44 protein-coding genes and 1 pseudogene (2 of these 45 cut by a window edge) are annotated in these 57,671 nt (G+C 62.6%); 27 read left to right on the top strand and 18 right to left on the bottom strand.

Annotation, left to right across the window (positions count from 1 at the left end; genetic code table 11):
• Positions 1-2,486: the 3' portion of a pyruvate:ferredoxin (flavodoxin) oxidoreductase gene (gene nifJ, locus EIO64_RS10015; RefSeq protein WP_136891286.1), read on the top strand. The gene continues 1,141 nt to the left of window position 1, outside the view; the window shows 2,486 of its 3,627 coding nt (coding positions 1,142-3,627); the start codon falls outside the window, past its left edge; it ends in the stop codon at positions 2,484-2,486.
• A gap of 175 nt (positions 2,487-2,661) precedes the next feature.
• On the opposite strand, the gene EIO64_RS10010 is transcribed toward nifJ (EIO64_RS10015), so the two are convergent.
• Positions 2,662-4,380, bottom strand: a complete 1,719-nt coding sequence (locus EIO64_RS10010; protein ID WP_136891285.1) for a hypothetical protein — start codon at positions 4,378-4,380, stop codon at positions 2,662-2,664.
• 230 nt (positions 4,381-4,610) lie between these two features.
• On the opposite strand from EIO64_RS10010, the gene EIO64_RS10005 reads away from it, so the two are divergent.
• Positions 4,611-6,614 carry a sulfatase-like hydrolase/transferase gene (locus tag EIO64_RS10005; protein ID WP_158629763.1) on the top strand — a complete coding sequence of 668 codons (2,004 nt, stop codon included), beginning with the start codon at positions 4,611-4,613 and terminating at the stop codon, positions 6,612-6,614.
• 180 nt (positions 6,615-6,794) lie between these two features.
• On the opposite strand, the gene EIO64_RS10000 is transcribed toward EIO64_RS10005, so the two are convergent.
• The 5 genes and pseudogenes from EIO64_RS10000 to EIO64_RS09985 form a co-directional block, all read right to left on the bottom strand.
• On the bottom strand, positions 6,795-7,532 hold the full coding sequence (locus EIO64_RS10000) for a type 1 glutamine amidotransferase (protein WP_136891283.1): 738 nt from the start codon (positions 7,530-7,532) through the stop codon (positions 6,795-6,797).
• Positions 7,533-7,536: 4 nt separating this feature from the next.
• A complete protein-coding gene (locus EIO64_RS09995; RefSeq protein ID WP_021750809.1) occupies positions 7,537-8,865 on the bottom strand; it encodes a Mur ligase family protein in 1,329 nt (442 codons plus the stop codon).
• A complete protein-coding gene (locus EIO64_RS18810) occupies positions 8,862-9,218 on the bottom strand; it encodes a cyclase family protein (RefSeq protein WP_283251943.1) in 357 nt (118 codons plus the stop codon). The genes EIO64_RS09995 and EIO64_RS18810 overlap by 4 nt, the downstream gene beginning before the upstream one ends.
• A 128-nt stretch (positions 9,219-9,346) precedes the next feature.
• Positions 9,347-9,493, bottom strand: a pseudogene (locus EIO64_RS18805) (cyclase family protein); the annotation flags it as partial.
• Between the two features lie 109 nt (positions 9,494-9,602).
• Complete coding sequence (locus EIO64_RS09985) at positions 9,603-9,824, bottom strand: helix-turn-helix domain-containing protein (RefSeq protein WP_021750807.1); 222 nt, start codon at positions 9,822-9,824, stop codon at positions 9,603-9,605.
• Between the two features lie 82 nt (positions 9,825-9,906).
• On the opposite strand from EIO64_RS09985, the gene EIO64_RS09980 reads away from it, so the two are divergent.
• Positions 9,907-10,155 (top strand): hypothetical protein, encoded by a 249-nt coding sequence (locus EIO64_RS09980; RefSeq protein WP_021750806.1) that lies wholly within the window; start codon positions 9,907-9,909, stop codon positions 10,153-10,155.
• Here EIO64_RS09980 and mnmG read toward each other — a convergent pair.
• From mnmG to EIO64_RS09965, 3 genes are read right to left on the bottom strand one after another with little or no spacing between them, the layout of a single operon-like run.
• Positions 10,140-12,005 carry a tRNA uridine-5-carboxymethylaminomethyl(34) synthesis enzyme MnmG gene (gene mnmG / locus EIO64_RS09975; RefSeq protein ID WP_136891282.1) on the bottom strand — a complete coding sequence of 622 codons (1,866 nt, stop codon included), beginning with the start codon at positions 12,003-12,005 and terminating at the stop codon, positions 10,140-10,142. The two genes, EIO64_RS09980 and mnmG, sit on opposite strands and share 16 nt — an antisense overlap.
• A 15-nt stretch (positions 12,006-12,020) precedes the next feature.
• A complete protein-coding gene (locus EIO64_RS09970; RefSeq protein ID WP_025545450.1) occupies positions 12,021-12,233 on the bottom strand; it encodes a helix-turn-helix domain-containing protein in 213 nt (70 codons plus the stop codon).
• 24 nt (positions 12,234-12,257) lie between these two features.
• Positions 12,258-12,470, bottom strand: coding sequence for a helix-turn-helix domain-containing protein (locus EIO64_RS09965; RefSeq protein ID WP_021750803.1), 213 nt, complete (start codon positions 12,468-12,470; stop codon positions 12,258-12,260).
• A 104-nt stretch (positions 12,471-12,574) separates the two neighbouring features.
• On the opposite strand from EIO64_RS09965, the gene EIO64_RS09960 reads away from it, so the two are divergent.
• Entirely contained in the window at positions 12,575-12,730 is a 156-nt protein-coding gene (locus EIO64_RS09960; protein WP_155979409.1) for a hypothetical protein, read from the top strand.
• On the opposite strand, the gene EIO64_RS09955 is transcribed toward EIO64_RS09960, so the two are convergent.
• Positions 12,727-13,587 (bottom strand): metallophosphoesterase, encoded by an 861-nt coding sequence (locus tag EIO64_RS09955; RefSeq protein ID WP_136891281.1) that lies wholly within the window; start codon positions 13,585-13,587, stop codon positions 12,727-12,729. The genes EIO64_RS09960 and EIO64_RS09955 overlap by 4 nt on opposite strands.
• Positions 13,588-14,354: 767 nt before the next feature.
• Here EIO64_RS09955 and EIO64_RS09950 point away from each other — a divergent pair.
• The 4 genes from EIO64_RS09950 to eno all read left to right on the top strand — a co-directional run bounded on the left by EIO64_RS09950 (position 14,355) and on the right by eno (position 19,708).
• Positions 14,355-15,002: a hypothetical protein gene (locus EIO64_RS09950; RefSeq protein ID WP_021751727.1), complete on the top strand. Its 648-nt coding sequence runs from the start codon at positions 14,355-14,357 to the stop codon at positions 15,000-15,002.
• 298 nt (positions 15,003-15,300) lie between these two features.
• Positions 15,301-17,424 carry a sodium-translocating pyrophosphatase gene (locus tag EIO64_RS09945; RefSeq protein ID WP_021750796.1) on the top strand — a complete coding sequence of 708 codons (2,124 nt, stop codon included), beginning with the start codon at positions 15,301-15,303 and terminating at the stop codon, positions 17,422-17,424.
• A 179-nt stretch (positions 17,425-17,603) separates the two neighbouring features.
• Positions 17,604-18,248, top strand: coding sequence for a GNAT family N-acetyltransferase (locus EIO64_RS09940; protein WP_036627997.1), 645 nt, complete (start codon positions 17,604-17,606; stop codon positions 18,246-18,248).
• 158 nt (positions 18,249-18,406) lie between these two features.
• Positions 18,407-19,708, top strand: a complete 1,302-nt coding sequence (eno, locus tag EIO64_RS09935) for a phosphopyruvate hydratase (protein ID WP_021750793.1) — start codon at positions 18,407-18,409, stop codon at positions 19,706-19,708.
• A gap of 77 nt (positions 19,709-19,785) precedes the next feature.
• Here eno and EIO64_RS09930 read toward each other — a convergent pair whose 3' ends face one another.
• Both EIO64_RS09930 and pta read right to left on the bottom strand, forming a co-directional pair.
• A complete protein-coding gene (locus EIO64_RS09930; RefSeq protein ID WP_249390646.1) occupies positions 19,786-20,628 on the bottom strand; it encodes a helix-turn-helix domain-containing protein in 843 nt (280 codons plus the stop codon).
• A gap of 111 nt (positions 20,629-20,739) precedes the next feature.
• Entirely contained in the window at positions 20,740-21,720 is a 981-nt protein-coding gene (gene pta, locus EIO64_RS09925) for a phosphate acetyltransferase (protein ID WP_025544830.1), read from the bottom strand.
• Between the two features lie 302 nt (positions 21,721-22,022).
• On the opposite strand from pta, the gene EIO64_RS09920 reads away from it, so the two are divergent.
• Both EIO64_RS09920 and EIO64_RS09915 read left to right on the top strand, forming a co-directional pair.
• On the top strand, positions 22,023-22,652 hold the full coding sequence (locus EIO64_RS09920) for a hypothetical protein (RefSeq protein WP_249390645.1): 630 nt from the start codon (positions 22,023-22,025) through the stop codon (positions 22,650-22,652).
• On the top strand, positions 22,559-23,875 hold the full coding sequence (locus tag EIO64_RS09915) for a peptidoglycan DD-metalloendopeptidase family protein (protein ID WP_249390644.1): 1,317 nt from the start codon (positions 22,559-22,561) through the stop codon (positions 23,873-23,875). The genes EIO64_RS09920 and EIO64_RS09915 overlap by 94 nt, the downstream gene beginning before the upstream one ends.
• A 62-nt stretch (positions 23,876-23,937) precedes the next feature.
• Here EIO64_RS09915 and EIO64_RS09910 read toward each other — a convergent pair whose 3' ends face one another.
• Positions 23,938-24,972 (bottom strand): LacI family DNA-binding transcriptional regulator, encoded by a 1,035-nt coding sequence (locus EIO64_RS09910; RefSeq protein ID WP_136891279.1) that lies wholly within the window; start codon positions 24,970-24,972, stop codon positions 23,938-23,940.
• A 198-nt stretch (positions 24,973-25,170) separates the two neighbouring features.
• Between EIO64_RS09910 and EIO64_RS09905 the strand changes: the two genes are divergently transcribed.
• The 5 genes from EIO64_RS09905 (at position 25,171) to ppk1 (ending at position 31,814) form a co-directional block, all read left to right on the top strand.
• Complete coding sequence (locus tag EIO64_RS09905; RefSeq protein ID WP_021750785.1) at positions 25,171-26,193, top strand: LacI family DNA-binding transcriptional regulator; 1,023 nt, start codon at positions 25,171-25,173, stop codon at positions 26,191-26,193.
• Positions 26,190-27,239: an endonuclease/exonuclease/phosphatase family protein gene (locus EIO64_RS09900; protein WP_136891278.1), complete on the top strand. Its 1,050-nt coding sequence runs from the start codon at positions 26,190-26,192 to the stop codon at positions 27,237-27,239. Before EIO64_RS09905 ends, EIO64_RS09900 begins: the two co-directional genes overlap by 4 nt.
• Before the next feature lie 390 nt (positions 27,240-27,629).
• A complete protein-coding gene (locus EIO64_RS09895) occupies positions 27,630-28,721 on the top strand; it encodes a tyrosine-type recombinase/integrase (RefSeq protein ID WP_158629762.1) in 1,092 nt (363 codons plus the stop codon).
• Between the two features lie 115 nt (positions 28,722-28,836).
• Positions 28,837-29,742 carry a Ppx/GppA phosphatase family protein gene (locus EIO64_RS09890; RefSeq protein ID WP_136891276.1) on the top strand — a complete coding sequence of 302 codons (906 nt, stop codon included), beginning with the start codon at positions 28,837-28,839 and terminating at the stop codon, positions 29,740-29,742.
• Entirely contained in the window at positions 29,712-31,814 is a 2,103-nt protein-coding gene (ppk1, locus tag EIO64_RS09885; protein WP_158629761.1) for a polyphosphate kinase 1, read from the top strand. The genes EIO64_RS09890 and ppk1 overlap by 31 nt, the downstream gene beginning before the upstream one ends.
• A 61-nt stretch (positions 31,815-31,875) precedes the next feature.
• Here ppk1 and EIO64_RS09880 read toward each other — a convergent pair whose 3' ends face one another.
• Complete coding sequence (locus tag EIO64_RS09880; protein WP_025544391.1) at positions 31,876-32,640, bottom strand: IclR family transcriptional regulator; 765 nt, start codon at positions 32,638-32,640, stop codon at positions 31,876-31,878.
• Positions 32,641-33,063: 423 nt separating this feature from the next.
• On the opposite strand from EIO64_RS09880, the gene EIO64_RS09875 reads away from it, so the two are divergent.
• The 3 genes from EIO64_RS09875 to nifJ (EIO64_RS09865) all read left to right on the top strand — a co-directional run bounded on the left by EIO64_RS09875 (position 33,064) and on the right by nifJ (EIO64_RS09865) (position 39,383).
• Complete coding sequence (locus EIO64_RS09875) at positions 33,064-34,491, top strand: alanine/glycine:cation symporter family protein (RefSeq protein WP_119311811.1); 1,428 nt, start codon at positions 33,064-33,066, stop codon at positions 34,489-34,491.
• 89 nt (positions 34,492-34,580) lie between these two features.
• Complete coding sequence (locus tag EIO64_RS09870) at positions 34,581-35,762, top strand: pyridoxal phosphate-dependent aminotransferase (RefSeq protein WP_136891274.1); 1,182 nt, start codon at positions 34,581-34,583, stop codon at positions 35,760-35,762.
• 96 nt (positions 35,763-35,858) lie between these two features.
• A complete protein-coding gene (nifJ, locus tag EIO64_RS09865; RefSeq protein WP_136891273.1) occupies positions 35,859-39,383 on the top strand; it encodes a pyruvate:ferredoxin (flavodoxin) oxidoreductase in 3,525 nt (1,174 codons plus the stop codon).
• Positions 39,384-39,667: 284 nt separating this feature from the next.
• On the opposite strand, the gene megL is transcribed toward nifJ (EIO64_RS09865), so the two are convergent.
• Positions 39,668-40,861 (bottom strand): methionine gamma-lyase, encoded by a 1,194-nt coding sequence (gene megL, locus EIO64_RS09860; RefSeq protein WP_021750393.1) that lies wholly within the window; start codon positions 40,859-40,861, stop codon positions 39,668-39,670.
• Positions 40,862-41,214: 353 nt separating this feature from the next.
• Here megL and EIO64_RS09855 point away from each other — a divergent pair, with 353 nt between their 5' ends.
• Positions 41,215-42,165, top strand: a complete 951-nt coding sequence (locus EIO64_RS09855) for a LysR family transcriptional regulator (protein WP_021750391.1) — start codon at positions 41,215-41,217, stop codon at positions 42,163-42,165.
• 63 nt (positions 42,166-42,228) lie between these two features.
• Here EIO64_RS09855 and EIO64_RS09850 read toward each other — a convergent pair whose 3' ends face one another.
• Positions 42,229-43,656, bottom strand: coding sequence for a Na+/H+ antiporter NhaC family protein (locus EIO64_RS09850; RefSeq protein WP_021750390.1), 1,428 nt, complete (start codon positions 43,654-43,656; stop codon positions 42,229-42,231).
• A 346-nt stretch (positions 43,657-44,002) separates the two neighbouring features.
• Here EIO64_RS09850 and EIO64_RS09845 point away from each other — a divergent pair, with 346 nt between their 5' ends.
• The gene (locus EIO64_RS09845) at positions 44,003-45,676 is read left to right on the top strand and encodes a formate--tetrahydrofolate ligase (RefSeq protein ID WP_174233005.1); all 1,674 of its coding nucleotides are present in this window, start codon (positions 44,003-44,005) and stop codon (positions 45,674-45,676) included.
• 341 nt (positions 45,677-46,017) lie between these two features.
• Here the strand turns inward: EIO64_RS09845 and gdhA (EIO64_RS09840) are convergent, their stop codons facing one another.
• Both gdhA (EIO64_RS09840) and gdhA (EIO64_RS09835) read right to left on the bottom strand, forming a co-directional pair.
• Positions 46,018-47,364, bottom strand: a complete 1,347-nt coding sequence (gene gdhA / locus EIO64_RS09840; protein WP_021748968.1) for an NADP-specific glutamate dehydrogenase — start codon at positions 47,362-47,364, stop codon at positions 46,018-46,020.
• A gap of 13 nt (positions 47,365-47,377) precedes the next feature.
• On the bottom strand, positions 47,378-48,724 hold the full coding sequence (gene gdhA / locus EIO64_RS09835) for an NADP-specific glutamate dehydrogenase (protein WP_036630105.1): 1,347 nt from the start codon (positions 48,722-48,724) through the stop codon (positions 47,378-47,380).
• Between the two features lie 798 nt (positions 48,725-49,522).
• Between gdhA (EIO64_RS09835) and ilvC the strand changes: the two genes are divergently transcribed.
• From ilvC to EIO64_RS09800, 7 genes are all read left to right on the top strand, one after another.
• The gene (gene ilvC, locus EIO64_RS09830; protein WP_025544393.1) at positions 49,523-50,542 is read left to right on the top strand and encodes a ketol-acid reductoisomerase; all 1,020 of its coding nucleotides are present in this window, start codon (positions 49,523-49,525) and stop codon (positions 50,540-50,542) included.
• A gap of 72 nt (positions 50,543-50,614) precedes the next feature.
• Positions 50,615-52,273: a dihydroxy-acid dehydratase gene (gene ilvD / locus EIO64_RS09825; RefSeq protein WP_021748972.1), complete on the top strand. Its 1,659-nt coding sequence runs from the start codon at positions 50,615-50,617 to the stop codon at positions 52,271-52,273.
• A 26-nt stretch (positions 52,274-52,299) separates the two neighbouring features.
• A complete protein-coding gene (locus tag EIO64_RS09820) occupies positions 52,300-53,490 on the top strand; it encodes an ATP-binding protein (RefSeq protein WP_025545137.1) in 1,191 nt (396 codons plus the stop codon).
• 45 nt (positions 53,491-53,535) lie between these two features.
• A complete protein-coding gene (locus EIO64_RS09815; RefSeq protein ID WP_119311808.1) occupies positions 53,536-54,132 on the top strand; it encodes a LysE family transporter in 597 nt (198 codons plus the stop codon).
• A 414-nt stretch (positions 54,133-54,546) separates the two neighbouring features.
• Entirely contained in the window at positions 54,547-55,557 is a 1,011-nt protein-coding gene (locus tag EIO64_RS09810) for a sugar ABC transporter substrate-binding protein (RefSeq protein WP_158629760.1), read from the top strand.
• 206 nt (positions 55,558-55,763) lie between these two features.
• Positions 55,764-57,197: a sugar ABC transporter ATP-binding protein gene (locus EIO64_RS09805; RefSeq protein WP_333637484.1), complete on the top strand. Its 1,434-nt coding sequence runs from the start codon at positions 55,764-55,766 to the stop codon at positions 57,195-57,197.
• 1 nt (position 57,198) lies between these two features.
• Positions 57,199-57,671, top strand: the 5' end (the start) of a protein-coding gene (locus EIO64_RS09800; protein ID WP_021748978.1) for an ABC transporter permease. Its footprint extends 538 nt past the window's final position; 473 of the gene's 1,011 nt are visible here — the first part of the coding sequence; its start codon is at positions 57,199-57,201; its stop codon lies off the right edge, out of view.

The raw sequence follows: 57,671 nt of genomic DNA, 5'->3' as shown, positions 1-57,671 counted from the left end.
AGCTGAAGAAGGATTCCATGAAGCGCGAGTTCACCATCGGCATCGTGGACGATGTGACCCACCTGAGCCTGGAGGAGAAGCCCGCTCCCAGCGTGGCTCCCGCCGGTACGATTGAGTGCAAGTTCTGGGGCCTGGGCGGCGACGGCACCGTGGGCGCCAACAAGAACTCCATCAAGATCATCGGCGACCATACCGACAAGTATGTCCAGGCGTACTTCCAGTACGACTCCAAGAAGACCGGCGGCGTCACCATCAGCCACCTGCGCTTCGGCGACTCCCCCATCAAGTCTTCCTACTACATCAACAAGGCCGACTTCGTGGCCTGCCACGTGCCCGCCTACATCACCAAGCACTTCCCCATTGTCCGGGACGTGAAGCCCGGCGGTGTGTTCCTGATCAACTGCCAGTGGAGCGACGAGGAGCTGAGCCACCATCTGGATGCCGCCTCCAAGCGCTACATCGCCAAGAACAACATTCAGGTCTACACCATCAACGCCATCGACCTGGCCAAGGAAATCGGCATGGGCAAGCGCACCAACACCATCCTGCAGTCCGCCTTCTTCTCTCTGGCTAAGGTCATGCCTGAGAGCGAGGCTGTGGGCTACATGAAGGACGCCGCCACCCACTCCTACCTGAAGAAGGGCCAGGACATCGTGGACATGAACCACAAGGCCATCGACGCCGGCGCCACCGCCTACAAGAAGTTCGATGTGCCCGCCGACTGGGCCAACGCTGTGGACGAGGCCGAGCCCGTCAAGCACGAGGGCCCCGCCGCTCTGGTGGAGCAGGTCAGCACGATTCTGGACCCCGTGGGCCGCATGGACGGCGACAGCCTGCCCGTGTCCGCCTTCGTCAAGCATGTGGACGGCCAGTTCGAGCTGGGCGCCGCCGCCTATGAGAAGCGCGGCGTGGCCGTGTCCGTTCCCACTTGGGATTCCACCAAGTGCATCCAGTGTAACAACTGCGCCTATGTCTGCCCCCACGCCACCATCCGTCCCTTCGCTCTGACGGAGGAGGAGGCCAAGAATGCCCCCGCCGCCGCCAAGATCGTGGACGTGAAGGCCGGCAAGGGCAAGGGCGTGTACAAGTACACCATGGCCATCAGCCCGCTGGACTGCATGGGCTGCGCCGTGTGCGTGGGCCAGTGCCCGGTGGACGCCCTGACCATGGTGGACCAGGAGCAGGAGGCCGCCCAGCAGGAGGTCTTCAACTACTGCGTCTCCCAGGTGTCCGAGAAGAAGGACATGCAGGACAACACCGTCAAGGGCAGCCAGTTCCGTCAGCCCATGCTGGAGTTCTCCGGCTCCTGCGCCGGCTGCGCCGAGACCAGCTATGCCCGCCTGATTACCCAGCTGTTCGGTGACCGGATGTACATCTCCAACGCCACCGGCTGCTCCTCCATCTGGGGCGGTCCGGCTGCCACCTCTCCCTACTGCACCAACAAGGAAGGCCATGGTCCCGCTTGGGCCAACTCCCTGTTCGAGGATAACGCTGAGCACGGCCTGGGCATGTATCTGGGCCAGCAGGCCACCCGCAGCCGTCTGGCGGATCTGACCCGGGAGCTGATTGCCAAGGATTGGGCAGTGCCCGCTCTGAAGGAGGCCGGCCAGAAGTGGCTGGACACCATGGAGGACAGCGCCGCCAACGGCGAGGCCACCAAGGCATACATCGCCGCCCTGGAGAGCAGCATCTGCACTGTGGACGAGCTGCTGGCCAATCCCAAGGCGGAGATCCATGCCTTCGGCGAGGAGCTGAAGGCAAAGGGCGAGACGCTGTGCCAGTGTGACGCCTGCAAGCTGGCTGCTGAGATTCTGGCGGACAAGGAGTTCCTGTCCAAGAAGTCCATGTGGATCTTCGGCGGCGACGGCTGGGCCTACGACATCGGCTTCGGCGGTCTGGACCACGTCCTGGCCTCCGGCAACGATGTGAATGTCTTCGTCTTTGATACCGAGGTGTACTCCAATACCGGCGGCCAGGCCTCCAAGGCGTCCAACATCGGCCAGGTGGCGCAGTTCGCCGCGGCCGGCAAGGAGATCAAGAAAAAGTCCCTGGCGGAGATCGCCATGAGTTACGGCTATATCTACGTGGCTCAGGTGGCCATGGGTGCCAACCCCGCCCAGACCCTGAAGGCCATTCAGGAGGCCGAGGCTTATCCCGGCCCGTCCCTGATTATCGGCTACGCCCCCTGCGAGATGCACTCCATCAAGGGCGGCATGATGAACTGCCAGAAGGAAATGAAGAAGGCTGTGGAGTGCGGCTACTGGAACCTGTTCCGCTTCAACCCCGCCGCTGAGGGTGCCAAGTTCACGCTGGACTCCAAGGAGCCGGCTGGCGGCTATCAGGAGTTCCTGATGAACGAGGCCCGGTACAGCCGTCTGACCCGCGAGTTCCCCGACCGCGCCGGCGAGCTGTTCCAGCGCAACGAGAAAGCTGCCATGGATCGCTATCAGCACCTGCTGAAGCTGAAGGCCATGTACAGCGAGTAAGCATATACCATATCAGAGGACCGCGGGAGTTATCCCGCGGTCCTTTTCTCTGCCGGGACGTGCGCCTGGAAGACAGCCCGTCAGAGAACAGCGGCACACCGCCGTCAGAGAGGTTGAGACAGCCCCCGGACGCCGCAGCGTCCGGGGGCTGTTTCTGGTCAGACGATTCGTGGGGTTACAGCAGGGCCGCAAAGGTATCCGCCATGGCCCCGCCCTGGACCCGAGCGATTTCGGCGGCGCTGCCCGCGTCTTCCGGAAGCAGGCCCCATTCCCAGGCCAGTTCCAGAGCGGTTTGGTCCCAGGCACCCTCCGCCAGCGCATCGGGCAGAGGCGCGGTGCGGACAGCCTCCGGCTCCAGCCCCAGGGCCTCCGCAGTGCGGACGAGAAAGACGGCGGCTTCCTGCCAGGTGAGGTGCCGGGCGGCCGCAAAGGCGCCCTCCGCCGTACCGCCGGTGACGCCGGTCTCCGCGGCCCAGTTCACCGCCGGCAGGAACCACTCGATGCCCAGCAGATCCTGGAAACCGGCCTCCGCCGCTGCGGCAGGGGACCCGGCCGCAGCATACAGCTGCCCCACGAACCGCCCCCGGGTGAGCGGCGCATCCGGGTATTCCCGCTGTTCCAGCGTCTCCGGATGGGCCAGCAGCCACTCCACAGCGGTGTCTCTGCCCGCCAGGGTATCCGCCATGGTTTGGGGAACGGCGATATCCGGCTCCAGAGACTCCACGCCCCGTCCGGCGTCGGCGTCCAGCAGGGTGCCCAGGTCGATGTATTTGGAGGAGACACCAATCTGGATGCCGGAGTTGGGCAGAGAAAAGCCACTGGCGGAGCCAAAGTGGTCCACGCTGCCGCTGGCAGGCTCTCCCACCAGCGGGATGCCCATTTCCTGCAGCTCTACGGCATTGATGATGGCAGAGGAGAAGGTGGCCTCTCCGATGAGTCCCACCACCTCGGTCCCATCATCCATCTCCTGCCGCAGGACGGACAGCAGAGGCCAGATTACGCCGTCTGACCCGCCGCCGTTGTTCCGCAGGTCCACGAGAACGCGGCTGTAACTTCCGGCCTCCAGGTCCGCCTGCACCTGGGCGGCAAAGCCCTCCATGGGCAGCGCCGGGTCCTCCTGGCAGACGTTGTACTGGATATAGTAGACCTGCCCGCTCAGCGGAAGTGCGCAGTAATTGCACTTCTGGCGGGCAGTGGCGGGCTGGGGCACCTCAGCGCCTAGCTGGACAATTTCCGCCTCTCCCAGGGAGAGGTAGGGCATGGGAGCGATGGAGACGGTCTTGCCGTCAGCCAGGGTGAGGGCCAGAGGCTCACCCGCCTTTGCCAGACCCAGATAGGCGTAGTAATCCGCCACATTGCACACCTGCCGGTACTGCCGCCGCAGCTTCACCGGGTTGTCGGCACTGAGCACGCGGCCAAAGGTCTTCACCACCTCTGCCATAGAGCGGCCGCCTATGGCGGTGACCTCCGCGCCCAGCAGATCCTGTTCCTCAGCCGGAACTGTGGTCAGGTACCAGTGCCCGTCCCGCCAGGACAGCACCATGGGATAGGCATTCAGCTGGTCCACCACGCTGTCCGCCACCTGGACGCTGGTGTGGGAGTCGCCCACAAGCGCGGCCAGACTCTGCAAGCCGAAGAGAAATTCTACGTCGCTTGCGCTGTCCAGATGCTCTGTAAGCTCTGCTTTGCGGGCCAGGAAGGTCTCCTCCGGCGTGTTGGCAAAAAGATCCGGATGGCTGTCTTTCAGCGTCTCATAAAATATGGTCAGGTCCTCCCGCCGGTCATCCACTGTGGATGCGCCCGGTCCGGCCGCCTGAACACCCATGCCGAGTGCCAGGACCGCCGCCAGCGCCAGAGCGCTGGTTCTTTGAATGAACTTGGATCGCTGCTGCAAATGAAATCCGCTCCTCTCAATGTACTATTACGATAGTACAATAATACAAACGGGGCCGCCTGTCAAGAGGTTTCCGCCGCAGTTTCCAATACGATGGAGCAGGGAGACTTTCTTCAAAATCAGATGAAATTTTAGAAAAGAAAAAGAAAAAAGTTCGCAAAAAATTCATGGAATTGCAGAGGGAAAGGCGCTATAATAAAAAATCTATGAAAAGAAAGAAGGTCATTCCGATGCAACAGACATTGCCGCCGGCGGCCGCGGATGCCGAACGGCATCGACAGGAACGCAGAGCGTTCCTGTATCTTCCGCTGCTGGCTTTAGCGGTCACCGTCGTGGTGGAGCTGTTCAATCACAAGAGCTTCACAGATGGGCCCGCCAGCTTTTGGCGCTTTATGACGGAGGAACCGCTGGCATTTCTGGTGAATTTCCTGATTGTACTGCTGACGCTCTGCCCCGCCTTTTTTCTGCGGCGGCGGGCGTTCTGGTGCGCATTGGTGTCCTTCTTGTGGCTGATCTGCGGCGGCGTGAACGGGTTCATCCTCCTCAACCGTATGACGCCCTTCACCGTGGCGGATCTGACGGTGTTTGAAACGGGGCTGGACACGGTCCCCAACTATCTCTCCACCGGCTACATCATTCTGCTGATCGCGGCGCTGGTGCTGGTGGCCGCAGGGCTGGTGCTGCTGTTCTGGAAGGGGCCCCGCAGCAGCTGTCCGCTGCGGACCCGGATTCTCACCGGCATCGGAGCGATGGCGGTCTCCGGCGCCCTGATGGGCGGCGGATGCGCCCTGGCCTTTTTCACAGGCAACCTGTCAGACCAGTTTGCCAACCTGGCCTTTGCCTACGAGGACTACGGCTTTTCCTACTGCTTCCTGCAGACCTGGCTGAACCGGGGGATCCGCCGCCCGGCCAATTACAGCCAGAAGGCGGTGGCGGATATTGTCCGGTCGGTGGAGGAGAAGACGGCGGCGCTCTCCGCCGATCCGCAGACGGATGTGAATGTGATCTTCATCCAGCTGGAGTCCTATATTGATCCATCCATGATCCAGGGCCTGGAGCTGTCGGAGGATCCGGTGCCCAACTGGACGGCGCTGAAGGAAGCGTATTCCTCCGGCTATCTGACGGTGCCGGTGGTGGGCGCGGGCACAGCCAATACAGAGTTCGAGGTGCTTACCGGTATGAGCAGCCGGTTCTTCGGACCCGGGGAGTACCCCTTCCAGACCTGCCTGAAGGATCAGACCGTGGAGTCTGTGGCCTACGACCTGAAGGAAAACGGCTACGCGACCCATGCCATCCACAATCACCGGGCGGCCTTTTACAGCCGGAACGAGGTCTATCCCAATCTGGGCTTTGATGATTTTACCGCCCTGGAGTATATGCCTGCGGTGGAGAAGACGCCCACCAACTGGGCTAAGGACGGCGTGCTGAAGGACCAGATCCTCCAGGCGCTGGATGTGACGGAGGACCAGGCGGATCTGGTGTTCACGGTCTCTGTGCAGGGCCACGGCAAATACCCCATGGAGCCGGAGCTGGAGGACCCGGCCGTCACGGTGGAAGCGTGCCCCGATGAGGCGTACCGCTGGGCTTTGGAGTATTATGTGAACCAGATTCATGAGATGGACGCCTTTGTGGGGGATCTGATCCAGGAGCTGGAGGCCCGGGACGAGCGGACGGTGCTGGTGCTCTACGGCGACCACCTGCCGGCGCTGGGGCTGGAGGCCGAGAACATGGAGAGCAGCAGCCTCTACCGCACAGAGTACATCATCTGGGACAACTTTGGGCTGGAACAGCAGGACGAGCCCCTGGCGGCCTATCAGCTCTCCGCCGCTGTGCTGGGCCGCCTGGGCATCACCACCGGGCTGATGACCGCCTTCCAGCAGACCTGCCGGGAGGAGCCTACATACCGGGCGGACCTGCGGATGCTGCAATATGACGCCCTCTATGGAAAAGGATACTGCTATGAGGGCGAGGCCCGCTACAGACCCACGGAGATGGAGATGGGCATGGTGCCCATCGAGATCACCGGTATGGAGCAGCGGGCGGGGGACTGGTTCATCCTGGGAGAGAATTTTACACCTTACTGTGTGGTGACACAGAATGGGCAGCTGCTGGATACGGAGTATGAGGCCCCCTGGCTGCTGCGGGTGACGGAGGAGCCGAACACCGCGGATTACCGGGATTTGGAGATCAGCGTGGTGGATAAGCACAATGAGGTTTTAAGCAATACGGAATAAAATAAGACCGGGGAGCGGCTTGCAACCGCTCCCCGGTCCGTTTTCCGGGCAATGTCCCCCATGGTCGCGCTTCCCTGCGTCAGTCTGTGGCTGGAGTTGGATGCGCACGGCCCCGGCGGGCCTCTGCAAAAAACAGGACGGCCGCCCACAGGCGGCCGTCCTGGCGGATTCTCCCTGCAATCACTGCCGGGCCTCGGCCCGCAGCTTCAACTGCTCTGCTGTGATGGCGTAGCCCGCCTCTGCATAGGGGAAGGACGGCCGCTCCTCTGGCAGGGAAATGCCCCGCCGGGTACAGATGGCGTCCGCCACAGCCTCCAGCAGCCGGGGGTTCTTTACCAGAACTGGCCCGGTGAGCTCAGAGGCGAACACGTTCTTCCAGTGGAAGCCCTCCGGGCCCTTCTCCGCCTCATTGCCGAAGCCTAGAGAGAGACCGGTGAGCAGCGGCGCCTCCACGCCGCGGATTTGGCCGCACTTGTTCATGAAGCCTACCACGGCCTCCGGAAACAGGGCTGTAACGCCGTACACATCCCCTACGATCCGCCGCTTGCCCTGGACCGTGGTGAAAGAGGCCAGACCGATGCCGGGATACGTGTCCCCGTCCCTGTCGGTGACAGAGGCGCCTAAGAGCTCCATAGCTGTGCCGGCGAACAGCATGGCGGTGCCGTCCTCCGCTGCGGCCTTCACCGCCGCGCCGTACCGGGCGAAGTCCTCCGCCGCAAACCGCTGGGCCCGCTCCGTGCCGGCCCCCATGAAGAGAAAGTCGGCGCCGGTGATGTCCGCGCCCTCCCCCGGGATGACGGCCTGCACCGTGACGGCGCAGCCCAGGGCCTCCAGATACCGCCGCAGGACGGACACATTGGCATAGCTGCCGTAAAGGCTCATGAGATCCGGATAAAAGTGGATGATCTTCAGTTCCATGTCCTCACGCCTCCTTTACCACCTGGGAGAGAATCTTGTCCCGGTCCGAGAAGCAGGTGACCACGTATACGTTTTCACTGCCGTCCGCCTTCAGCTCCGCCGCCGCGGCGGGGATGTCCGCCTGGACCGTGACCTTTTCCCGGGGAATGTCCGTGAAGGAGAACCGCTCCGCCAGATCGTTGCAATACCGGCCGGAGAGGATGATCCGCTGCACCTGGGGGGCGTTCAGCTGGTCGAAGTCGATGTCCCACAGCCAGCTGGTCTCGCTGGTGAAGTACTTCCGGCTCACCGCGTCCACGATCACCAGGACGGTGCAGGGCTCCTGGGCGGCGCGGATGTAGCGGAGGTTCGTGTCGTAGGCGATGGAGTTCTCATGCTTGCTGGTCAGCAGCATCCCCCGGTGCTCCCCCAGGGTGAATTTCTGCATCCGTCCGTTCTTCAGGATGTAGTTGTTGATGACCCCGGCGGCGGTGTCCGCCGCCACGCCGCACTCCCGGCAGGCGGCATAGGCCGCCAGGATGTTGTAGACGTTGTAGATGCTGCGGAAGGCCAGCTGGATGGTGATGGAGCTGTCGATGGTCAGGGTGCCCCGGCCCAGGTCCAGCGCCGTGGCGGTGTAGTCCGTGGCGGGCTTGTGATGGCCGCATTTCGTGCAGCGGAAAGCGCCGATGTGGTTGTAGTGGACGTAGTCATATTCCATGGGGGCATGGCACACCGGACAGCAGGCCCCGTCGTGGTACACGCCGGTGGGGGACGCGGTGTCGGAGGGGCAGCGGTCCAGGCCGAACCACTTCACCCTGTCCCGTCCCCGGGCAAAGCAGCTGGACAGGGGATCGTCGGCGTTCAGGATCAGCTCCGTCTCCGGATGGAGGGCCGGGAGAATGGCGTCATACACCCACTCCGGATGGCCGTTCCGGGTCAGCTGGTCCCGGTAGAGATTGGTGATGACGAACTCCGTGGGGTGGAAGTAGCGGAAGCTCTGGGCTGCGTACCGCTCGTCGGACTCGATCAGCAGCACATCCGCCCGCACCCGGCCCGTGAGAGACGCGTGGGTCAGCACCAGCGTGGTGACGCCCTCGATCTGGTTGGAGCCCTCTTCATTGTAGACCACGGTTTTGCCCCCGGCCCGCAGGATGGCGGCGATCATCTCCACGGTGGAGGTTTTGCCGTTGGAGCCGGTGACGGCGATGATGTGGCTGGGCAGCTGGACCCGGGCGAGGATATCGGGGCAGATCTTCAGGGCGAATTTGCCGGGCATAGAGCTGCCCTTGCCCACCAGCTTGCCCACGGCGCGGCCCAGCTTGCACACCAGGATGGCCAGAAACTTTCTCAAAGCGCCTCCATCTCCTTTTCCTCCGGGAAGTCCCGGAATTCCGCGATGGCGCGCACCGGCGCGCCGTCGGCGTTCTCAAATTTCAGGGGCAGTGCGAAAAGCATCAGGTCGGTGCGCCCCACGACCTTTTTCAGGCACAGGCTCTCCAGGATCACCAGACCGCCGTCCAGCAGAGTTTTGTGGGCCAGGAACTGCTGATCCCGCAGGGTGTCCACGCTGAGGGCGTCGGTCCCCACGCCCTTGAGGCCGCAGGAAACCAGATATTTGGCCGCCTCCTGGTCCGGCACGGGGAAATCGTCGTCATAATAGGCGCCGGTGCCCCACTTCCGCTCCCAGCCGGTGTAGAACAGCACGAAATCCGCCGAGCGGATGGTCCCGTTCTGCTCCCGGAGGTAGTCGGCGGTGATGACGCTCCGGGCGGCAGGTCCGATACGTCCAGCACCACGGCCCGGCCGCAGAACTGGGAGGCGGGCAGCACCTCCAGCGTAGAGCCCCGGGGAAGCATGTGGGACGGGGCGTCCATGTGGGTGCCGGTGTGGGAGGCGATGGTCAACTGGGTCTCCCGGAACCCGTCCCGGGTCAGGGAGCCGGTGGGCTTGATGGAGGGGGCGGCGGAGCCGGGATACATGGGCATCTCCGGCGTGATGGTGTGGGTCAGGTCGATAATCATGGGCGGGAGCTTCCTTTCCTTCCATGCGGCGGGGCATGGTGCTTTTTCTAAGTTCTGGGAGAGCGGGTCACCGCTGGTCCGAGAGGCCCAGCAGGTAGTCCACGCTTGTTTGAAAATATCCGGCCAAAAAGATCAGCTGTGTGGCGGGGACGTTGATGCATCCGGCCTCGATTGCCTGATAATGGCGCTCGGTTTTTCCAAGCAGCTCGGCCATCGCCTTCTGCGTGATCTTGCGGTCCCTGCGCAGCTGCTTCAGGCGCTGGGAAAAAATAGGCAGAATCACATCCATAGAGGGGTCCCTTTCTATTGACTGATACAAGATCTCGTGTTACAATAAACACGATATATAATATCGTGAAAGGAGGGCGCTTGTGAAAGAAATTTACGAATGGCTCTACGACGAGTACGCAGAGGCGGCGCTGTGCCAGGAGCCGCTCTTCCAGGACCATGTGCTGGAGGAGGTGCTGGCCGCCGCGCCGGAGGACATCCGCCTCGGCCTGTTCGACCAGGTGGCGGGCCTGCGTCTCCAATGGTGTACCGCGGCCTTTGCCAGAGGCCTCCAGCTGGGCCTGGCCCTGGGAGTGGAGCAGGGGCAGGCGCCGCACTACCGCTCCAGATAGATCATCAGCGCCGTCACGTCGGCAGGGCTGACGCCGGAGATCCGGGAGGCCTGCCCCAGGTCCGCCGGGCGGACGGCGTTCAGCTTCTCACGGGCCTCCAGCCGCAGCCCCTGGATGGAGGAATAGTCCAGATCCGGCGGCAGGCGGCGCCGCTCCATTTTTTGGAAGTCCTCCACCTGTTTCTGCTGGCGCTGGATGTACCCCTCGTACTTCACGCTGATCTCCACCTGCTCCGCCACGTCTGCCGGCAGGTCCGGCCGGTCCGGGTCGAAGGGGGCCAGGTCCGCGTAGGTGAGCTGGGGCCGCCGCAGCAGGGCGACCAGGGGACAGCCGTCCGGGGCGTCCGCCGTGCCCTTGTCCGCCAGAAAGGAGGCCAGGGCGGGGGAGGGGGAGACGCCGGTGTGGGTCAGCCGGGCGATCTCCCGGGCCACGGCGTCGTACTTTGCCTCCACGGCCCGCAGCCGCGCCTCCGGCACCAGGCCGATGTCGTACCCCCGGCGGGTCAGCCGCTGGTCGGCGTTGTCCTGCCGGAGGAGCAGGCGGTATTCGCTGCGGGAGGTCATCATCCGGTAGGGCTCGTTGGTGCCCTTGGTGACGAGATCGTCGATGAGGGTGCCGATGTAGCTCTCCGACCGGGAGAGGATGAAATCGCACTCGCCCCGCAGCTTCCGCACGGCGTTGACCCCGGCCGCAAAGCCCTGGACTGCCGCCTCCTCGTACCCGGAAGAACCGTTGAACTGCCCGGCACCGTATAGGCCCGGCACAGCCTTGCACTCCAGAGTGGGGCGCAGGGCCAGGGGGTCGATGCAGTCGTATTCGATGGCGTAGGCAGGCCGGGTCATCACGGCATGGCGCAGGCCCGGCACGCTGCGGAGCATCCGGATCTGCACCTCCTCCGGCATGGAGGAGGAGAAGCCCTGGATGTACAATTCTTCAGTGTTGAGGCCCATGGGCTCCACAAACAGCTGGTGGCGGAGCTTGTCCGGGAACCGGACCACCTTGGTCTCAAAGGAGGGGCAGTAGCGGGGGCCCACCCCCTCGATGACGCCGGAGTACATGGGCGCCCGGTCCAGATTCTCCCGGACGATCCGGAGCGTCTCCTCCGTGGTCCAGGTGAGCCAGCAGACCGCCCGATTCTCCGGCGGGGATTGGGTGCCGTATGAAAAGGGGACCGGCAAGGCATCGCCGGGCTGGAGCTCCATCTCGTCAAAGTCCACGCTCCTGGCGTTGACCCGGGGCGGGGTGCCGGTCTTGAACCGCCGCAGGGGCAGGCCCAGCTTCAGCAGGGAGTCCGTCAGCCGTCCGGCGGCGTGCATCCCGTCGGGGCCGGATTCCTCCACGCACTCGCCCACGATGGTGCGGCCCGCCAGATATGTGCCGGTGGCCAGGATCACGGCCTTCACGGAGAACACCGCCCCGGTGGCCAGCACCACGGCGGAAACCGCGCCGTTCTCCGTGCGGACCTCCACCACCTCGCCCTGGCGGACCGTCAGATGGTCCTGCTGCTCCAGGGTGTGCTTCATGTACTCCTGATAACGCCGCCGGTCCGCCTGGGCCCGGAGGGACCAGACGGCGGGGCCCTTTCCCTTGTTCAGCAGCCGGTACTGGATGCAGCACGCGTCGGCGGCCTTCGCCATTTCGCCACCCAGGGCGTCCAGCTCCCGGACCAGATGGCCCTTGCCGGTGCCGCCGATAGCGGGGTTGCAGGGCATGTTGCCCACCGCATCCAGGTTGATGGTAAAGACGATGGCCTCCATCCCCAGCCGGGCGGCGGCCAGCGCCGCCTCGATCCCGGCGTGGCCCGCGCCGATCACGGCGATATCAAATTGTCCGGCGAGGAATTCGGTCATAAGGTGGAAATCCTTTCATCGGTGTGCATGGGGATTGTCCGTGCGGCCCATCAGCCAGTCCACGGACACATCGTAGAAGTCCGCGATGTGGAGCAGCGCGTCATACCGGGGCTTGGCACCCAGCTCCAGGTCCTGATAGCCCCGGGCTGACAGGTCGACCTCCTTGGCGACTTCTGCCTGGGTCAGCTTTTTCTCTTTACGAAGGACTCGAATTTTATCGGCAAACATATTGGACCTCCCGCAGTTCCTTTTTCAGCGATTCACAGCAGGGTTGTCCGTGCGGCCCATCAGCCAGTCTGCGGACACGCCGTAGAAGTCCGCGATGTGCAGCAGCGCGTCATACCGGGGCTTGGCGCCCAGCTCCAGGTCCTGATAGCCCCGGGCTGACAGGCCGACCTCCTTGGCCACCTCTGCCTGGGTCAGATGGCGATCTTTCCGGAGCTGGCGAATTTTCTCGGAAAACATGCAATACCTCCTTGACACACAGATAACTATGTACCATTCTAATGATAGTACATATAACTGTATTTTTTGCAAGGGGATTTATCATGCAGGAAATACCTGATATCATGGAAGAACTCTTCCTCGCCTGGGGCCCGGCTCCGGACCCGGGCCAGTGGCCGGAGTATCTGCGGGAGGACCCGGTCCGGGGCTATGGGCTGTTCTGCTTTTGCCAGGGCCTTGCCCTGGGCCTGCGGCGCTCGGAAGCCTGCCGCCGGGACTAGCCCTCCGCCCGGCGCAGCGTCAGCACAGCGATTTCCGGGCGGTTGAACACCCGGAAGGAGGGCCCGGAATTCCCCAGGCCCCGGGTGACGAACAGCACGGAGCCGTTTTCTTCATACAGCCCGGCGGTATAGGAGGGAAACAGGTCCAGGTCATGGGAGAACAGCCCGTCCGTCCCGGGCAGGCGGACGATGCCGCCGTGGGCATGGCCGGAGCACACCAGATCCGCCCCCAGCAGGCTGTACTGGCGCGCAAACCGGTTGTTCCGGTGGGCCAGCAGGATCCAGAAGGGGTCGCCGCAGGCGGCGTAGACCTCGGCGGCCAGTTCCTCCGGCGTCTTCTGGTCGGCGTAGCCGTTGGGATCGTCGATGCCCGCCAGGACAATGGTGTCCCCGTTCCGCTCCAGGGGCACGAATTGGTTGGACAACACCGTGACGCCGTTGGCGGTGAGGATTTCCTTCAGCGCCGGCACTCCGCCCACGGCCCACTCGTGGTTGCCGGTGACGTAGTAGGTGGGGGCAATGGCAGAAAGTCCCCGGGCGGTCTCCGCCGGGTAGCCGTCCGCCGGCCCCCGGTACTTGTCCTCCAGATCCCCCAGAAAAAAGATGTACTCCGGCTGCTCCGCGGCCACAGCCGCCAGCAGGTCCGCGTTGTGCGCACCGAACGAGGCGCCGTGGAGGTCGCTGAGGACCACGATCCGGCAGCCATCAAAACCGGCGGGCAGATCGGAAAAGACAGGGTCAAACCGGGTCACCTGCAGAGCGGTGTTGTCCCAGTAGAGAAATCCGGTCAGGCACAGGGCGGACAGGGCCAGCACGGCCAGGTTCCGCCGGGTGCGGCGCTTGGGATGCTTGGGCATGGTGAACGCGGCCTCCTCCGCCGCGGAACGCAGCACGTCCGAGACGTGGAAAAAGCAAATCCGAATGTAGGAAGCGCGGGCGCTGCAAAAAGGCGCCTCCGCAGGCGCGGAGCAGATGCCCGGCCAGTATAATAGCCGCTTCGCGGCTATTATACCATAAATAGTATGGATATGACGAGTGGAAAAATACACAAAGAAGACGGAAATGGCGGGTGGCTTCCGTATGGTTTCGGCCTACTGGGAGAAGAATCCTGCACAAAAACTTTGCAAAAATTTTATGTAAACTGTATATTCCTGCCCTTGCAGACGGCTGCCCACCCTGCTATACTGAATTCTGTAATCCTCAGAGAGAAAGGAGGGAGCAGTATGATGAATTGGAATTGGCGGGATCTCGACGATGTGGACGACCTGATCTTTACGGACGCCGGCTGGAAGCACAGCGAGCGGTGAGAACGGAATCCGATGGAGAGCCACGCCGGAGGCGTGGATTTTTCTTTTTTCGGCCCGGCGCTTGACAGTTTCCGCGGATGTGGTTCGCTCCGCTGACGATATGCAGTTCCCCGGGGAGACCGATCTCCTCTGCCGCCTGGAATGTTCCGGGCGGCATTTTTGCGGCTTTTTCAAAAAACTGTCGAAAAAACGGAAAAAAGTAAAAAATGAATGGCATTTTTCTGAAAACTGTGATACGCTGATACCAGAGAGGAGAGCCTTACGGCTGTGGGCCCTGCGGTGCCGGCGGCCCGTTTGGGAGAAGGAGAGAGGAAGCTATGAAGAGGTGGAGCGTGCTGTTTCTGGCACTGGCGCTGTGGGCGCTGGCCGGGTGCGGCGGGCCCGCCGCGGACGAGGGGGCGGCGGGAGAAGCGCCTTCCGTTTTTGCGGAGGCCTCTGCACCGGATGCGGAGGGCGGTCTGTCCGCCGTCAGGCTGGAGGGTCAGGCCCGTCCCCTGACGGACGAGGAGATCCAGGCGGCCTATTTCCGGGCGGAGGAGGCGTACGGCTGGTTCAGCCTGGAGACGCTGCCCTGCGGAGAGAAGACGCAGACCATAGACGGCTGGCTTTACTATCCGGTGGAGTACCCGGGCATGGAAAATCTGGCAGACCTGCGGGCCTATCTGCGGGGCCTGTTTTCAGAGGAGCTGGTGGATGCGCTGCTGGCCTCCGGCGGAGCCCATCCCCTGTATCAGGATGTGGACGGGGCCCTGTATGTTCTGCCTACCAGCCGGGAGCGGGACGAGTCCAAGGGTCAGGCGGACATCCAGATCAAGCCGTACGGCCAGGCGGGATACTCTGTCATAGTAGAGGTGGATCTGCTGGCAGACGGCGGCTCTACCGTGACAGGGGTGGAGTCCTATGCATTCCCCTATGAATTTCTGGAAGACCGCTGGGTCTTCACCGATTTCCACTTGATCTATTGAGCAGAGCTGGATGGGTTGCAGCTCAAAATCAGAACCATATTGCTGTATACGGCCCTCAGACTGCGGTTTGAGGGCATTTTTCACAAAAAAATTCGCCGGATTTCAGGTCAGGCGTCCTGTAAAGAGGCAATCTGCCCAAATGAATGAAAAGTGGGAGCCAAAAAACAGGAACTTTGTGGAAAACGCGAAAACGTAGCTGTCTGCACGCAAAATTACCTAATATTTTCTTGAAAAATTTCCGGGCTATGTTAAAATATACGTACCGTATACAAATACAACTGCAAAGGAGCGGAGAAACATGGAAGACCTTTTCTGGATCGGATTTGTCGGGGCGGCTATCGCACTGCTCTTCGCGTGGCTGCAGCGCAGCCGCGTGATGTCCTTCTCGGAGGGGAACGAGAAGATGCGGAAGATCGCCGCCTCCATCCGTGAGGGCGCAAACGCCTATCTGAAGCACCAGTACACCACAGTGTTCAAGGTGTTTCTGGTGGTGTTCATCCTCCTGCTGATTATTGCTTTCGGTTCCGGCGGGAAGATGCTCTCGCAGTTCACCCCCTTCGCGTTCCTCACCGGCGGCATCTGGTCCATGCTGGCGGGCTTCATCGGCATGAAGATCGCCACAAACTCCAATGCCCGGACGGCCCAGGCGGCCTCCGAGAGCCTGAACAAGGGCCTGCGGGTGGCGTTCTCCTCCGGTTCCGTCATGGGCTTCACCGTGGTGGGCCTGGGAATGCTGGACATCACGATCTGGTTTTTCCTGCTGCGCTATGCCTTCGGCATCAATGATCCGGTGTCCCTGGGCAATATCATGGTGATGAACGGCATGGGCGCCTCCTTCATGGCTCTGTTCGCCCGTGTGGGCGGCGGCATCTACACCAAGGCCGCCGACGTGGGCGCCGACCTGGTGGGCAAAGTTGAGGCCGGAATCCCCGAGGACGATCCCCGGAACCCCGCCACCATCGCCGACAATGTGGGCGACAACGTGGGCGATGTGGCCGGCATGGGCGCGGACCTGTATGAGAGCTATGTGGGCTCTATCCTGGCAACCTTCGCCTTGGGCGCTGTGGGCGGCTACGGCTGGGGCGGCCTGCTGCTGCCCGTGGCCCTGGCCGTGTGCGGCATCATCTGCTCCATCATCGGCTCCTTCCTGGTGAAGACTAAGGAGAACGCCACCCAGCAGTCCCTGCTGAAGAGCCTGCGGACCGGCACTTACACCGCCGCTGTTCTCTCCGCCATCCTGGCGGCGCCCCTGACCTATTTCATTCTGGATGGGCACATGGGCGTTTATGTGGCCATCCTCTGCGGTCTGATCGGCGGCTGCGCCATCGGCTACTTCACCGAGTATTACACCTCTGATACCTATAAGCCCACTCAGGAGCTGGCGGCCGCCTCCGAGACCGGCTCCGCCACCATCATCATCGGCGGCATCTCCCTGGGTCTGAAGTCCACTCTGACCTCCATCCTGATCGTGGCGGCTGCGGTGCTGGTCAGCTACTTCGCCGCCGGCGGCAGCATGGAGATCGTGGATGAGGCCGGCGCCTTTACTGCGGCCTTCAACCAGGGCCTGTACGGCATCGGCATCGCCGGCGTGGGTATGCTGTCCACCCTGGGCATCACCCTGGCTACGGACGCCTACGGCCCCGTGGCAGATAACGCCGGCGGCATCGCGGAGATGAGCGGCCTGCCGGAGAGCGTCCGGGAGCGGACCGACGCACTGGACTCTCTGGGCAACACCACCGCCGCCACCGGCAAGGGCTTCGCCATCGGCTCCGCCTCCCTGACAGCCCTGGCCCTGCTGGTCAGCTACGTGAACATCGTCCAGGAGAACACGGAGGAGATGCTGAACTTCACCCTGACCAGCCCCACGGTGCTGGTGGGCATGTTCATCGGCGCCATGCTGACCTTCGTCTTCTCCGCCTTCACCATGAGCGCGGTGCAGAAGGCGGCCCAGTCCATCGTGGTGGAGGTCCGCCGCCAGTTCAAGGAGATCGCGGGCATCATGGAGTACAAGGCAGACCCGGACTATGCCTCCTGCGTGTCCCTGTGCACCAAGGGCGCCCTGCATGAGATGGTGGTGCCGGCCCTGCTGGCCATCATCGTGCCTCTGGCTACCGGCCTGGTGCTGGGCCCCACCGGCGTGGTGGGCCTGCTGGGCGGCGTGTCCGTCACCGGCTTTGCCATGGCGGTGTTCATGTCCAACGCCGGCGGTGCCTGGGACAACGCCAAGAAGTATATTGAGGGCGGCCACCACGGCGGCAAGGGCTCCGAGTGCCACAAGGCCGCCGTCGTGGGCGATACGGTGGGCGACCCCTTCAAGGACACCTCCGGCCCGTCCCTGAATATCCTCATCAAGCTGTGCTCCACGGTGTCCATCGTGTTCTCCGGCCTGATCCTGAGCTTCAACCTGATGAACCTCCTGTGAGTTTTCGATTCGGCGCCTCCCGCTTTTGCGGGAGGCGCTTTTTCGCGCCAGCTTTCACTCCGGACGAAAAAAATCACTGCCCACCATTGCGTGCAGCCGAAAGAGACATATAATAGAGAGCAGGACAAGCTGTGCAGACTGCGCCCGCAGGGCGCCAATTCATGCAGGGAGGAACCGATATGGAGAAGAACATCACGATCCGCCCGGAGCGGGTGAGCGATTACCAGCAGGTGGAGGACATCATCCGGCAGGCGTTTTACAACCTCTACACGCCAGGATGCACGGAGCACTACCTGGCCCACGCCATCCGGCCCCACCCGGATTTTCTGCCGGAGTTGGACCTGGTGCTGGAGCTGGACGGCCGTGTGGTCGGCAATATCATGTACACGAAGAGCACACTGGTGGACGAGGCAGGGAAGGAGAAGGGCATCCTGACCTTTGGACCAGTCTGTATCCGACCGGGACTGCAGCGCCGGGGCTATGGCAGGCTGCTGATGGAGGAGTCCTTCCGGCGGGCGTCCGCCATGGGGTACGAGGCTATTGTGATCTTCGGCGATCCCAACAACTACGTGGGCCGCGGCTTCCAAAGCTGCAAAAAGCACCGGGTCCATCTGGAGGACGGGACGTATCCCGCCGCGATGCTGGTGAAGGAACTGGAGCCCGGCACCCTGGCGGGAAAAAGCTGGATATACCGCCAGAGCCCGGCGTTTGTGTTTGACGAAGCGGAAGCCCGCCGGTTTGACGACAGCCTGCCGCCCATGGAGAAAAAGCGCCTGCCCTGTCAGGAGGCCTTTGAGATTCTCAGCAGCGCCGTCCTTCTGTGACAGGAGTGCGCACTTTTTTCACTGGAAATATCCGGTTTGCTTGACAGAGTAAACGATTACCGATATAATAGCACCGGAAATCCCTGGTGGGCCCTCCCTTGGGAGGAACGCGCCCGCATGATTCTGTCTTATAATTTTAATAAAGGAGTACGAGTTCTATGAAGCAGATCATTGAGATTGTCGACGTCCTGGGCCGGGAGATCCTAGACAGCCGGGGCAACCCCACTGTGGAAGTGGAGGTCTATTTGGAGGACGGCACCATGGGCCGCGCCGCCGTGCCCTCCGGCGCTTCCACCGGTATCTATGAGGCCTGCGAGCTGCGGGACGGCGACAAGGGCCGCTACAACGGCAAGGGCGTGGAAAAGGCTGTGGAGAACGTCAACACCGAGATCGCCGAGTGCCTGATCGGCATGAATGTCCTGGATCAGACCTCCATCGACAAGGCCCTGATCGACCTGGACGGCACCCCCAACAAGTCTCGCCTGGGTGCCAACGCCATCCTGGGCGCGTCCCTGGCCTGCGCCAAGGCGGCGGCCGAGAGCCTGGGCGCCAGCCTGTACAGCTATATCGGCGGCGTCAACGCCAAGCAGCTGCCCGTGCCTATGATGAACATCCTCAACGGCGGCGCCCACGCCACCAACAATGTGGAGATCCAGGAGTTCATGATTATGCCTGTCTCCGCCCCCTCCTTCCGGGAGGCCCTGCGCCGCTGTGCCGAAGTGTTTCACGCCCTGAAGGCTGTGCTGAAGGAGAACGGCACTCCCGCTGCCGGTGTGGGCGACGAGGGCGGCTACGCCCCCAATCTGAAGAAGGATGAGGACGCCCTGAAGGTCATTGTCCAGGCCATCGAGGCCGCGGGCTACAAGCCCGGCGAGGACTTCAAGATCGCCATCGACGCCGCCTCCTCCGAGTGGTGGGACGAGGAGCAGAAGTGCTATGTCCAGCCCAAGTCCGGCAAGAAGCTGACCCAGCAGCAGCTGGTGAACATGTGGAAGAAGTTTGCCGACAACTATCCCATCATCTCCCTGGAGGACGGCATGGCCGAGACCGACTGGGAGGGCTGGGCCATGCTGACCAAGGCCATCGGCGATCGGGTCCAGCTGGTGGGCGACGACCTGTTCGTCACCAACGTGGAGCGTCTGGCCACCGGCATTGAGAAGCAGGTGGGCAACGCCATCCTTATCAAGGTCAACCAGATCGGCACCCTGACCGAGACCCTGGACGCCATCCAGATGGCCAACCGGGCCGGCTACACCGCCATCGTGTCCCACCGCTCCGGCGAGACCGAGGACGCCACCATCGCCGACATCGCCGTGGCCGTCAACGCGGGCCAGATCAAGACCGGCGCCCCCAGCCGCACCGACCGGGTGGCTAAGTACAACCAGCTGCTCCGCATCGAGGAGGAGCTGGGCGACGTGGCGCAGTATCCTGGCATGAAGGCGTTCTTCAACCTGAAGTAAGCAGCGAAAGCAAAGCGCAAAGCCGCCCGACAGGGCGGCTTTGTTTTTAATACGAAAAGGAATTATTGCAAAAAAATTTACGATTTGGATAGATTCCCGGTGGAATGCCGGTGGGAAACAACGAATTCTCGTATGGTATGGACGGACACCAGAAGAAGCATCACCAACCAATACAGTATCAGGAACTTTCCACCAGGACGAAGCAGAAAGAACTGGAGCAGACCCGGACGATGGATGGACGTCCAAATGCTGCGGGTACCGGCATATTGGAGCGCAAAGGCGACCAGAAGCAGCCAGCAAACAGGGACGGGCGGGGGACGGCGAATGGTTTGAACCGTCAGGAACAACAACGCAATGGTCAGCCAGAAGGCGGCCATCCAGGTGACAGAGTTGCCGGAAGGAAGCCACATCAAACTGGGGCCAAAAATCGAAAAAAGCGCCAGCCATACACCCCAGCTGCAGATGATGGCTAAAAACTTCCTGCGGAACAAACAGGCGGTTCCGCACATGAGTAGCGGCCACACCGCGATTGGCCCGGTTAGCGCATAGGAATAGAGCACCACGGCGGAAAGAAAAAACGCGATCCCCACCAGCCTCTGCCGGTGGAGCCGAAGTTCCTCTGCCGTCACGCCGGCCTTTACGGCGGGGGCCGCCGAATCCGGGACCTCTCCCTTCACCAGTTCATCCAGAGATACGCCGAACACTCCACTCAGTTTCACCAACTTCTCCAAATCCGGTACGCTGGCGTCGTTTTCCCACTTGCTGACAGACTGCCGGGATACTCCCAGCTGCTCCGCCAGGGTATCCTGACTGAGCCCTGCTTTTGCCCGCAGCTGAATCAGCCGTTCTCCCAAGGTCATGGTCTCGCCTCCCGCTTCAATTCTGCGACCATCATAGCAGAGGGCGGCGGGATTGTCCATCAAGGTCCCTTGGCGATTCCGCAACCGCCGGTTGCAATGAACAAAAAAACAGCGGCGGACCGCGAAAGCGTCCGCCGCTGTCTGCTGTATGGAAAATGGGATGTACGGCAATCAGTCCTCGCACAGGCCGGCAGTGATGATGGCCATGGAGTAGACCTCCTGGGCGTTGCAGCCCCGGGACAGATCGTTGATGGGGGCGTTCAGACCCTGCAGGATGGGGCCGTAAGCCTCAAAGGAACCCAGACGCTGGGCGATCTTGTAGCCGATATTGCCGGCGTTGATGTCCGGGAAGATGAAGGTGTTGGCATGGCCGGCCACCTTGGAGTCAGGGCACTTGGTGCGGGCCACGCGGGGAGAGACGGCGGCGTCGAACTGCAGCTCGCCGTCCACATCCAGATCGGGGGCCAGGGCCTTGAGTCTGCTGCAGGCATTGCGCATCTTGTCCACATCCTCGCCCTTGCCGGAACCCAGGGTGGAATAGCTGAGGTAAGCCACCTTGGGATCGATGCCGAAGACCTTGGCGGTGGTGGCGGTCTCCAGGCCGATCTCCACCAGCTCATCCTCGGTGGGCTTGATGTTGATGGCGCAGTCGCCCATGGCCAGAACCTCGCGGTCGCCGGTGGCAGAGGGACGGACCAGAATGAAGCAGGAGGACACGATCTTGTTGCCGGGCTTGGTCTTGATGATCTGCAGGGCGGGACGGACCGTGTCGGCGGTGGAATAGGTGGCGCCGCCCAGCAGAGCGTCGGCATAGCCCATCTTCACCAGCATGGTGCCGAAGTAGTTGGCCTGCTTGAGGAGCTTGCGGCACTCCTCCTCACTCATCTTGCCCTTGCGCAGCTCCACCAGGGTGGAGACCATCTTCTCCATGTCGGGGAAGGCCTCGGGATCAATGATCTCAGCGCCCCGGATGTTGAAGCCGGCTTCCTCGGCAGCGGCCTGGATCTCGTCGAGATTGCCCACCAGCACAGGGGTCAGGAAGGTACCGGACAGCAAGCGGGCGGACGCCTCCAGAATGCGGGGATCCGTGCCCTCAGTGAAGACAATCTTCCGGGGATGGGCCTTCAGCTTTTTGATCAAAAATTCAAACATCTCTGATTTCCTCCAAAAACGTACAGATTTGGGAACGTATTTAGACTATTCTCATTATACACAACTCGCCGTCGGGGTCAATTGGAAAATCAAAATATCATCACAAAAATTTGTGTCCGGCGGGAGGGCGCTTCTGGCAAAAGTGTGGGACCCTACCAGATGCTGTGGTGCGGAAATTGATGGAAACACAAGAAATTGAAGAACTTTTTTAACAATTTTAGACTTGACTGGAAGCGGGAAATGGCGTATGATTACAAACGGTAACAAATTGTAACTATTTCGCTGGATTTTACGGAGACGATATGAGCGAACATATTCAGAAAAGCGATCATGCCGCCCGGCAGTCCCGCCGCGGCGGCAAGCGTCTGGCTGCTGGACAGGCGGAGCGGGAGAGGAAGTGTCCGCCCACGCCCCCGGAGGTGCAGCCGGAGCCCGTATCCGCACCGACGGCGGTGAAGCCCTTGATCCCCGAGTGGGGAGAGGAGCCCGCTGGTCCGTCCCGACGGACAGAGCCCCGGCGCCGGAGGCTGCGGCAGGCTGTGCAGTCCTGGCAGGACACGGAGGGGGAGATCAGCCCTGTGGTGACCGGCTGCCAGGCGCTGGCGGAAAAGGCCAAGAATACCCGCCGCCACTGGCGGCGTCTGGTACGGGAGAAAAAGGCAAAGCGGTTCCCGGAGTCTGAGCGGCTTCCTGTGCAGTTGCTTCTGCTGGCCTGGGGAATGCTGCCCACTCTGGGGGGCTGCTGGGCGAACGGATCCGCGCCAGCCGGAAGCAGCGGCGTGAGCGGGTCTCTGCCCTGCGGGCCAAGCTGGGGCACCGCTGGCGCCTGCATCCAGCGATGCTGCTGTGCGGCGGCTGCGTGGCTGCTGCCATCGGGTTGTTCTTCTCCGTCTACACCTTCGGGACGACGGTTTTGTACGACGGCGAGGTGATTGCCGCTGTGGGCTCCCAATCCGCAGCGGAGGAGGCCGCGTCGGACCTGGAGGCGGTCACCGCCCGGACGCTGGGGGAGAGCTACACCATCGACGACTCCCTGCTGCAGTATTCCTCCGGCCTGCTGCTGCGGCAGGACGTGGTAGACGAGACGACGCTGGAGGAGGACCTGTCCCAGCAGATCGGTCTGGTCACCCAGGCGTACAGTCTGTATGTGGACGGTGAGCTGGTGGGCGCGACCCCCTATGAGGGCGCACTGGAGGAGCTGCTGAGCCAGCTCCAGAGCAGCACCGCGGACGAGAACACCATCTCCTGCGAATTTGCGGAGGATGTGGAGATCAAGCAGGAGTACGTGCCCACGGAAAAGGTGATGAACCTGGGGTATCTGGCGGAGCTGCTGTACAGCACGAAGACCGCTGAGACCACGTACACCGTGAAGGCGGGTGACACCTGGTCCGAGATCGCGGAGGATCACGGAATGACCTCCAAGGAACTGCTGGCGCTGAACCCCGGCTACAACATCGACAAGATCCAGATCGGCGAGGTGCTGACGCTGTCGGAGGCCGTCCCCTATCTTACAGTGACAGTGAAGCAGCGGGAATACTACGTGGAAGACGTCATGTATGATGTGGAGTATACGGACTCTGCCTATCTGTACAAGGGCGACTATCAGGTGACTTCCCCCGGTGAGTACGGCGCCGCCGACGTGGTGGCCAACGTCACCTATGTCAACGGTGTGGAGACGGAGCGGACGATCCTCTCCTCTGTCACCCTGAAGGAGCCCGTGACGGAGCAGCGGCTCCAGGGCACGAAGGAGCGGCCCACCTGGCTGCCCACCGGCACGTTCCGGTGGCCCATCAGTGGCCGGATCACCTCCCGCTTCGGCGGACGGTCCTCTCCCGGCGGCATTGGCTCCACCAACCATCAGGGCATCGATATTGCCGGGCCGTACGGCACGCCGGTCTACGCGGCGGACGGCGGCACAGTCACCTACTCCGGCTGGATGGGCGGCTACGGCTACCTGGTGGAGATCAACCACGGTAACGGCTATGTGACCCGGTACGGTCACAACAGCAGCCTGACGGTCTCCGTGGGCGACCACGTCTACAAGGGCCAGCAGATCGCACGGGTGGGCTCCACCGGCAACTCCACCGGCAATCACTGCCACTTCGAGGTCCGTTACAACGGCGTGGCCCGCAACCCGCTGAACTATCTTCCCTGAGCAGTATAAGCGAGCCCCCGGCTGAAAAGCCGGGGGCTTGTTTTGTTCGGATGCCCGGGCCGCTAGACCGCAGTCCTCTGCTGCGGAGAGCAGCAGGTGTTGCGCTCTACCAGCCGGGGGGCGATCAGCTTGTGGGTGACCTCCCCCGGCCCGCCGGAGTCGATCAGCTCCAGCAGCAGCCGCACAGCGCTCTCTGCCAGGGCCCCGGTGGGCTGGGCCAGAGTGCTGAGGCGGATTTTCGGCAGGGAGGCGTATTCGATATCGTCATAGCCCAGCAGGGAGATCCGGCCGGGAATGTCCAGTCCCAGCTCGTCTGCCGCCTGGAGGACACCCAGGGCCATGGCGTCAGAGGGAGCGAAGACCGCCGTCTGCGGGAAGGGGCGGGCGAACACCTGCCTGGCCAGCCGGTAGCCGTTGGGGGCGGAGGAGACGGCGCCGGGGTTGAAGACGGTCTCCACCTCCATGCCCCGCTCCCTGGCGATGGTGAGAAAGCCCTGGTGCCGGAGCACATGGGTGACGCTGTCCCGCCGGGGGCCCAGATACAGCACCCGCCGGTGCCCCAGCCGGGAGAGGTATCCGGCCGCCATGGCGCCGCCTACATAGTTGTCGGTGCTGACAGCGTTGATCCGCTGGAGCGTAGCGGTCGGGGACACATCCCCCAGCAGCACGGAGGGCGTCCCCCGTGCGTGGCGCCGCAGCAGATCGGGCGCGGCGCTGCTGGCACTGACCAGCAGAATGCCGTCCACCCGGTGACTTACCAGAAAGTCGAACAGGGCGGCGGTTTCGCTGCCCCCTACCCGGCCGCAGCACAACATGATCTGGTAGTCCTGTTCCTGGGCGTAGCGCTCCAGGTGCAGCACGATGGAGGCGTGAAAAGGGCCGGAGAGCTCCGGCAGAATGACGCCCAGCACACGGGTCCGGCTGGAGACTAGGCTCCGAGCCAGCAGGTTGGAGCGGTAGCCCTGTTCCCGGCACACCTGGAGCACGCGCTCCCGGGTCTGGGAGTTGATCTCCGGCGCATTGTTCAGCGCCCGGGAAACGGTGGTGACGGAGACCCCGGCCAGCCGGGCAATGTCCCTGATGGTCATGCGGGCCATAAAAGTCCTCCTTCTGCTGTGCAGCTTTTTTCATAGAAGCATTATACCAGAATGCCGTTCCGGAAGATACTGGAGAAAATATATTAAAAACCCACAAAAACATGGTAAAACAGACGAAGAAACTTGACAGTTTCCCTGCCGGAATGGTATCTTAAAGGTGCTATTGGAAACGTTTGCACAAATAGGAGGGAGAACGGGATGCGGCGGACGACCATTAAGGACGTGGCAGCGCTGGCCGGGGTCAGCCCGGCCACTGTGTCCCGGACTCTGGACGACCGCCCGGAGATCAGCGCAGAGACCAAGGAACGGGTCCGGGCCGCCTGTGCCCAGCTGGGATACGTGCCCAACGCCGCCGCCAAGGGGCTCACGGGGCAGGCCACCCACACTCTGGGGGTAGTGGTGCCGGACGTGTCCAACCCCTACTTCACGGGCATCGCCACTGCCATTGAGGAGACGGCAGCGGAAAACGGGTACCGGGTGCTGTTGAGCAACTCCCTCCAGGAGGAGGGACGGGAGCTTCGAGCCATCGAGAACTTTCTGGCCCGGCAGATCGACGGCGTGCTGATCTCGCCCCTGTCCCGGGAGAGCCAGGCCAAGCACGCCGACCTGCTGGAGGGCACCCCCTGCGTGTACCTGGGCGTGAACCACGGGGAGAAGTGCAGCTATGTGATGGCGGACAATGAGGCGGGGGCGGCCATCGCCGTCCGGTATCTGCTGCAGCTGGGCCACCGGGACCTGGTGTTTTTGGGTGGGCGTGCGGACTCTCTCACCCGTGTGCAGCGGGTGCGGGGCTTTCGCCGGGCGCTGAGAGAGCACGGGCTCTCCGGCCGGGTGCTGCCCGCGCCGCCGGACACCCGGGAACTGCGCCAGTGGGCCTATGAACAGGCGTTGGCACTGTTCGGGGAGCGGACGCTGCCCCACGCCGTGCTGGCATTTTCAGACCTGACCGCCCTCAGAATTTTGGAGGCGGCGGAAGAGCGGGGGATCCGGGTGCCGGAGGACCTGTCCCTGGTGGGGTATGACAACGTCTCCTACGCCGCCATTCCCCGTATCCATCTGACCACTGTTTCGCAGCATAAATTTCAGCAGGGACGCATCGCCGTGGAGCGGCTGCTGTGCCAGATTCAGGGGGACCGGCGGCCGACAGCGGACCTGCTCCAGCCGGAGCTGGTGGTCCGCTCCACCTGCGCCCCCAGAACACAAGGAGGAAGGACACTATGAAGGGTATCCCCAATACGGAGCGCCAGCGCCTGGGTGCGCTGCTGGACCACGAGACGCAGGAGACGGTGATGGCCATGATCCCCCAGTTTTCGGAGACGGAGATCGGCGCACCGGTGCCGGCCCCGGCGGAGGTGCCGGAGGAGCTGGGCCTGCTGGTGTTCAATATGGAGCGGGGCGTCCACCTGGAGGAGCTGGGCGACTTTCTTCAGGACTGCCCGGGCGTCCGGCCCCTGGATGTGGTGCTGGCCAATGAGCTGGATGATGGCTGCGTCCGCTCTGGCGGCCGGAACACCGCGCGGGAGCTGGCGGAGCGGTTCGGCTGGAACTACGCCTACGGCCTGGAGTTCATCGAGCTGGTGAATGGGGAGGACCCCAAGGGCTTCCACGGAAATGCGGTGTTCTCCCGCTGGCCCATCCGGCGGGCGTGGACCGTGCGGCTGCCGGAGCAGTACAACTGGTACTTCGACCGCCAGCGCCGGATTGGCGGGCGATGCGCGGTGCTGGCGGAGCTGGATGTGGGCGGTCGGCCTCTGGGCGTGGCCTCCATCCACCTGGAGAACCGCACCCATGGCGAGGGACGGCGGCTCCAGCTGGAGGCGGTGCTCCGTGCGGCGGAGGAACTGCTTCCCGGCATTCCGGTAGTGCTGGGGGGAGATCTGAACACCAACACCTTTGACGGCCGGGACAAGGACGCCATCCGGGAGATCGCGGGGAGTCCGGCACTCCAGCGCCGCTGTCTGGAAGACGTGGCGCAGTATGAGGCTGCCCTGACGGCGGCGGAGGCCATGGGCTACCGGGCAGTGCCGGAGACGCCCATTTTAACCCGGCGCAAGCCCCTGCCGGGCGGCGGATGCCTGGGCCTGCGGCTGGACTGGCTGCTGCTGCGGGGGATGACACCCACCAAGAGCCGCACCCTTTCTACCCGGACGGCGGACTGTGGCTTTGCCCGGCCGGACTCCGCCCTGGCTCGCTTTGCGGGGGAGGAGCTCTCGGACCACAACGCGGTGTGGGCCGCCTGCCGGATGGGAGTGAAGGACGCGAAGTGAATCGGCTCTTGGAGAGCGGCTGCCGCAGGCAGCCGCTTTTTTGTCCCGCAGGCCGTGAAAAAGCCTGCGGCAGAAGGGGCATTCGCCCCGGCCCTACATGAATAGAGGGCCGGAGCGGGCCCGGAAATTTACAATAATTGTGTTTTGTCTGACCGAATATGGGTATCCTATTGGACAGCGTGAGTTGTTTATGATAAAAGGGCATAAAACTTCATGGGCAGTGGGGCGCCGCGAAAATCAGCTGCCCCGGCGGCGCATGAAGTTTTCGCGCATGTGGGCTGTCCCGGTCCGTGCGCTGAAATTTCAGGCCGCGCCGTGGTCGGCGGCACACGGCCCTTTTGCGATGCGTCTGCATCGCAAAACGAGAGAGAAAGAGAGAGGAATGCACCCATGCCCAGAAAGACGATCCAGAAGAATCTTGCATACGACACGGAGCGGCAGCTGTATTACGCGGTGTTCCGGCAGGACGGACGGCGCTATACCCGCACCTACCGCACCAGGGAGGAGGCCCAGGCCGCGCTGGAGGGGAACTCCTGTGCCGACCGGCGCCTGCCGGGGAAGGACTGCACACTGGGGGAGTGGCTGACCTTCTGGCTGGAGGAGGTGGTGGCCCGGGACCGGGCGGAGAGCACGCTGTACGCCTACCGCAACATGGCACGCTGTCATGTGCTGCCTGCCCTGGGAAGGATCCCTCTGGCGGAGCTGACGCCCCTGCGTATCCAGGGCTATCTCTATGAGAAGATGAACCAGGGCCTGTCCCCCAACACGGTCATCAAGCACTATGTGATGCTGACCACGGCCCTGGGCATGGCGGTGCGGCTGGAGATGCTGGAACGCAGCCCCATGGACCGGGTGACGCCGCCCAAGAAGAAGGAGGCCCGCTTCAGCTTTTACTCCCCGGAGCAGCTGCAGCTGCTGTTCTCCGCCGTGTCCGGCACGATGATGGAGCTGCCGGTGAAGCTGGCGGCCTATCTGGGCCTGCGGCGCAGCGAGATCTGCGGCCTGCGGTGGGAGAATGTGGACCTGGAGGCGGGGCTGCTCTCCATCCGGGAGGTGCGCACAGAGGTGGGCGGCAGCGTGGTGCTGAAGTCCCCCAAGACCCGCACCTCCGCCCGGCGGCTGGGCATCACCGGGCTCCAGGACCTGCAGCAGGTGCTGCGGCGGGCGTGGGAGAGGCGGCGCAGCGACGACCCGAAGGAGTGGGTGGTGCTGCGGCAGGACGGGGCGCCCCCCAAGCCGGACCAGCTGACCCGGGACCTGCTGACGGTGGTGCGGCGGCAGGGGCTGCCCAAGATCTCCCTCCACGGCCTGCGGCACAGCTTTGCCTCGGTGGCCAACAGCCAGGGCGTGCCCATGTTCGATATCTCCCGCACCCTGGGGCACAGCTCCATGACCGTCACCAGCAACATCTACACCCACCTTTTTGACGACACGGAGGCCCAGGCCCTGGCCGCTGTGGCCAGAGCCATCGAAAAAGCCTGAATTTTACCGGCATTTTACAGCACCGCGCTTTTGAATTTCATCTGCCTCTGTCAATCTGATAAACGTGAAACGCCGCATCCCAGTGGGGAGCGCGGGAAGAAGGAGCGTCATACCCATGAAATTCGCCATTGTGGACCTGGGGTCCAACACCATCCGACTGTCCGTCTACAACACCCTGCCGGAGGGCGGATTCGACCTGCTGTTTTCCGAAAAGGAGATGGCGGGACTGGTCAGCTACGTCCACGGAGGGGTGCTCTCTCCGGAGGGAATCCAGCGGGCCTGCGGGGCCATCCGGGACTTTCAGGCGCTGCTGCGGCAGTTTGATCTGGACGCCCCCCACGTATTTGCCACCGCCTCCCTGCGGAACATCCGCAACACGGAGGAGGCAGTGGAGCAGATTCGGGCGGCCACCGGCGTGGGGGTGGATGTGATCTCCGGCGAGCTGGAGGCCAGACTGGGCTACTACGGCGCCCGGACGGCCACGGACTTGCAGGACGGCGCCATGTTCGACATTGGCGGCGGCAGCGCAGAGGTCCTGGAGGTCCGGGCCGGGGAGGTCAAAAAGGCCCAGAGCCTGCCCATCGGATCCCTGGAGCTGTTCAATCGCTGCGTGGACGGCCTGTGGCCCAAGAAAAAGGAGCTGGAGCGGATCCGCAGCACCGTGGCCGCGGCCCTGAAGGAGGCCCGGCTGCCGGCGCACCGGGCGGAACGGGTCTGCGGCGTGGGCGGCACGGCCCGGGCGGCGCTGAAAATCGCCAATGACTGGTATGAAAAGCCGGCGGGAAACCGCATCCTGACGCCTGCGGAGGTCCGCCGGCTGACAAAGCTGCTGTTGAAGCGGGACCACCAGGCGCGGAAGCTGATCCTGCGGCACTGCCCGGACCGGGTGCACACGATTCTGCCGGGCATCGTGCTGATGGATGCACTGACAGAGGCGCTGTGCGAAGGAGAGCTGTATATCAGTCCCTACGGCGTCAGGGAGGGATATCTGTGTCACAAGCTGCTGAACGCTGGGACCTGAGTTACACCCAGAACCGGGAACTCAGTTGGCTGGCCTTTGACCAGCGGGTGCTGGAGGAGGCGGCGGACCCCTCTGTGCCGCTGATGGAGCGTCTGCGCTTTCTCTCCATCTTCACCAGCAACCTGGACGAGTTCTTCATGGTGCGGGTGGGAAGCCTGACGGACCTAGCCCTAGTGGCCCCGAACGCCCGGGAAAACAAGGGCGGGTTCTCCCCGGCGGAACAGCTGCGGCGGATCTATGCCGCCGTGGTGCCGCTGGTCCGGCAGCGGGACCAGGTATACCGGGAGCTGATGGAGGCCCTGGCGGAACATGGGGTGGCGGATATCCCCTACAAGGAGCTGAAAAATGGTGAGCGGGAGTATGTGCGGGCCTGGTACCGGGAGGCCATGCGCCCGTTGCTGATGCCCCAGATCATCGACCCCAGCCACCCCTTTCCCCACCTGAAGAACAAGACCCTGTATGCCGCCGCCCTGCTGCGGGAGGGAGACAAGCGGCGGCTGGGCATCGTGGGGGTGCCGGATGTGGTGCCGCCCATCCTGCCTCTGCCGGCCCGGCCCGGCGCCTTCGTGCGGACGGAGGACATTCTGGCCCACCACCTGCGGAAGATCTTCAAGATCTATCAGATCGAGGAGCAGGCGGTGGTGTCCGTCACCCGGAACGCAGACATCAGCTATGATGAGGCTATGGACCAGGAGGACCTGGACCTGCGCGCCCAGATGACCAAGCTGCTGCGCCAGCGGGAGCGGCTGGCCCCGGTGCGGCTGGAGATGCAGGGGGAGGCCCCGGCTCTGCAGGCCATGCTGCTCCGGCGGCTGAGGCTGACGGCGGAGCAGAGCTATGTGTGCACCTGCCCGCTGGTTCTGAAATACGCCTACCAGCTGGACAGTCTGGACAGCGCCCTCTTTTACCCGCCCCACGCGCCGGCATATCCCGCCTGGCTGGACCGGGAGGTGCCCATGTGGGAGCAGATCCGCCAGCGGGACGTGCTGCTGTTCTATCCCTACCACTCCATGCAGCCGTTTCTGGACCTGCTGCGCCAGAGCGCCGCGGACCCGGCGGTGGTGTCCATCCAGATGACCATTTACCGGGTGGCGGGGAAGTCCGCCGTCATCAAGCACCTGTGCGCCGCGGCGGAGAACGGCAAGGCCGTGACGGTGCTGGTGGAGCTGCGGGCCCGCTTTGACGAGGGCAACAACATCACCTGGGCCCGGGAGCTGGAGGAGGCCGGGTGCCGGGTGATTTACGGACCCGCCGGCTATAAGTGCCACGGCAAGATCTGCCTCATCACCCGAAAGGAGAAGACGGGGCTCAGCTATGTGACTCAGATCGGCACGGGCAATTACAACGAAAAGACCGCGGCGCTGTACACAGACTTCTCCCTGTTGACGGCGGATCGGACCATTGCCGCCGATGGCGTGGCCTTTTTCCAGAATATGCTGATCGGCGATTTGCGGGGCAGCTACGGTAAGCTGCTGGTGGCGCCGGTGTCCCTGAAGCAGACGCTGTTACGGCTCATCGACGGGGAGATCGCCCGGGGCGACCGGGGGCGGATTATCCTGAAGACCAACGCCGTCACGGAGCGGGAGCTGATCGACAAGCTGGCGGAGGCCTCCCAGGCAGGAGTGCGGGTGGACCTGATCGTCCGGGGCATCTGCTGCCTGGTGCCCGGCGTGCCGGGCAAGACGGACCATATCACCGTGACCAGCATCGTGGGGGAGTTTCTGGAGCACTCCCGCATCTACTGCTTCGGGGAGGGTGCCCTGCGGCAGATGTACTTATCCTCTGCGGACATCATGACCCGAAATCAGGAGCGGCGGGTGGAGATCGCCTGCCCGGTGGAGAGCCGGGAGGTGCAGGACTTCCTCTCGGACTATCTGGCCCGGCTTCTGGGAGACAATGTGAAGGCCCGGCGGATGCTGCCGGACGGGGGCTTTGTCCGGGCGGAGCAGGCCGGCGCGGTGCCGGTTTCCGTCCAGCAGTTCTATCTGGACCATCCTCCCCAGATGCGGGCCACGGAGCGGGGAAAGGGCCGTGGCTGGAGACTGCCGGAGCTGTTCCGGAAGCGGAAGTAAAAGCAGCAGGAGCGGGAGTCCTTATGGGCTCCCGCTCCTGACAGCTGGAAAACAGGCCGCGTCACGGCCGCCCGCCCATCAGGCGGGAGATGTTGGCGGCAGTGGCCTTCACGGCACGAGTCATCACGTCCAGCTCTTCTTTCATACGGAAGGTGGGACCGGCGATGCTGACCGCCGCCACCACCGTCTGGTCCAGACCGAAGATGGGGGCGCCCACGCAGATCAGGCCGGGTTCGATCTCCCCGTCGTCAATGGCGAAGCCGTTGATCCGGGCCTGGGCCAGCTGCTCCCGCAGCAGGTCCGGGGAGAAGACGGTGCGGTCCGTCAGCCGCTGCATCTGGGGCAGGTCCCGGCAGTAGGCGTCCACATAATCGGGATCGTGAAAGGCCAGCATGATCTTGCCGCCGCTGGTGGCGTGGGCCGGGGCTCGGGTGCCCACTTTCGTGTTGCACACCACGGAGCGGAAGGTCTCCACTTTGTCCAGATAAAAGATCTCCCGGTCCAGCATCACGCTGAGGTTGATGGTCTCCTTCACAGTGGCGGACAGCTTTTCCAGCTCCGGCCGGGCGGTACTGCGCAGATCGGAGTGGCTGAGGACGGTGCTGGAGAGCAGCAGGAGGCGTGGCCCCACCCGGTAGCTCTTGCGGACGGGATCCTGGACCAGATAACCCCGGTCCGTGAGGGTGGAGAGCTGGCGGTGGACAGTGGTGGTGGGCAGATCCAGCTGTGCCACCAGGCGCTTCAACGTCCATTCCGTCTCGTTATCCATGAAGCACTCCAAAATCTCCAGGGCGCGGAGGATGCTGGATACCTGTTCTTTTGCCATAAATCGGCCGCTCCTTTTTGGCGATATCATAGAAACATTCTGCCTTGACAAATGTTTGTCTATATAATATCATAAATCATAAGGAAAGAAAACAGGATCCGTAATTTTCCGTGGAAATGCTTCGTGTCGGGCCGCAGTTGCGGCTTTGGTTTTTGACACAATTTTGGAAAATGATCCCGTTCTACGGAAAAGCTGCCGCTTTTTTGGATACATGTCCAGAAAAGACCGGCAGCTTTGACAATTCTACCCAAAGGAATTCGCTTCCACCATACGGAATTATTGGAAATCAGGCAAGTTATGCGGCTGGCCGCATATCGAATATAGGAGGAAAGGAGGAGCCGGGGAAGCCGCGGGGAAAGACTTCCCGACAGATGATTCAGCCAATCGAAAATGGAGCGCATGAAGTTATTTGGGAGGTAGAATATGTTTATCATCGACATCATGATGGCGATTTCCAACTGGCTGTGGGGATGGCCGCTTCTGATCCTGACATCCGCAGTCGCCGTGTATCTGTCCGTCCGCTTTAAGTTCTTCCAATTCACCAGGTTCGGACACGCCATGAAGAACACGTTCGGCAAGATCTTCGACAAGGGCGACGGCGAGGGCGATATTTCCCCGTTCCAGGCCTGCTGCACGGCGCTGGCCTCCACGCTTGGCGTGGGGAACATCGCCGGTGTATCGGTGGCCATCGCCACCGGCGGCCCTGGCGCCGTATTCTGGATGTGGGCCGTGGCCCTCATGGGCTTCATCGTGAAGTTTTCCGAGATCACCCTGGGCATGGCCTACCGGGAGCGGGATCCTGAGACCGGCAGATGGCACGGTGGCTTCTATTGGTATGTGCGCCGGGGGCTGGGCAAGAGCTGGAAGTGGCTGGGCATTTTCTGGGCTGTGATCCTGGGCTGCGCCATGGTGTTTGCGCCCGCCGTGCAGGCCAACTCTGTGGTGGAGGCGATTCGGGTCTCCTTTGACGTTCCCGGCTGGATCGTGGGCGTGATCTTTGCCGTCATCATGGCCGTTGTGCTGGTGGGCGGCATCAAGAGTATCTCCTCCTTTGCGGAGAAGGTGGTCCCCCTGATGGCGCTGGCCTATGTGATCGGCAGCATCTTTATTCTGGTAAAGTTCGGCAGCAACATCCCGCACGTCTTTGCGATGATTTTTGAGTACGCCTTTACGCCTATGGCTGCCACCGGCGGCTTTGCCGGCTCCACCGTGATGCTGGCCATCCGTTGGGGCCTGGCCCGCGGCGTGTACTCCAATGAGGCCGGCACCGGCATGGCGCCGCTGGCCCACTCCTCCTCTTCCGCCAACCATCCGGTGAAGCAGGGCCTGTGGGGCATCAGCGAGGTGTTCGTGGACACCATCATCGTCTGCACCATGACCGCTCTGGTGGTCCTGTGCACCGGCGTGTGGACCGAGGGCGGCACCGGCGCGGCCCTGACCGCCACTGCTTTCGGCGCCGGTTTCGGCAACGCCATCGCTGGCACGGTGTTCGTGGTGGCCATCATCACCTTCTTTGCCTTCACCACCGCGCTGGTCAATGTGTACTACGGTGAGATCTGCATGACCGTCCTGGGCGGCAAGAAGTTCATTCTGCCCTACCGGCTCCTGGGCTGCGCCTTCGCCATCATCGGCTCTGTGGGCGCCCTCAGTGTGCTGTGGAATCTCTTCGACTTCTTCTTCGGTGTGTGCGCCGTGTGTAACCTGGTGGTCTGCTTCCTGATGCGCAAGCAGATCGGCGCACTGATCAACGATTACCTGACCCGGCTGAAGTCCGGCAAGTGGGAGCCCACCAGTGAGGCGGCGGCCAACGCCATCCCGGAGCTGTGGGTGAACGACAAGGCTGCGAAGTAAGGAACTGCCTGCTGCGCATTCGGCGTGCCCGCTTTCGGAACGGGTGCGCCGGGTGCGCGTGAGAAGATGATCAAAAGGAGATGTTACCAATGGAACAGGAACTGCGCATTTCCCAGCGGGCGAAGCAGTATCCAGCGTCCGGCATCCGAAAGATGTTTGATCTGGCGGCCCAATACCCGGAGGCGATCAAGCTGACGGTGGGCGAACCCAACTTCGACACGCCCCAGTACATCAAGGACGCGGCGAAGAGAGCCCTGGACGAGGGGCAGACCCATTACGCGCCCAACGCCGGCACCACAGAGCTGCGGGAGGCTGTGGCCGCCAAGTACCGGAAGCAGTACTGGGAGGGCTATACCAAAGACCACGTCATCATCACCGTGGGGGCCATGGAGGGCTTGTTCCTGGCCATGATGACGCTGCTGGACCCGGGCGATGAAATCCTGGTGCCGGATCCCTGCTTCCCCAACTACTACGGGCAGGCCAGCAGCATCGGCGCCAGAGCGGTGCCCGTCCCCACGTATGAGGAATATGACTACCGGATCCAAGCGGCGGATATCGAAAAGGCCGTCACACCCCGGACCCGGGCGATCCTGCTGAACTCCCCCTGCAATCCCACCGGCGCGGTGCTGACGAAGGAGGACATCCTGGCCATCGCCAAGGTGGCGAAGACCCATGACCTGTGGGTGCTGACAGACGAGCCCTATGACGCCATCGTATACGACGGCATCCAGCCGTACAGCATGGCCCAGGTGCCCGAGATGCAGGACCGCGTGATGGTGCTGAACAGCTTCTCCAAGTCCTATGCCATGACCGGCTGGCGGATCGGCTATCTGGTAGCGCCGGAGCCGGGGTACATCAAGAAAATGGCGCAGCTGCAGGAGGGGGTGGCCTCCTGTGTGTCCACCTTCACCCAGGCGGCGGCGGTGGAGGCCCTGAAGAGCACGGCGTGCGTGGACCAGATGGTGGCGGACTACACCCGCCGCCGGGACATTCTGGTGGACGGACTCAACGCTATCCCCGGCATCACCTGCAAGAAGTCCGCGGGCAGCTTCTACGCCTTCCCCAACATCAAGGCATTCGGCAAGACCTCCCAAGCGTTTGCGGAGGAGCTGCTGGAGAACGCAGGAGTGGTGACGGTGCCCGGCTCCGCCTTCGGCGACATGGGCGAGGGCTATCTGCGGCTGGTATTCGCCAACTCCGACGAAAACCTGAAGGAGGCGGTGCGCAGGATTGCCGACTATGTGGCCCGGGCCTATCCCGGTATAAAGTAAGCTCCCTGGAGTGCCGTCCGCTGCCCCGGAGCGGGCAGCGGACGGTGTTGAGGCAATGAGAACAGACCAAGTGAGATCGAAAGGAAAACAGGAGACATGGCTAAGAAAAAACTAGTAGTAATGGATGGTAACACCGCCGCGGCGTACGCGTCCTACGCGTTCACAGAGGTGGCGGCCATCTTCCCCATCACGCCATCTTCCGTGATGGCGGAGAAGGTGGACGAGTGGTCCGCCAAGGGGAGGACCAACATCTTCGGAAAACCCGTGGAGGTCATTGAGATGCAGTCCGAGGCGGGGGCCGCAGGCACCTGCCACGGATCCCTGCAGGCGGGCGCGCTGACCACCACCTACACGGCCTCTCAGGGCCTGCTGCTGATGATCCCGCCTATGTACAAGATCGGCGGCGAGTTCCTGCCCGGCGTGTTCCACATCTCCTGCCGGACTGTCAGTGCCCACGCCCTGTCCATCTTCGGCGACCACTCCGACGTGATGACCTGCCGAATGACCGGCTTCGGCATGCTGATGTCCTCCTCCCCCCAGGAGGCCATGGACCTGGGCGCGGTGGCCCACCTGTCCGCCATCGGCGGCCGGTATGCCTTCATGCACTGCTTCGACGGCTTCCGCACCTCCCACGAGATGCAGCGGATCGAGGCGCTGGACTATGACGACCTGGCCAAGCTGGTGGACTATGACCAGCTGGCGGCGTTCCGCAAGAACGGCCTGAACCCGGAGCACCCCTCCACCCGGGGCACGACGGTGAATCCGGACGTGTTCTTCCAGTGCAAGGAGGGCGCCAACGAGAAGATCGCCACGATCCCCGGCGTGGTCCAGCACTACATGGATGAGATCAACAAGCTCACCGGCCGGGATTACAAGCTGTTCAACTACTACGGCGCGCCCGATGCGGAGGAAGTCATCGTCATCATGTGCTCCGGTGCGGAGACGGTGAAGGACACGGTGGACTATCTGAACAGGAAGGGCCGCAAGGTGGGCATGGTGCAGGTGCACCTGTACCGCCCCTTCTCCATCCGGCATTTTGTGGATGCGATCCCCGCCACCTGCAAGAAGATCGCCGTGCTGGACCGGACGAAGGAGTCCGGCTCCGTGGGTGAGCCGCTGTATCTGGATGTGCAGAGCGCCCTGCAGCAGGCGGGGCGGAAGGACATCGTGGTGGTGGGCGGTCGGTACGGCCTGGCCTCCAAGGACACCACGCCCGGCCAGATCGTGGCGGTGTACGACAACCTGGCCAAGGAGGAGCCCAAGAACAGCTTCACCATCGGCATCGAGGACGACGTGACCTTCACCTCCTTGCCTTATGAGGAGATCGCCCTGGACTATCCCGGACAGGTATCCTGCAAGATCTGGGGCCTGGGCGGCGACGGCACGGTGGGCGCCAACAAGAACGCCATCACCACCATCGGCCTGGCGGCAGACAAGTACGCCCAGGCGTATTTCTCCTACGATTCCATGAAGTCCGGCGGTCTGACCCAGAGCCACCTGCGGTTCGGCGACCAGCCCATTCACGCCACGTATCTGGTATCCGCGGCGGACTTCGTGGGCGTCCACGCGCCCACCTATGTGGACAAATATGACACCACCGCGGACCTCAAGGACGGCGGCACATACCTGCTGAACTGTCCCTGGAGCGCGGAGGAGCTGGAGGAGCGGCTGCCCGCCAAGATGAAGCGGGACCTGGCCAACAAGCACGCCAACTTCTACATCATGGACGCCACGAAGCTGGCTCGGGACCTGGGCCTGGGCAACCGGATCAACACGATTCTCCAGGCGGCCTTCTTCCAGCTGACCAAGGTGATCCCCATCGACCTGGCGGTGGAGGAGATGAAGCAGGGCAACTACAACTCCTACTTCAAAAAGGGCGGCCAGGAGATCGTGGACCTGAACAACCGGGCTGTGGACGTGGGTCTGACCGGCATGACGAAGGTGGAGGTCCCCGCCGCCTGGGCGGACGCCAAGGACGGCGCGCCGGAGGAGCTGAAGGGCACGGACTTCGTCAAGGAGATCGTGGTGCCCATGGACCGCCAGCACGGCGACAAGCTGCCGGTGTCCCTGTTCAAGAGGCACAACTGCCTGGACGGCACCTGGGAGAATGGCACCACCGCATACTCCAAGCGGGGCGTGGCTGTCACGGTGCCCCAGTGGAATCCCGACGTGTGCATCCAGTGCAACCGCTGTGCCATGGCGTGTCCCCACGCGGCCATCCGGCCCGTGCTGCTGACGGAGGAGGAGAAGGCCGGTGCGCCGGAATCCTTCGTCACCGTGCCCGCCAAGGGCCTGGGCAAGGACGCCCCTGCCTATTCCTTCCGGATGCAGGTCTCTCCCTACGACTGCCTGGGCTGCGGCGTGTGCCTGACCGCCTGCCCGGCCAAGGGGGCGCTGGAGATGGTGCCCTTCGAGACCCAGAGGGAGCAGCAGCCCAACTTCGACAACTACGCGATGAACGAGAAGCTGCTGAAGAAGGACATTATCAGCGACAAGAGCGTGAAGACGGCCCAGTTCGCCAAGCCCTACTTCCAGTTCTCCGCCGCCTGCGCGGGCTGCGCGGAGACCACCTACATCAAGCTGGTGACCCAGCTGTTCGGCAGCCGCATGTACGTGGCCAACGCCTCCGGCTGCTCCTCCGCCTACGGCGGTGCCATGCCCATGACGCCCTACTCCTGCGACAGCCGGGGCTTTGGACCCTGCTGGGAGCAGTCCCTGTTCGAGGACAACGCGGAGTTCGCCTACGGCTTCCTGCGGGCCCACGGGTCCATCCATGGGGAGGTGGAGCTGCGGCTGAAAGCCCTGAAGGAAAAGGGTGTGGCCGTATCTGAGATCGGGGAGTATCTTGCCAAGTGGCAGGACCCGGCCGTGACCCGGGAGGTGTCCGACGCGCTGATCGCCGCCCTGGAGAAGGCGGAGCCCACGGAGGAGGGCGCCTTTGTCCTGCAGAACAAGGAGTATCTGACCAAGAAGAGCGTGTGGGCCTTCGGCGGCGACGGCTGGGCTTACGACATCGGCTTCGGCGGCATTGACCACGTGCTGGCCCAGAACCGGGACATCAACATGCTGGTGATGGATACGGAGGTGTACTCCAACACTGGCGGACAGTCCTCCAAGGCGACGCCCACTGCGGCAGTGGCCAAGTTCGCCGCCGGCGGCAAGGAGGTCAAGAAAAAGGACCTGGGCGCCATCGCCATGAGCTACGGCTACATCTACGTGGCCCAGGTGGCCATGGGCTACGACCAAGCCCAGACCCTGAAGGCCATCCGGGAGGCAGAGTCCTATCCCGGCCCGGCCATCGTCATCGCTTACTGCCCCTGCCTGGAGCACGGTATCAAGGCGGGCATGAGCTGCACGCAGGAGGAGATGAAGAAGGCGGTGGAGTGCGGCTACTGGCATCTGTACCGGTATGATCCCCGCCGGATCGCGGAGGGGAAGAACCCCTTCCAGCTGGATTCTCCCGAGCCCGACAGCGGCAAGATGATGGACTATCTGAAGGGCGAGAACCGCTATGCCTCCCTGCAGATCAACTTCCCGGACCGGGCCCAGCGCCTGTACGAGAAGACCGTCCAGGACGCCAAGGACCGCTACGCCAAGTATCGCAAAATGGCTGAGGACTGAGCATTCCCCACGCTTACCTCTCTGAACCAAACAGGAAAAAGCGCCGTGCGCATGTGCGCACGGCGCTTTTTCCTGCTCAAGGGCCGCCCGCCGCGGGAGGAGAGACGCACAACAGGCGGCAGGTACAGAAGCACAAAAAGGCCCGGCGGAGAAGCCGGGCCTTTTTGGCCGCCTCCGGCAGGGTGGGGAAAGACCGGGACGGCGAAAAGGAGGTACGCGGATCCGCGGGAAAGCGGGGCTGCTCCCAATGTAGGAGAGGAGGAGCGGCCCCGCAGCGGGATCAATTACAGCGTATCCAAAACCGTCTTGAAATCGTCGATGATATCCTCGGGATCCTCCAGACCCACACTGATGCGGACCAAGCCCTCGGAGATGCCGGCGGCTGCCAGCTCTTCGGCAGAATAGGTGGAGTGGGTCATGGTGGCGGGATGCTCCACCAGAGTTTCCGCATCGCCCAGAGACACGGCGATGGTGCACAGCTGCAGCTTGTTCAGCGCGGCGGCAACAGCGGCGCGGTCGGCCTTCAGCTCGATGGAGATCATGCCGCCGGGCAGCTTCATCTGCTTGGCCGCGATCTCGTGACCGGGGAAGGTGTCCAGGCCGGGATAATAGACCTTGGCCACCGCGGGATGGCTGGTGAAGAACGCCGCCACCTTCTGGGCGTTGGCGCAGTGGCGCTCCATGCGGATGTCCAGGGTCTTCAGGCCCCGGGCCATCAAGAACGCATCAAAGGGACTCAGGACGGCGCCGGTCATATCCTTCAGGCCGAACATCCGGCACTGGGAGATGAAGTCCGCCTTGCCCACCACGATGCCTGCGATCACGTCGCCGTGGCCGTTGAGGTACTTGGTGGCGCTGTGAACCACCACGTCCGCGCCCAGCTCCAGAGGACGCTGCAGGTACGGTGTGCAGAAGGTGTTGTCCACGATCACCCGGATGTCGGGGTTGAAGGCATGGGCCGTCTTGGCGATCAGCTCGATGTCCAGCAGCTTCAGCGTGGGGTTGCAGGGGGTCTCGAAGTACACCACCCGGGTCTTGTCGGTGAGGTTCTTCTTCAGGTTCTCAATGTCGGACAGGTCCGTCAGGGTGACCTTCACGCCGAACTTGGTCATGCCATGGTTCAGCAGCGCGTATGTACAGCCGTACAGCGTCTCATCCGCCACGATCTCGTCCCCGGCCACCACAGAGGTCCACAGGGCGGAGGAGATGGCGCCCATGCCGGAGGCCGCGGCCATGGCGGCCTCGCCGCCCTCCAGGGAGGCCAGCTTCTCCTCAACAGCGCCCAGAGTGGGGTTGCCCAGACGGGTGTAGATATATCCGCCCTCCTCGCCGGCGAACCGGGCGCCGCCCTGCTGGACGGTGGAGAATGCGAAGGTGGAGGTCTGATAGATGGGGGCGCACAAGGAGCCCGCCGCGTTTTCCATGTGGCCGGCGTGGATCTGACGCGTGGCAAAACCGAACTTTTTCTCCGTGTTCATACAGTCGATCTTCCTTTCTTCACCGGCCCCTCCGGAGACGCTCCGCAGGGGCAAAATTGACTGGTATTCAAATTTTCGCTATCAGAGAGACTCTGACGCGGCTGCGGGGATAGAGAGAAGAGAGGGGGAAAATCTGTGCATCCATCGAAAAACGCAGGTGATATTAAACAGAAAATTTCTCAAATAACTGATATCTTTTGTTTGGTTCTACTTATAGAATAGCACAAAGGGCGCAAAGCTGTTAATATGCGTTTTGCGGGATGCGTTGACAGTTTTTTTGATAACGATTTGACAACCAGCTCAAAATGCCTATAATAGAAAAGTGAGATCGAAAGGGGAAGAGGAGGCTTTCTATGACGTTTCAGCAGCTTGAGTACATCGTGGAGATCTCCAAATGCGGCTCCATCAACAAGGCGGCCCAGAAGCTGTTCCTGTCCCAGTCGGGGATTTCCACGGCGGTGCGGGAGCTTGAGAACGAACTGGGCATTCGGGTGCTGGCCCGCAGCAACCGGGGCGTGGAGTTCACGCCGGAGGGCAAGGAGTTTCTCAGCTACGCCGTCTCCCTGCTGGAGCAGAAGCGCGGGATCGAGAGCCTGTATGGTGAGGCACGCAACGCCGCGGCTCCGGTGCGCTTTTCCGTTTCCTGCCAGCGGTATCCCTTTGCAGTGGACGCGTTTTTGAGGCTGCTCCGAATCGCCGGTGAAAACCGCTTCCGATTTGGCCTCCGGGAGACAGGGATGGACGGTGTGATTGACGACGTCTATGACCACCGGGCGGACGTGGGCGTCATCTGCCTGACGGATCTGACGGAGAAGATTATCTGCCGGCTGCTGGACGCCCGGGAGCTGGAATTCCACGAACTGGCCGCCGTCTGCCCCTGTATCTATGTTCGCGGGGGGCATCCGCTGGCTGGCCGCTCCAGCGTAACGGAGGAGGAACTGGACGGATATCCGTATGTGGCGTTTGAGCACGACCAAGGCGTGGCGTCGGACTTTTTCGAGGAGTACCCCATGGTCTCTCTGAAAAAGCCGGCAAAGTGCATCAGCGTGAACAACCGGGCCACGGCGATGTACGTGCTGGCGTCCACCGATGCGTTCACCTCCGGCAGCGGCCTGCTGTCGGAGGGGCTGGCGGACGGAAGCGTAGTCACGATCCCGCTGCTGGGGAAGACCTCGGTCCACCTGGGCTGGATCCACATCCGCAGCAGCCGGCCCTCTCCGCTGACGGAGCAGTTCGTCCGCCTGCTGGAGGAGGCGCTGGCGGATTCCATCGCCTTCACCAGGCGGCTTCAGGAGGGGACCTGACAGAGGAGAAAAAGACCGGGCGCCTCAGGGCGCCCGGTCTTTTTTTAGCAAGAGACACGCAGGTCAGATGGGCGTCTGCGCGGACTCCTGCCGCTCCAGCTCCAGAGAAGCCTTCTTGGCAGCCACGCCGGACTCCGCCACATCGTACTCCCAGTTCCAGGGGTCCTTGCGGCAGATGCCGTCGGCGAAGGGAATGAAAATGGAGAGGATGCCCACGGCGGCCAGAATCCAGCAGTACCACATATAGGGCAGGATGTCTATGGGGTTCATGGTCACGCCGTATATCGTGGTGAGGCTGGCGGCAGTCAGCAGCTGGGCGCCCCAGGGGATCATGCCCTGAAGCACACAGGAGAACACGTCCAGCAGAGAGGCGGTGCGGCGGGGATCCACTTTGTGGATACGGCTCATGTTTTTGGCCATGGGGCCGCTGACAATGATGGCCACCGTATTGTTGGCAGTGGCACAGTCTGCCAGGGACACCAGAGCCGCGACACCCACCTGGGCGGACTTGTTGCCCTTCATCATGCGGCCCAGCTTTTCGATCAGCCAAGTGATGCCGCCGTTGTGGGCGATCATCTCAGACATGCCGCCGCAGAACAGGGACAGGAAGAAGACCTCGTTCATGCCGGTGAAACCGTTCCAGATGCTTTGGGCAAAGAGTGGGATATCCAGATCGCCAAGGGCCAGGCCGATGATGCCGGCGGCGAAGATGCCGATGGTCAGCACCAGGAACACATTCATGCCGATCAGCGCCAGTACCAGCACGGCGAGGTAGGGAATGACCTTGATGACGTTGAAAGACAGATTTCCCATCTCCGTCACGGTCTCAGGCCGGCCTACGACCAGCAGCACGATGATGGTGATGATAGCCGCCGGCAGGGCAATGAGGAAGTTCACCCGGAACTTGTCCCGGAGCTGGCAGCCCTGGGTGCGGGTGGCGGCAATGGTGGTGTCGGAGATCATAGAGAGGTTGTCGCCGAACATGGCGCCGCCCACGCAGGCGCCCAGAAACAGGGGAAGGCTCAACCCGCCCTTTTCCGCCACGCCCACAGCGATAGGAACAATGGCGCTGATGGTGCCCATGGAGGTGCCGGTGGCGGTGCCCATGAACGCGGAGATCACGAACACGCCGGCGGCCAGGAAGTGCACGGGAATGACGCTGAGACCCAGATTCACGGTGGCGTCCACGCCGCCCATGGCACTGGCCACGGTGGAGAAGGCGCCGGCCAGGATGTAGATCATCAGCATGGTCAGGACGTTCTCGTTGGCGGCGCCCTTGGCGAAGACTGTGAATTTCTGATCGATGGTGCCCTTGCCCTGGCAGAAGGCCAGCAGCAGGGCAATGAACATGGCTGTGACAGAGGGGAACTGGTAGAAGGCCATCTCTACACCCTGTGCCTGGAAGTACAGGCCAGCGCCTAGATAGATGACAATAAATAGCAGGAACGGGAGCAACGCGGAACCTTTGCCTTTTTTCTCCAGAGTTTCCATATACGTACCTCCTTATGTGCTCTTTCCTCTTTTCATACACCTCTGTTCGTCTGAATGCACAGTTTTTAAGATATAAGCGCCTTCTTCTCTGTACAATATTATAGCATCTGCGGAGGAGAAACTGCTAGAACGGATCTTATGCAACCGGCTATCACATTTACAGATAACAAAGGACATGGACGCAGAGACCGCTATGTAGCAGGTGCCGCCGGTGTTTTACCTGTAAAAGGTTGGAAAATAAGGGGATTTGGAGAGAACTGTTGCTTTTACCCGGGGGAGCCGGTATAATCGAACATGAAACAGCAGGGTGTCTGGACACGGACAGCCCGGAAAACAGGAGGCAGCCATGACCATCAAAAGCGATATCGAGATCGCCCAGGAGGCGAAGCCCCTTCCCATCACGGATATTGCGGACGCCTGCGGGATGGATGGGGCGTATATAGAGCAATACGGCAGATACAAAGCCAAGATCGACAACCGCTTTCTGAAGGAGACAAATCGGCCGGACGGTAAGCTGGTTCTGGTGACCGCTATCACCCCCACCCCTGCCGGGGAAGGCAAGACCACCACTACGGTAGGGCTGGCGGACGGGCTGCGGCGGATCGGCAGAAATGCCGTGGTGGCCCTGCGGGAGCCCTCCCTGGGGCCGGTGTTCGGCATCAAGGGCGGCGCCGCCGGCGGCGGCTATGCCCAGGTGGTGCCTATGGAGGACATCAATCTCCACTTCACCGGGGACTTTCACGCCATCGGCGCGGCCAACAACCTGCTGGCGGCGATGTTGGACAACCACATCCAGCAGGGTAACGCCCTGGGGATCGACGTCAAGCGGATTACGTGGCGGCGGTGTGTGGATATGAACGACCGGCAGCTGCGCAGCATCGTGGATGGCCTGGGGGGCCGGATGCAGGGTGTGCCCCGGGAGGACGGATTTGATATCACCGTGGCCAGCGAGGTCATGGCCGTGCTGTGTCTGGCATCGGACATCCCGGATCTGAAAGCCCGTCTGGGGCGGATCGTGGTGGGCTACACCTATGATGACGCCCCGGTGACTGCTGCCGACCTGAAGGCGGCCGGCGCCATGGCGGCCCTGCTGAAGGACGCTCTGAAGCCCAATCTGGTTCAGACGCTGGAGCATACTCCGGCCCTGATCCACGGCGGACCCTTTGCCAACATCGCCCACGGCTGCAACTCCGTCACCGCCACCCGGATGGCTCTGAAGCTGGGGGACTATGCCATCACGGAAGCGGGCTTCGGCGCGGATCTGGGGGCGGAGAAGTTTCTGGACATCAAGTGCCGCATGGCGGGGCTGAAGCCCGACGCGGTGGTGGTCGTGGCCACGGTCCGGGCATTGAAGCACCACGGCGGCGCAGCCAGAGCGGAGCTGGGCAGAGAGGATCTAGCGGCCCTGGAGCGGGGACTGCCCAACCTGCTCCAGCATGTGGACAATATCAAAAACGTATTTGGCCTGCCCTGCGTGGTGGCCATCAATGCGTTCCCCACGGACACGGCGGCGGAGCTGAAGCTGGTAGAGGAGAAATGCCGGGAGCTGGGGGTGAGCGTGGCCCTCAGCGAGGTGTGGGCCAAGGGCGGCGCCGGCGGAACTGCTTTGGCAGAGGAGGTAGTCCGGCTGTGTGAGCAGCCATCCGACTTCCGGTACAGCTATGCGCTGGGGGGGTCCATCGAAGAGAAGCTGGAGACTATCTGCCGGCGGATTTACCATGCGGACGGCGTGGTACTGACGCCTGCCGCCCAGAAGCAGGCCCGGCGGCTGACAGAGCTGGGGTTCGGGGAACTGCCCATCTGCATGGCCAAGACCCAGTACAGCTTTTCCGACGACCCCTCCCTGCTGGGAGCGCCCCGGGGCTTCACTGTGACGGTCCGGAACCTGAAAGTGTCCGCTGGGGCAGGCTTTCTGGTGGCCCTGACGGGAGATATCATGACCATGCCGGGATTGCCGAAAGTACCGGCCGCGGAGCGGATCGATGTGGATGAGAACGGCCGGATCAGCGGGCTGTTCTGAGGCATGGTCATACCGCCGCGGGAGCGGCGTCCAAGCGTTTTGCCGGAGGCAAAACCTTGAGCTGGACGGGCTGGGCCTGCCCAACTGGATTAAATGCGGAGTCCCCGCGGGACCTGTCCCGTGAGGGGCCATACCGGGACTGCCGAAAGTACCGGCCGCGGAGCGGATCAATGGGGACGAGAACGGCCGGATCAGCGGGCTGTTCTGGACGCTGTGGGACGGGAAACAAAACCGGCGGCCCGGCATCTGCCGGACCGCCGGTCCCACTACAAAGGAAATTTATGGGACAAAGCGGCCGCCCGGAAGGGCGGCCGCTTTGTGTGTTTTGAAGAGGGGGAGAATCACAGTCCCTGGGCGATCATGGCCGTGGAGATCTTCTTGAAAGCGGCGATGTCATTACCGGCAATCAGGTCGTATCCCAGACCGTACTCCTCCGCCGCCGCGGCGGAGGCATCATAGATGCCGCCCATGATCTGCTTCAGGCGGCTGTCCACCTCCTGGCGGGTCCAGCTGTACCGCAGGCTGTTCTGGACCATCTCCAGGGCGGAAACCACCACGCCGCCGGATCCGGAGGCCTTGGAGCCTGCGGTGAGGATCTTGGGACTCAGCCGCAGGAGGCGCAGGGCCTCGGCGGTGGCGGGCATATTGGCCGCCTCCACATAGTAGCGGACGTTGTTGGCCACAATCATCACGGCATCCTCCACGTCCAGCTCATTCTGGGTGGCGCAGGGGATCACGATGTCCACCGGCACTTCCCAGGGCCTTTTGCCGGGGAAGAACTCCACGCCGAAGCGGTCGGCGTAAGGCTCCACCTTGTCGGCGCCGCCGGCGCGCATGGACAGCATGAAATCGAACTTCTCCTGGGTGCAGACGCCGTCGGGATCGTAGACATAGCCGTCCGGCCCGGAGAGGGTGACCACCTTGCCGCCCAGCTCCGCGCTCTTGCGGCACACGCCCCAGGACATGTTGCCGAAGCCGGAGACGGCCAGGCGCTTGCCCTCCAGGGTCTCGCCCTGGTGTTCCAGCATCCGGGCCAAGAAGTAAACAGTGCCGAAGCCGGCGGCCTCCTGGCGGATGACGCTGCCGCCGTAGGTCAGGCCCTTGCCAGTAAGAGCGCTGCTCTCCGCCTTTCCGGTGAGCCGCTTGTACTGGCCATAGAGATAGCCGATCTCCCGGGAGCCCACACCGATGTCACCGGCGGGGATGTCGGTGTCTGCGCCGATCAGACGGTACAGGGCTGTCATGAAGCTCTGGCAGAAGCGCATGATCTCCCGGCTGCTCTTGCCCCGGGGATCAAAATCCGCGCCGCCGGCGGCGCCGCCGATAGGCAGCCCCGTCAGGGCGTTTTTGTAGGTCTGCTCAAAGCCCAGGAACTTCACGATAGAGGGGTTGACGGAGGGATGGAACCGCAACCCACCCTTGTAGGGGCCGATGGCGCTGTTGAACTGCACCCGGTAGCCGTGGTTGGTGTGGGCCATGCCCTGATCGTCCATCCAGGGCACAGTGAAGGTCAGCATTCGATCCGGCTCCACCATTCGGGTCAGCAGGTCCACCCGCTCATAGATGGGATTGTCCTCCAGGGCCGGGGCAATCATCTCCAGCCAGGTGAGAACGGCCTGGAGATACTCCGGCTGGCCGGCGTACCGCTGCTGGAGGTCGGCGGACACGCGGGAAACATAGTCGCTCATGCAGATGCCCTCCTTAGACCAAACCGTAGGCCAGCATGGCGTCAGCCACTTTCAGGAAGCCGGCGATGTTGGCGCCGGCCACCAGGTCGCCGGGCTTGCCGTACTGGGCGGCGGCGCCCGCGGCGTTGTGATAAAGGTTGGTCATAATGTCCTTCAGATGGCTGTCCACCTCCTCGAAGGACCAGGACATGCGCATGGAATTCTGGCTCATCTCCAGGGCGGAGGTGGCCACGCCGCCGGCGTTGGCGGCCTTGGCGGGGGCAAAGAGGAGACCGGCAGCCTGCAGGGCTTCCACCGCGTCGGGAGTGCAGGGCATGTTGGCACCCTCGGCCACGGCGAAGCAGCCGTTCTGGATCAGGGCTTTGGCAGCGGACAGATCCAGCTCGTTCTGGGTGGCGCAAGGCAGGGCGATGTCACAGGGCACCTGCCACACGCCGGAGCAGCCCTCGTGGTACTCCGCTTCCGGGCGGACGGTCACATACTCCCGGATGCGCTTGCGCTCCACCTCCTTCAGCTGCTTCACCAGCGCCAGGTCGATGCCGTTGGGGTCGTGGACAAAGCCGTTGGAGTCGGACATGGTGACCACCTTGGCGCCCAGGGCCGTGGCCTTTTCGCAGGCGTAGATGGCCACATTGCCGGAGCCGGAGATGGCTACCTTGGCGCCCTCAAAGCTGCGGCCCGCGTCCTTGAGCATATTGTCGGCAAAGTAGCACAGACCATAGCCGGTGGCCTCGGTTCGGGCCAGAGAGCCGCCGTAGCTGAGGCCCTTGCCAGTGAGGACGCCGGTGAACTCGTTGCGCAGCCGCTTGTACTGGCCGAAGAGATAACCGATCTCCCGGGCACCCACGCCGATATCGCCGGCGGGCACGTCGGTGTCCGGCCCGATATACTTGAAGAGCTCGGTCATGAAGCTCTGGCAGAAGCGCATGACCTCCGCGTCGGACTTGCCCTTGGGGTCGAAGTCGCTGCCGCCCTTGCCGCCGCCGATGGGCAGGCCGGTCAGGCTGTTCTTGAAGATCTGCTCAAAGCCCAGAAACTTGATGATGCCCTCGTACACGGAGGGGTGGAACCGTAAGCCGCCTTTGTAGGGGCCGATGGCGCTGTTGAACTGCACCCGGAAGCCCCGGTTCACGTGGATGTTGCCCTGGTCATCCTCCCAGGGCACCCGGAACTTGATGATCCGCTCCGGCTCTACCAGGCAGTCCATGACGCCCTCTTTGATATACTCCGGCTTCGCCTCCACCACCGGGACCAGGGAGGTCAGAACCTCCTGGACCGCCTGGTGAAATTCCGGCTCTGCCGGATTCCGCCGGACCACGCGCTCCATCAGGCCGCTTAGATACTCGTTCTGAATGCTCATGGTGAATCCCTCCAAAAACCAGACTTGGCGGATGACCGCGCCGCGGCCTCCGTCCGTGTTTGTATCGACCACATTGTAATACTGGGCGCGTCTTTGCGTCAACGACTTTTGTCCGCGCAAGAACATGTTCGGCGGATTTCTCAAGTTTTAAACGCCTGTTATGAGACTTTCTGGCACTTCTCCTTTGAAATCAAAAATATTTAGAAAATATTTCCATTTAACAAAAAGAGGAACCCTAAGCGCAAAGATTTGGGCTGGTCTGGCCGGTCCCTGTACAGGCTTGGCGGAAAATCGTGGGGAAAATACATAAGGTTTCGCGTTTGAAAAGGGATGGAATTGGTCAAACCAATAAAACTTTGCGGGAGCGGGGAAGTTGAGCGCAAGTTTCTCTTGACAGGGGGCGGAACAGTGTGTTACCGTCTTTGCATACCTAAAATATGATGAAGGGAACAAGTAGCCCGCTTCGCTCCGCTTTCAGAGAATTGCCGGTTGGTGCAAGGCAACAAGCGTCGGATCTGGTGAAATCATCCTGGAGTAGCCTGCTGAAAGAGAACTCTCTGATAGGCAGTGCCGGGCGCACCCGTTACCGTGCAGGGCCTGTTGGGGCCTGCTGAGATGGCGGCGGAAGGATCTTCCACCGTTAACAAGAGTGGTACCGCGAAGGTGTTTCAAAAGCCTTTGCCTCTTGCTTGCAAGAGGCAAAGGCTTTTTTCTTTCACTTCGGCCGTTCTGTTCAGGGCCCATCGGCAAAACCATTCCCACCCACATCGTCAAGAAACAGAAAAGGAGAACACGAACATGGCAATCAAAAAGTATTACGACACTGACTGCAACCTGGGCCTGCTGGACGGCAAGACCGTGGCCGTGATCGGCTTCGGCTCTCAGGGCCATGCCCATTCTGAGAACCTGGCCGAGAGCGGTGTCAACGTGGTGGTGGGCCTGCGGAAGGGCTCCTCCCACTGGGCCAAGGCGGAGGAGTTCGCCGCCACCTGTCCCAATTTCCGCGTGATGGAAGTGGAGGAGGCCGCCAAGGCCGGCGACATCGTGATGATGCTGGTGCCTGACGAGCTGTGCGCCGACATCTACAACAAGCAGATCGCCCCGTACATGACCGAGGGCAAGACCCTGGCCTTCGCCCACGGATTCAATATCCACTTCAAGACCATCGTGCCCCCCGCCAACGTGGACGTGATCATGGTGGCTCCCAAGGGCCCCGGCCACACGGTCCGCAGCCAGTACCTGGAGGGCAAGGGCGTGCCCAGCCTGATCTGCGTGGAGCAGAACTTCACCGGCAAGGCCAAAGAAGTGGCTCTCGCCTATGCCTCCGGCATCGGCGCCGGCCGCGCCGGCATCCTGGAGACCACCTTCAAGGAGGAGACCGAGACCGACCTGTTCGGCGAGCAGGCCGTTCTATGCGGCGGCGTCTGCGGCTTGATCCAGGCCGGCTTCGAGACCCTGGTGGAGGCCGGCTACGAGCCGGAGATGGCCTACTTCGAGACCTGCCACGAGATGAAGCTCATCATCGACCTCATCAACGAGGGCGGCTTCGGCAAGATGAGCTACTCCATCTCCAACACCGCTGAGTACGGCGACTACCGCACCCGCAGCCGCCTGATTACCGAGGACACCCGCAAGGAGATGCGGCAGATCCTCAAGGAGATCCAGGACGGTACCTTCGCCTCCGAATTCCTGGCGGAGATGAACCCCAACGGAGGCCGCAAGACCCACTTCCTGGCCATGCGCCGCATGGCGGCCGAGCACCCCATCGAGAAGGTGGGCGCCCAGCTGCGCAGCATGATGAGCTGGCTGAAAAAGTAAGAGGACCCAAGGCACCGGCCCGGAGGCGGGAACACCTCCGGGCCGGGTAGAAAAAGGAGGAAAGCAAGACCTATGCGCAGTGATAATGTGACCAAGGGCGCCGAGCGGGCACCCAACCGGAGCCTTTTCTACGCCCTGGGCTACACGCCGGAGGACCTGGAGAAGCCCCTGATCGCTGTGGTCAGCGCCCACAGCGACATCGTTCCCGGACACATGAATTTGGACAAGCTGACCGACGCGGTAAAAAGCGGCATCGAGGCCGCCGGCGGTACCCCCTTCATGGTGCCCGCCATCGGCGTGTGCGACGGCATCGCCATGGGCCATGTGGGCATGAAGTACTCCCTGGCCAGCCGGGAGCTGATCTGCGACAGTGTGGAGACCATGTTCATGGCTCACCAGTTTGACGGCTGTGTGCTGGTGCCCAACTGTGACAAGATCGTCCCCGGCATGGTGATGGCGGCGGTGCGGATGAACGTGCCCGCCGTGGTGTGCAGCGGCGGCCCCATGCTGGCCGGCACCTACGACGGCCAGGAGGTCAGCCTCTCCAAGATGTTCGAGGCTGTGGGCTCCTACAAGGCAGGCATGATCTCCGCCGAGCAGCTGGAGGACTGCACCCAGAACTGCTGTCCCGGCTGCGGCAGCTGCTCCGGCATGTACACCGCCAACTCCATGAACTGCCTGTGCGAGGCCATCGGCATCGGCCTGCCGGGCAACGGCACCATCCCCGCGGTGTACAGCAAGCGGCTGCAGCTGGGCCGCCGGGCCGGCGCCGCCATCATGGAGATGGTCCGCCGGAACATCTGCGCACGGGACATCATCAACGCCCGCAGCATCCGCAACGCCCTGACCTGCGACATGGCCCTGGGCTGCTCCACCAACACGGTGCTGCACCTGCTGGCCATCGCCCAGGAGGCGGGCTGCCCGGTGGACCTGGCCCTGTTCAACGAGATCAGCGAGAAGACCCCCAACCTGTGCCACCTGGCCCCTGCGGGCCCCACCCACATGCCGGACCTGTACGCGGCCGGCGGCATCCCTGCTGTCCAGGCGGAGCTGGCCAAGCGCGGTCTTCTGGATCTGGACTGCCTGACCGTCACCGGCAAGACCGTGGGCGAGAACATTCAGGGGGTCCAGAACCTCAACCACAACGCCATTCGGCCCATCGAGGATCCCTACTCCCCCACCGGCGGACTGCAGATCCTCTGGGGCAATCTGGCCCCCCACGGCTGCGTGGTGAAGCGCAGCGCCGTGGCCCCGGAGATGCTGACCCACACCGGTCCCGCCCGGGTGTTTGACAGCGAGGAGGACGCCATCGCCGCCATCTACGCCGGTAAGATCGTCCCCGGCGACGTGGTGGTGATCCGGTACGAGGGCCCCAAGGGCGGCCCTGGTATGCGGGAGATGCTGAATCCCACCTCCGCTCTCGCGGGTATGGGTCTGGACAAAACCGTGGCCCTTATCACCGACGGCCGGTTCTCCGGCGCCAGCCGGGGCGCGTCCATCGGCCACGTCAGCCCGGAGGCCGCTTCCGGCGGTCCCATCGGCCTGGTGCAGGAGGGCGACGCCATCGCCATCGACATTCCCAATGCCTCCATCATGTTGCAGGTATCTGAGGAAGAGCTGGCCGCCCGGAAGGCCGCCTATGTCCAGCCTGCCCCCAACATCACCACCGGCTGGCTGGGCCGTTACGCCCGGATGGTCACCAGCGCCGACGAGGGCGCGGTCCTCCGCTGAAGGCCTGAGATCGGGAGGAATGCAACATGCACGTACAAGAGATGTACCGGCGGCTGACGGGCCTTGTGGTGTTCCGCCGGCTGCTGCAGGACCCGGTGGTGGCCGCCTGCGGCGAGATGCTCTCCGCCCGGGTGCGGGGGGACAGCGGCGATTTCTCCGCCGCCTGCGCCGGATTTGAAGCCGCCCTCTTCCAGTCCAGCGACAGCTGGTCCTGCTATCTGCGGGAGACGGTGCTGGAGAGCGAGAACGTCTGCATCCGGGGGCAGGCGGTGGGCAGGAGCTCCGTCCTTCAGGAAAGCCTGCGGCGGGAGCTGGCCTTCTTCGACCAGCTCTCCCAGCTGCAGCTGGAGGACCTGACGGCGGGTCTGCGGGAGCCTCCGGAATTTCTGGTGGGCTGGGTCGTGTCTCCCACCGATATCACCCGGGAATACCTCCGCCGGATGGAGGAGGTGGGGGTGAAGGGCTACGGCATCTTCGCCCGGTACCACGTGTTCACGGTGGAGGAGGGGCAACTGGCGCCGGTGAAGCACCCGGATCCCCAGAGGCTGGAGGAGCTGCCTGGCTATGAGCGGGAGCGGGAGAAGGTCATCGCCAACACCCGGGCCCTGCTGGAGGGAAAGCCCGCCAACAACGTGCTGCTGTATGGTGACGCGGGCACCGGCAAGTCCAGCGCCATCAAGGCCATCGCCAACGCCTTCGCGGACCAGGGGCTGCGGCTGGTGGAGGTCAAGAAGAACCAGCTCTATCAGATCCCGGACCTGATGGACGCCCTGGCGTCCAATCCGCTGAAGTTCATCCTCTTCATCGATGATCTGAGCTTCACCGCCAATGACGACAACTTCGCCGCCCTCAAGGCGATCCTGGAGGGCAGCGTGGGCGGCCGGGCCGGCAACATCGCCGTCTACGCCACCAGCAACCGCCGCCACCTGATTAAGGAGACCCTCACCGACCGGGAGGGCGACGACATCCACGAGAGCGACACCCGCCAGGAGCTGATGAGCCTGTCCGCCCGGTTTGGGCTGACCATCACCTTCGGCAGCCCCGACCGGGAGCGGTATCTCCACATTGTGGAGGAGCTGGCCAAGCAGTACGGGGTGGAGCTGGACCCCAGACAGCTGGCGGTCCGCAGTGAGGCATTCGCGGTCCGCTCCGGCGGACGCAGCGCCCGGGTGGCCAAGCAGTTCATCGAGCTGTGCAAGGCCGGCGTCTTCAGCTGACGCCGCGGCGGGACAGTATCTGATAAAGAGAAAGGGGCAGTTCCCATGACAGCAGTCTATTTACAACTGGCGGCGTATGCCTGTGCAACCACCTTTTCCCCGGGACCCAACAACATTCTGCTGTTCAGCAGCACCAGCCGGTACGGCATCCGGAAGTGCTGGCCGCTGATTTTTGGGATCTGGGCGGGATTGATCACCGTTATGCTGCTGTGCGGCTTCGGCTGTGCCTGGCTGGGAGAGCTGGTGCCGCAGATTGTCCCCGTGGCCAAGTATGTGGGCGCGGCTTATATCCTCTATCTGGCCTACCGCACGCTGATGCGCAGCCCCGGCGCCAAGAAGGAGGCCGGCCCCTCCGGCAAGCCGCTGTCCTATGTGAACGGCTTCCTCCTGCAATTCCTGAACGTCCACATCCTGATGCTGGGGATCGCCGCCTATTCCGGTTATATCCTGCCCCATGGGTATACGGTGCCAGCCGTGCTGTGCTTCTCTGTCATCATGGCTGCCTGCGCCGCCACCGGAAACCTGATCTGGGCCACGCTGGGCGCGCTGCTGTACCCGCTGTACAGCCGGTATTACAAATTTGTCAACGCCGTTATGGCGCTGCTCCTGCTCTGGTGCGCCTGGAAAATCATCTCCGTCTGAGAATACATGGTCCGAACGCCCTCCCAAGCCGGGAGGGCGTTTTTTGTGCGGAACAGGCATGTCCGCACCTCTTTATATTATATAATGTAGGACGGGCGCGCCTGCGGCGACACCCAGGGGAGCGGTTTTTGGGGGATAGAGAGGCTGTGCGGCAGATTTGCGAAAAATTTGCGCAAACTGGACGCCGCCGGGCGCCTGATAAAAAGCCGACGCTGTCAAGTAAATGATTAGCTGATAAAAAATTTTCTGCATATTGTGCAAAAAAGTTCCGCAAAATTGTAATAATAGCTGTTTTTTACGTTAACACGTTGACTGTATAAGCACACCATGTTAAAATCTTCTTACTCCCGCAGTTCAGATCCATTTCTGCCTGAATGTGAGAGGAAACCAATTAAGAAGGAGAAAAGAAGTAAGATGAAAAAGTTTTTTGCACTTCTCCTCGCACTGGTGATGTCCCTGTCTCTGGTGGCCTGCGGCGGCGGAGATACCGCCAACGAAGACACCAGCACCGATGACACTGCTACCGAGGAGAACGGCGGCGATACCGCCACTGCCAGCGATGTGGAGATCGCTGTGGTCCTGAAGACCCTGGCCTCCGAGTACTGGGGCTATGTGAAGGCCGGCTGCGATGCCGCTGCCGCTGACCTGGGCGTTACCGTCAACGTGGTGGGCCCCGGCGCTGAGAGCGAGATCGAGCAGCAGGTTTCTATGATTGAGCAGCAGATCGGCGCAGGCTGCGATGCCATCATCGTCGCTCCCAATGACGCCGGCGCCGCTTCCGGTGCGCTTGCCAGCGCCATCGGCAGCATCCCCGTTCTGTCCGTCGATACCAATGTGGGCATCGAGGGTCAGACCAGCTTCGTGGGCACCTCCAACGTGGACGCCGCGAAGGAAGGCGGCCTGTGGGCCGCTGAACAGGCCGGTGAGGGCGCCAACGCCGTCATCATCTATGGCCAGGAGGGCGACAACACCTCCAATATGCGCCGCGAGGGCTATCAGGCCGCCTGCGACGAGGCCGGCGTCACCGTTCTGGACGCTCTGTCCGGCCAGAACACCACCGACGGCGCCACCAAGACCATGGAGGACCTGCTGAACGCTTATCCCGACCAGATCGACATCGTGCTCTGCCACAATGACGATACCGCTATCGGCGCCATGAACGCCTGCAAGTCCGCCGGCGTGGACGACATGATTATCGTCGGCTTCGACGGCAACGCCTCCGCCGTGGATCTGATCCTGGCCGGCGAGATGGTGAAGGCCACCGTTGCCCAGCAGCCCTATGAGATGGGCTACCAGGCCGTGGAGGCCGCGCTGAAGGCCATCAAGGGCGAGACCGTGGAAGAGGTCATCAACGCTCCCGTCACCGTGGTCACCGCTGAGAACGGCCAGGAGTACCTGGATAGCCTGGCTGCCATGCAGGGCTGATCAGCCTGTGCCCCTCAGATCTCACATCTGAATGAATGGAATATGGCGGCAGTGGTCCTGCCGCCATATTCCCGTTCCGCACCTCCCCGCGGGCGGCGGGGACCGCTGAAATCAGGAAACAGAAACGAGGTAATCCCATGAGCGAGTATGTTGTCGAGTTGAAGAACATTACCAAACGTTTTCCTGGTGTCGTCGCATTGAAAAATATGTCTATTGGCATCCGGCCGGGAGAGATCCACGGCCTGATCGGCGAAAATGGCGCCGGCAAGTCCACCTTGATTAAGGTGCTCACCGGCGTTCACACTCCTGAGGAGGGGGAGATCTACGTGGACGGCCAGAAGGTCGTCTTCCACAACCCCGTCCAGTCCCGCGAGGCGGGCATTGCCTGCGTGTACCAGGAGCTGAACATCGTCAAGCAGCTGTCTGTCACGGATAACGTTTTCATGGGACGCGCCGTCAAGAAAAACGGCCTTCTGGACTACCCCAGAATGTACGAGGAAGCCAAGCAGGCCCTGACCACGCTGGGCCATCCCGAAATTGATGTTAAAATGGAATGCGGCAAGCTGGGTACCGGCCAGCAGCAGATGGTGGAGATCGCCAAGGCTGTGTCGCTGGACGCCAAGCTGATTATCATGGACGAGCCGACTTCCTCCCTGGGCAAGGAGGAGATCAACCAGCTGATGGAGACGGTCCGGGGCCTGAAGGCCAAGGGCGTGGCCATCCTGTTCGTCTCTCATAAATTGGAAGAGCTGTTCGAGCTCTGCGACCGGGTCACCGTCATGCGGGACGGCGAACATATCGTCACCCAGGACATCGGTGACATGACGGAGGACTCCCTGATCAACGCCATGGTGGGCCGGACGCTGGACAACCTGTATCCCAAAGAGTTCGGCGTCAAGGGCGACGTGTGGCTGGAGGCCAGGAACCTCAACGAGGCCGGCGTCCTCCATGACGTGAGCTTCAAGGCCTACGGCGGCCAGATCACCGGCTTTGCTGGCCTGGTGGGCGCCGGGCGGACGGAGACCATGCGGGCCATCTTCGGCGCCGACAGGTTGGACAGCGGCGAGATCTACGTCAAGGGGGAGAAGGTACATATCCGGACGCCCAAGGACGCCATCAAGAAGAAGATTGCCTTCCTGACCGAGGACCGCAAGGGCCAGGGTCTGGTGCTGTCCCTGGACGTGCGGACCAACCTCATTCTGGCCAATATGAAGGGCTTCTCCAACGGACCCTTCCTGAACAAGGGGAAGATTGAGAAGTCCGGCCAGGACAATGTGGAGTCCCTGCGGATCAAGACTCCGTCCCTGGACGAGGTGACGGCCCAGCTCTCCGGCGGCAACCAGCAGAAGGTGGTTATCGGCAAGTGGGTCAACACCGACGCGGACATCTTCATTTTCGACGAGCCCACCCGCGGCATCGACGTGGGCGCCAAGATCGAGGTCTACCATGTCATGAATGACCTGGTCAAGGCCGGCAAGTGTGTGATCATGGTCTCCTCCGAGCTTCCGGAGATCCTGGCCATGAGTGACCACGTGGTGGTCATGCGGGGCGGCCGGGTCATGGCCAATATCGACCGTGATACCCCGCACTTCAACTCTGAGGATATCATGAAAGCGGCCTGGGGAGGAGAATTAGACTGATATGAAAAAGAAGAATTCCGGAAAAGAGCTTTTGCAAAAGCTCGGCACCCTGATGGCGCTGGCGCTGCTGGTTCTCATTTTCTGCGTGATGATGCCCGATAAATTCCCGCGGATCAGCAATATCATGAACATCTTCAAGCAGGCTTCCATCAACTGCCTGATCGCCTCCGGCATGCTGTGCGCCCTGATTACCGCCGGCATCGACCTGTCCGTGGGTTCCAACTGCGTGCTGTGCACCTGCACCATCGGCGTGCTGGTCCAGAACTTCGGCATCACCAGCATGCCGCTGCTGATCATCGCCGGCCTGGCGGTGAGCACGTTTGCCGGCTTTGTCAACGGCATTCTGCTGACCCGTTTGGACCTGCCCCATCCCTTCGTGTCCACCTTGGGCATGAAGAACGTGCTGTGGGGCCTGGCCCTGGTGATTACAGGGTCGAAATCCATTGCCTTTACCAACACCGGCGTGGACAACCT

The organism is Dysosmobacter welbionis, from assembly GCF_005121165.3.
Taxonomy (GTDB): domain Bacteria; phylum Bacillota; class Clostridia; order Oscillospirales; family Oscillospiraceae; genus Oscillibacter; species Oscillibacter welbionis.
The sequence above is the reverse complement of the archived record's forward strand: the minus strand, read 5'-3'. Positions and strand labels throughout refer to the sequence as shown.

Excerpts from the sequence above, each read along its gene's own strand:
- EIO64_RS10005 (WP_158629763.1), top strand. The coding sequence starts at position 4,611 with ATGCAACAGACATTGCCGCCGGCGGCCGCGGATGCCGAACGGCATCGA.
- EIO64_RS10000 (WP_136891283.1), bottom strand. The coding sequence starts at position 7,532 with ATGGAACTGAAGATCATCCACTTTTATCCGGATCTCATGAGCCTTTAC.
- EIO64_RS09985 (WP_021750807.1), bottom strand. The coding sequence starts at position 9,824 with ATGGATGTGATTCTGCCTATTTTTTCCCAGCGCCTGAAGCAGCTGCGC.
- mnmG (WP_136891282.1), bottom strand. The coding sequence starts at position 12,005 with ATGACCGAATTCCTCGCCGGACAATTTGATATCGCCGTGATCGGCGCG.
- EIO64_RS09970 (WP_025545450.1), bottom strand. The coding sequence starts at position 12,233 with ATGTTTGCCGATAAAATTCGAGTCCTTCGTAAAGAGAAAAAGCTGACC.
- EIO64_RS09965 (WP_021750803.1), bottom strand. The coding sequence starts at position 12,470 with ATGTTTTCCGAGAAAATTCGCCAGCTCCGGAAAGATCGCCATCTGACC.
- EIO64_RS09960 (WP_155979409.1), top strand. The coding sequence starts at position 12,575 with ATGGAAGAACTCTTCCTCGCCTGGGGCCCGGCTCCGGACCCGGGCCAG.
- EIO64_RS09955 (WP_136891281.1), bottom strand. The coding sequence starts at position 13,587 with ATGCCCAAGCATCCCAAGCGCCGCACCCGGCGGAACCTGGCCGTGCTG.
- EIO64_RS09950 (WP_021751727.1), top strand. The coding sequence starts at position 14,355 with ATGAAGAGGTGGAGCGTGCTGTTTCTGGCACTGGCGCTGTGGGCGCTG.
- EIO64_RS09945 (WP_021750796.1), top strand. The coding sequence starts at position 15,301 with ATGGAAGACCTTTTCTGGATCGGATTTGTCGGGGCGGCTATCGCACTG.
- EIO64_RS09940 (WP_036627997.1), top strand. The coding sequence starts at position 17,604 with ATGGAGAAGAACATCACGATCCGCCCGGAGCGGGTGAGCGATTACCAG.
- eno (WP_021750793.1), top strand. The coding sequence starts at position 18,407 with ATGAAGCAGATCATTGAGATTGTCGACGTCCTGGGCCGGGAGATCCTA.
- EIO64_RS09930 (WP_249390646.1), bottom strand. The coding sequence starts at position 20,628 with ATGGACAATCCCGCCGCCCTCTGCTATGATGGTCGCAGAATTGAAGCG.
- pta (WP_025544830.1), bottom strand. The coding sequence starts at position 21,720 with ATGTTTGAATTTTTGATCAAAAAGCTGAAGGCCCATCCCCGGAAGATT.
- EIO64_RS09920 (WP_249390645.1), top strand. The coding sequence starts at position 22,023 with ATGAGCGAACATATTCAGAAAAGCGATCATGCCGCCCGGCAGTCCCGC.
- EIO64_RS09915 (WP_249390644.1), top strand. The coding sequence starts at position 22,559 with ATGCTGCTGTGCGGCGGCTGCGTGGCTGCTGCCATCGGGTTGTTCTTC.
- EIO64_RS09910 (WP_136891279.1), bottom strand. The coding sequence starts at position 24,972 with ATGGCCCGCATGACCATCAGGGACATTGCCCGGCTGGCCGGGGTCTCC.
- EIO64_RS09905 (WP_021750785.1), top strand. The coding sequence starts at position 25,171 with ATGCGGCGGACGACCATTAAGGACGTGGCAGCGCTGGCCGGGGTCAGC.
- EIO64_RS09900 (WP_136891278.1), top strand. The coding sequence starts at position 26,190 with ATGAAGGGTATCCCCAATACGGAGCGCCAGCGCCTGGGTGCGCTGCTG.
- EIO64_RS09895 (WP_158629762.1), top strand. The coding sequence starts at position 27,630 with ATGCCCAGAAAGACGATCCAGAAGAATCTTGCATACGACACGGAGCGG.
- EIO64_RS09890 (WP_136891276.1), top strand. The coding sequence starts at position 28,837 with ATGAAATTCGCCATTGTGGACCTGGGGTCCAACACCATCCGACTGTCC.
- EIO64_RS09880 (WP_025544391.1), bottom strand. The coding sequence starts at position 32,640 with ATGGCAAAAGAACAGGTATCCAGCATCCTCCGCGCCCTGGAGATTTTG.
- EIO64_RS09875 (WP_119311811.1), top strand. The coding sequence starts at position 33,064 with ATGTTTATCATCGACATCATGATGGCGATTTCCAACTGGCTGTGGGGA.
- EIO64_RS09870 (WP_136891274.1), top strand. The coding sequence starts at position 34,581 with ATGGAACAGGAACTGCGCATTTCCCAGCGGGCGAAGCAGTATCCAGCG.
- nifJ (WP_136891273.1), top strand. The coding sequence starts at position 35,859 with ATGGCTAAGAAAAAACTAGTAGTAATGGATGGTAACACCGCCGCGGCG.
- megL (WP_021750393.1), bottom strand. The coding sequence starts at position 40,861 with ATGAACACGGAGAAAAAGTTCGGTTTTGCCACGCGTCAGATCCACGCC.
- EIO64_RS09855 (WP_021750391.1), top strand. The coding sequence starts at position 41,215 with ATGACGTTTCAGCAGCTTGAGTACATCGTGGAGATCTCCAAATGCGGC.
- EIO64_RS09850 (WP_021750390.1), bottom strand. The coding sequence starts at position 43,656 with ATGGAAACTCTGGAGAAAAAAGGCAAAGGTTCCGCGTTGCTCCCGTTC.
- EIO64_RS09845 (WP_174233005.1), top strand. The coding sequence starts at position 44,003 with ATGACCATCAAAAGCGATATCGAGATCGCCCAGGAGGCGAAGCCCCTT.
- gdhA (WP_021748968.1), bottom strand. The coding sequence starts at position 47,364 with ATGAGCGACTATGTTTCCCGCGTGTCCGCCGACCTCCAGCAGCGGTAC.
- gdhA (WP_036630105.1), bottom strand. The coding sequence starts at position 48,724 with ATGAGCATTCAGAACGAGTATCTAAGCGGCCTGATGGAGCGCGTGGTC.
- ilvC (WP_025544393.1), top strand. The coding sequence starts at position 49,523 with ATGGCAATCAAAAAGTATTACGACACTGACTGCAACCTGGGCCTGCTG.
- ilvD (WP_021748972.1), top strand. The coding sequence starts at position 50,615 with ATGCGCAGTGATAATGTGACCAAGGGCGCCGAGCGGGCACCCAACCGG.
- EIO64_RS09820 (WP_025545137.1), top strand. The coding sequence starts at position 52,300 with ATGCACGTACAAGAGATGTACCGGCGGCTGACGGGCCTTGTGGTGTTC.
- EIO64_RS09815 (WP_119311808.1), top strand. The coding sequence starts at position 53,536 with ATGACAGCAGTCTATTTACAACTGGCGGCGTATGCCTGTGCAACCACC.
- EIO64_RS09810 (WP_158629760.1), top strand. The coding sequence starts at position 54,547 with ATGAAAAAGTTTTTTGCACTTCTCCTCGCACTGGTGATGTCCCTGTCT.
- EIO64_RS09805 (WP_333637484.1), top strand. The coding sequence starts at position 55,764 with ATGTCTATTGGCATCCGGCCGGGAGAGATCCACGGCCTGATCGGCGAA.